The sequence below is a fragment of the Streptomyces sp. NPDC006463 genome (genome assembly GCF_042870715.1).
Classification (GTDB): domain Bacteria; phylum Actinomycetota; class Actinomycetes; order Streptomycetales; family Streptomycetaceae; genus Streptomyces.
Map to the genome: position 1 here is coordinate 431,669 of NZ_JBIAHP010000002.1, position 56,153 is coordinate 487,821.

Genomic DNA, 56,153 nt, shown 5'->3' on the forward strand with positions numbered 1-56,153 from the left:
GGCCCTGAGCATCCTCACGGTCGGCACCGTGGGCTTCACCCCCGGCAAGCGGATCGTGGGGATCCGGGTGATCTCGGAGGACGGCGGCCGCCTCGGCGCCGTCCGGGTGATCGTGCGCACGCTGCTGCTGGCCCTGGTCGTCCCCGCGCTGATCTGGGACCGTGACGGCCGCGGCCTGCACGACCGGCTCGCGCGCGCCGTCCAGGTACGCATCTGAGGCCTGCGGCAGGCAGGGCGGCAGGCACGACGACACGGACAAAGGGGCGCCCCCCGAGCCGAGCGGCTCGGGGGGCGCCCCTTTGTCGTATACGAAAATCAGGTCAGCGGGTCAGCGCATCTTCCCGCCGCGCGGCATCCTCATGCCCTTGGGCATCGGGCCCTTCGGCAGCGGCATGTTGCTCATGAGGTCACCCATGGCCCGCAGCTTGTCGTTGACCTGGGTGATCTGCGGTCCGGCCAGCACGCGCGGCAGCTTGAGCAGGGTGGTGCGCACCTTCTTGAGCGGCACCTCGCCCTCGCCCGTACCCACGATGAAGGTGTGCACCGGCACGTCCGGCATGATCCGGGCCAGCTTCTTCTTCTCGTTCGCGAGCAGCGGCTTCACGCGGTTCGGGTTGCCCTCGGCGATCAGCACGACGCCGGCCTTGCCGACGGCCCGGTGGACGATGTCCTGCTGCCGGGTCATCGCGACCGCCGGGGTGGTCGTCCAGCCCCGGCCCACGTTGTCCAGTACGGCAGCGGCCGCGCCCGGCTGCCCCTCCATCTGCCCGAAGGCAGCCCGCTCGGCCCGTCGCCCGAAGACGATCGCCATCGCGAGGAACGCCACCAGGAAGCCCAGAATGCCCAGGTAGACCGGGTGGTCGATCAGGAAGCCGATCGCAAGAAAGACACCGAAGGTGACGATTCCCACGCCCGCGACGATCAGACCGACCTTCGGGTCGGCCTTGCGCGTCATCTTGTAGGTCAGGGCGATCTGCTTCAGTCGCCCGGGGTTCGCAGCAGTCTCTGCGTTTGACTTCCTCGCCATACAGCGAAGTTTACGTGGCCTGCGGGGTCCGGGTCGCCGCGGCCTCAAGTACGTGTTCGGTTTCGACCCGGTCCTTGGCCCGGCGGCGGTCCTCCAGCACCGCCGTCCAGGCGTTGCGCCGGGCGCCGCTCATGAGCAGCGACTCGATGCCCCGGAAGGCGTCGGAGAGCGTCGGGATGGCGATGGCGCGTACGGGCGCGGCCTGCATGATGTCGATCCCTTTCACGGAACTCACGTCGGCAGTGCGATTGCGGTGCGTGGATTCAGCGTCACTGTTTGGTGTTACCAGGGCGTGACCGGTCGGTCAAATGTGATTGACACGTTGCAAAGACTGACGCGGCCCGCCGGGCTCTTCCTCGAAAGAGCCTAGGGGCCGCGCCGGTGCGGTATTACTGCCTAGTAATGTTTTGTGTGCGAGTTCACACGGTTGCCACGCGGGTTCACACCTCGGTGCGGCTGCGCTTCTCCATCGCCTGCGCGTAGAGACGACCCGCCCGGTACGACGACCGGACCAGCGGACCGGACATCACACCGGAGAAGCCGATCTCCTCGGCCTCCTTCGCCAGCTCGACGAACTCGGCCGGCTTCACCCAGCGCTCGACGGGGTGGTGCCGCGGCGAGGGCCGCAGGTACTGGGTGATGGTGATGAGCTCGCAGCCGGCCTCGTGCAGCTCCTTCAGGGCCTCCGAGACCTCCTCGCGCTCCTCGCCCATGCCCAGGATCAGGTTGGACTTGGTGACGAGGCCGTAGGCGCGGGCCTGCCGGATCACGTCGAGCGAGCGCTCGTAGCGGAAGCCGGGGCGGATCCGCTTGAAGATCCGCGGCACCGTCTCGACGTTGTGCGCGAAGACCTCGGGGCGGGAGGCGAAGACCTCCTCCAGCAGCTCCGGGACCGCGTTGAAGTCGGGGGCCAGCAGCTCGACCTTGGTGTGGCCGGCCTCGCGGCCCGCCGTCTGCTGGTGGATCTGGCGCACGGTCTCCGCGTACAGCCAGGCGCCGCCGTCGGCCAGGTCGTCGCGCGCGACGCCCGTGATGGTGGCGTAGTTCAGGTCCATGGTGACCACGGACTCGCCGACACGGCGCGGCTCGTCCCGGTCGAGGGCCTCGGGCTTGCCCGTGTCGATCTGGCAGAAGTCACAGCGCCGGGTGCACTGGTCGCCACCGATGAGGAAGGTGGCCTCGCGGTCCTCCCAGCATTCGTAGATGTTCGGGCAACCGGCTTCCTGGCACACCGTGTGCAGTCCTTCGCCCTTCACCAGGGCCTGCATCTTGGTGTACTCGGGACCCATCTTCGCCCGGGTCTTGATCCACTCGGGCTTGCGCTCGATGGGGGTCTGGCTGTTACGGACCTCCAGGCGCAGCATCTTGCGTCCGTCGGGTGCGACTGCGGACACGACCGGCTCCCTGTGACTTCGATTCTTCGGCGCCCACCAGGGTACGCCCGTAAATTCGTACGCTCTTACGTCCGCCAACCTGGGGGGCGCCGGACCCATTCCCCGGCCGTCAGCCGGCGGCCGTCTCGATCTCCCGGGGCCGCAGCTCCGCGTGCTCCAGTACGTCCTTCAGGTGGCGCTCGATGACCGGCACCACCTCGGCGATGGTGATCTCCCGGCCCAGTTCGTACGAGAGCGAGGTCACACCGGCGTCCCGGATGCCACAGGGGACGATCCGGTCGAACCAGGTGTTGTCCGGGTTCACGTTGATCGCGAAGCCGTGCATCGTGACGCCCTTGGCGACCCGGATGCCGATGGCGGCGAGCTTGCGGTCCTCGCGGCGCTGGCCGGCGTTGGACGGGGCGTACTCGGGGCCGTTCAGCCGCGCGTCGAACTCCTCGTCGTGCAGACGGGGGTCGAATTCGAGCGAGAGGCCGCCGAGCTTGGGGCGCTCCTCGACGGGGTCGCCCAGGACCCAGACGCCGGAACGGCCCTCGACACGGGTGGTCTCCAGGCCGAACTCGGCGGCGGTGCGGATCAACGCGTCCTCCAGGCGGCGGACGTGGGCGACCACGTCCACCGGGCGGGGCAGCTTCATGATCGGGTAGCCGACCAGCTGGCCGGGGCCGTGCCAGGTGATCTTGCCGCCGCGGTCCACGTCGACCACGGGCGTGCCGTCGAGCGGGCGCTCGCTGGGGGCGGTGCGCCGGCCGGCGGTGTAGACGGGCAGGTGCTCCACCAGCAGGCAGGTGTCCTCGATCTCGTCCGCGAAGCGGGCGGCGTGCACCCGGCGCTGCTCTTCCCAGGCCTGGGTGTACTCGACGGATTCCAGCCCGAAGCCCAGATGGACAAACCCAAGCTCAGCCACCGCAGCGCCTCCTCGTTGAACCTGCTGTGTGCACGTACCGCACTCAGCAAGAGTACGGCGGCGGCTCCGGAGCCCCGGGCGTGGGCTCCTGCGCGGGCTCGTGCGGGGGTTGCGGGGGTTCGGGCGCGGGTTCCGGCGGGGGCCACGGCAGCTGCTTGGGACGGCGCCTGCCCCTCGGCGGCCGGTCCGGATCCTCATCGGCCCGCGGCAGCCGCCGGTGCCCCTCGGAGTGGTCGTTGACCCAGCCGCACACCCCGCACGCGTACCGGCCGTCGAGACCCGCGATGTACGTGCCGCAACGCCTGCACTCCGCCTCCGTCAACTCGGGCGGGGGAAGCGGAGCGGTGGATTCGGGACGCTCCTCGGGGAGGCGCGCCCGGTGGGTCCGGCGGGTCATGGGCCGCAGCCTATGCGGGCGGAGGGGCTCGGTCCGTAAAGGGCCTCATCCATTCTGCACACGATCGGATGAATGTAGGGCAGAGAGGGCGGCCGGGGCGGAGTTCGCCGCTACATTCACGCCGTTCACAGGGCCGGGACTCCGGTCCGTCACGTCAGGAGACCGTGGAGCCGATGACGGAACGACCTGCCCAGCGCGTCCCCAACAGGCAGCTCGCCACACTGATCGCGGAAGCCGGGTTCTCCAACGCCGGGCTCGCCCGCCGCGTCGACCAGCTCGGCCTGGAGCACGGTCTCGATCTGCGCTACGACAAGACCTCCGTGACCCGGTGGCTGCGCGGCCAGCAGCCGCGCGGAACCACCCCCGCGCTCATCGCCGAGGTCTTCACCAGACGCCTCGGGCGACGGCTCTCCGCACAGGACCTGGGCCTGGACGCGTGCGCCCCCGTGTACGCGGGACTGGAGTTCGCGGCCACCCCGGAGGAGGCCGTCGACATCGCGAGCGGGCTGTGGCGCAAGGACTCGGGCTCCCACGCCGAGCTCCGGAAGATCGCCTTCACCCCGGCCGGGCTCGTCGTGCCCAGCCGGGACTGGCTGATCGGGCGGGCCGACGAACGGGTGGGGCGGGGCGCGGACCCTGCCGTGGCCCGCGTCCCGGTGCAGGGGCGGCCCGCGGTCCCCCGGCAGCGGCAGATCGACCGCGCGCCCGGGCAGCGGGTGACGGGCGGGGACATCGCGGCCCTGCGCTCGGTGAGCGAGCTGTTCCGCACCCTGGACCACGCCTACGGCGGCGGGCACGCCCGGCAGGCGCTCGTGCGCTACCTGGAGCACGAGGCCGAGCCGATGCTCCGCGGGACCTACGGGGAGACCACCGGGCGGCGGCTGTTCTCGGCCGCGGCCGATCTGACCCGGCTCGCGGGCTGGACCTCGTACGACATCGCCGCGCACGGGCTCGCCCAGCGGTACTTCGTGCAGGCGCTGCGCCTGGCGCAGGCGGCCGGGGACCGGCCGTACGGCTCGTACGTGCTGGTCACCATGAGCCGGCAGGCGGTCTACCTGGGCCACGGCCGGGAGGCGGTGCAGCTGGCCCGCGTCGCCCAGCAGGGCGTCGGCTCCGGCCCGCCGCCGGTGGTGCAGGCGCTGCTGCACTCGGCGGAGGCGCGCGGGCACGCGGTGCTCGGCGAGGTACGGGCGTCGACGGCCTCGCTGGTACGCGCCGAGCGGGCGCTCGGCGCGGCCCGGCCGGGGGACGACGTGCCGCACTGGGCGCGGTACTTCGACGAGGCGCAGCTGGCAGACGAGTTCGGGCACTGCCACCGCGACCTGCAGCAGTACCGGGCCTCGGCGCAGCACGCGGAGCGCTCGCTGCAGTTGCGGGCCCCGGGGTTCGCGCGGTCCCGGCTGTTCTGCCGGGTGGTGCTGGCCACGGCGCGGCTGGGGCTGGGCGAGCTGGACCAGGCGTGCGCGCTGGGCGCCGAGGCGGCGCAGCAGGCGATGGAGATGCGGTCGGTGCGCGCGGTGGAGTACGTACGGGACTTCGAGCGCCGGCTGGAGCCGTACCGGGACGCCTCGGCCGTGCGGAGCTACCGCGACCGGGTCGCGGCCTTGTCGTGAACCCGGGGCCCGGCTCCCCCGTGGGATGCCGGGCCCCTCATCGCGCCAGGAGGGGTGTGGCCGCCTCAGGCCGCCACCGGGAGTACGGGCACCGGCGCGGCCGGGAGCGGGATGCCGAAGTCGCGCAGGACGGCGGTGGTGGCGCGGCGGGCCGAGTGGAGGGCGCCCTGGACGGTGTTCGTGTCGCGGTGGTCCCCGCACACGTACAGCCCGGCCAGGACGCGCACCGGGCGGCGCACGTCGTACGGCGGGGGCATGGCGGGGACGGCCTCCGGGGTGTGGTGGACGGCCAGCAGCTCCCAGTCCCGGGTATGGGTGTCGTAGAGCCGGGCGAGGCGCGAGGCGACCGTACGCGTGGGCGGCGGCGGGCCGAGCACGGTGGTGGTGACCAGGCTCCGGCCGGCCGGGGCCCGCGTCGGGTCGACCGCGCTCATCACGGTGGTGTGGGAGACGGGCCACTTGGGGTCGCCGTCCAGCAGCAGCGACCCGTCCCAGGGCAGGGGCGCGGCGGTGGCGTGGTGCAGGACGGTGACCTCGTGGAAGCCGGGCACCCGAAGGCCGGGCAGGAGTTCGGCGGCGGCCCGGGCCCCGGTGGCGAGGACCACGGAGCGGCAGCCGAAGTCGCCGTGCTCCTCGGTGGTGACCAGGTTGGTCGCCACCGACCGGACCCGGACCCCGGTGCGGACGGTGCCGGGCGGCAGGGCGCCGGCGAGCAGGTCGGGCAGGGCCGCCGCCCCTCCCTCGGGCACGGCGAGACGGCCGCGGGCGAAGCCGCGCAGGGCGAGGTCGGCGACGCGGCTGGAGGTGGTGAGTTCCGGGTCGCGGAGCAGGGTGGAGAGCAGCGGCCGGAGCACGCCGGTCACGGTGCGCGGCGGCAGGCCGCGGGTGCGCAGGGCGGCGAGGGCGGTGCGTTCGGGCCGGGCGAGCAGGCGTTCCTCGGGCAGGGCGGCCAGCCGCCCGAGGGCGGCGCTGAGGCGCGCCTGGTCGAGGGAGCCGCTGGCCAGGGCGCGGGCGGGGGTGAGGGCCCCGGCCCGGAGCTGTTTGCCGTCGGTGTGGACCAGGACCCCGGGCGCGAAGGACCTCAAGGTGAGGTTCTGGAGGCCGGGGGTGCGTTCGAGCTCCGTGTACGAAGTGTTGAGCAACTGGCCGATCCGGTCCAGCCGGAACCCGTCGGCCGAAACCGTGGCCATCCGGCCGCCGGGGTCGCCCGCGGTCTCCAAGACGGTGACCGTGACCCCCGCTGCGATCAGGTGGTGCGCGGCCGCGAGTCCTGAGACTCCGGCTCCTACGATGACGACGTCCGCATTGAGCACGTGCCCCTCCCCGAGGTCGGCGCGGCTGTGTGGGAATCCTCCTTCCCCCAACGGACTCCAGGGGAACCCGAGTTCGACCGGGTATTACGGTCGGATCCGGTCGCACGGCGGTCGCATCCGGGTCACGAACGGTCGCACGGCGGTCGTACGGCGGTCGCACGCCCCTACATGGCGGCGCGGATGGCCTGCTCGATGCCGGGGTCGCGGAAGACGAAGCCGGACTCCAGCAGCCGGGCGGGCACGGCCCGCTGACTGCCGGTCACGTCCTCGGCGAACTCCCCGAGCACGACGCGCAGGGCCACAGCCGGTACGGGCAGCAGCGCGGGCCGGTGCAGCACCCGGGCCATGGCGGCCGTGACCTGGCGGTTGGTCAGCGGCTCGGGGGCTGTGAGGTTGACGGGGCCTTCGATGGAGGGGGTGTCGATGATGTGGCGCAGGGCCGCGATCTCGTCCCAGAGGGAGATGAACGACCAGTACTGGCGCCCGTTGCCGAGCCGGCCGCCGATGCCGGCGCGGAAAACCGGGAACAGCCGGCCCCACGCTCCGCCCTCGCGGGCGACGACGAGACCGGTACGGGCGAAGGCGGTCCGGATCCCGGCGGCGCGGGCGGGTTCCGCGGCCGCCTCCCACTCCACGCAGACCGAGGACAGGAAGCCATGCCCGGCGGGGGCGTCCTCGTCGACGGTGCGGTCGCCGGTGTCCCCGTAATAGCCGACGGCCGAACCGCTGACGAACACGGCGGGCGGCTCGTCGAGGGCGGCGAGGGCCTTCGCGATCGTGGCGGTGCCCAGTACCCGGCTGTCGCGGATCTCCTTCTTGTACGCGGAGGTCCACCGGTGCTCCCCGACCCCGGCCCCGGCCAGATGCACGACGGCCCCGCAGCCGGCCAGCCCCCCGGGGTCGACGTGGCCGCCGACGGGATCCCACCGCGCCTCGTCCGCGGACGCGGGCTCCCGTCGCACGAACCGGACCACCTCGTGCCCGTCTTCCCGGAGGGACCGCACGAGGGCGCTGCCGATGAGCCCGGTCGAACCGGTGACTGCGATGCGCATGCCCCCATCCTGGCGGATCCGCGCCGTCCCCGACACGGAGCCCGGCCGCGGTCGGGGTCAGGTCGCCGTGCCGAGCCAGGTGCCGACCGCGTAGGTGACGGACATGGCCAGGGCGCCCCCGGCGACGTTGCGCAGGACCGCGCGGAGCGTGGGGGCGCCGCCCAGGCGGGCACTGATCACACCGCACAGGGTGAGCGCGGCCAGGACGGCCGCCGCCGTCACCGGAACCCGGGCCGACGGCCCCGGAAGCAGGATCGCCAGCAGCGGCAGCAGCGCGCCCACCGTGAACGCGACGAGGCTGGCGAAGGCCGCGTGCCACGGGTTGGCCAGCTCGTCGGGGTTGATGCCGAGCTCCACCCGGGCATGGGCCCGCAGCGCGTCCCGTTCCGTCAGCTGTTCGGCGGCCTCCCGGGCCAGCGGCCGGCTGAGCCCGCGGGCGGTCAGCAGGTCGGTGAGTTCGTCGAGCTCCGCCTCCGGCTCCTCGGCCAGCTCCCGCCGTTCCATTTCCAGCGCGGCCCGTTCGGAGTCCCGCTGCGAGCTGACGGAGACGTACTCCCCCGCTGCCATGGACAGCGAGCCCGACAGCAGTCCGGCGACGCCCGCCGTCAGGATCGCCGCGCGTGAGGTGGTGGCTCCGGCCATGCCGACCACCAGGCCGGCGGTGGAGATGATCCCGTCGTTGGCGCCGAGCACCCCCGCCCGCAGCCAGTTCAGCCGTGTGCTGATCTCCGCGCTCTGCGAGCCGCCGCCACCGCCGCCGTGGGCCTCGATGTGCGCCCGTGTCGGGTAATCGTCTTCCGTCACGCCACCACTGTCGCGGCCTGGGCCCGGCAGGGCCACCCGGCCGCCGGTCCGGGTGCGCGGGCCCGCGCCCCGTACCAGGGTGGAGGTGTGAGACGCGGACGCGAGGAACCGGGCAGGCTGCACGGGGAGCCGCCGCCGCGCTGGGCCAAGATCGCGCCCGCGGCGGCCCTGGTGGGGCTGGTCCTCGCGCAGATGCTCACCCCGGGCGATGTCGAGCTCGGGTTCTTCCTGGCCGGTCTGCCACCGGTGGCCGCCTTCGCGTACGGGCCGGGCGGGACCGCGATCTTCGCCGCGCTCGTCCTCGTACTGCTGGGGGCGCCCTCCCTCGGCGTCGGCCACGCGCGGGGGACGGACCTGGCCACGGTGGCCGTCATCGGGCTGCTGAGCGTGGTGATCGCCTGGGTCCGGCGGCGCCGGGACACGCAGCTGGTCAGCGTACGGACGGTGGCGGAGGCGGCTCAGCTGGCGGTCCTCCCGCCGCTGCCGGAACAGGTGGGGCCGGTGCGCTGCTCCGGCCTCTACCGGGCGGCGCAGCACGGCACCCTGGTCGGCGGCGACCTGTACGACGTACGGGCGGGACCGTACGGGGTGCGGGCGCTGGTCGCCGACGTGCAGGGGCACGGCCTGGCGGCGGTCGCCACGGTGGCGGCACTGCTCGGGGCCTTCCGCGAGGGGGTGCTCGACGACGCGGGGCTGGCGGCGGTCGCGGCCCGGCTGGACCGGCGGCTGGCCGCGGACTCGGCGGCCGCCTCCGACGAGCCCCCCGAGCTGTTCGCGACGGCCCTGCTGCTGGAGTTCCCGCCCGGGCTGGACCTCGTACGGCTCGTCTCGTGCGGGCATCCGCCCGCGCTGCGGCTGCGCGGGCGGATGCCTGCGGTCGACGAGGTGGCCGTGGAGCCTGGACCGCCGCTGGGCCTGGGGCTCGCGGGTCTGACCCTGCCGCCGGTGGCCGAGCTGGCGGTGCGGCCCGGCGACCGGTTCCTGCTGCACACCGACGGGGTGACGGAGGCCCGGGACGTGTCGGGGCACTTCTATCCGCTGTCCGCGCGGCTGCCCGTGGTGGCGAAGGAGCCCGTGGGCCTGGTCGGGGCGGTGTGGCAGGACCTCGCGGCCTTCACGGACGGCGGCCCCCGTGACGACGTGGCCCTGCTGTTGCTGACACTTCCCGGCCCGGCGGGCGCGGAATGACCTCGACGAGCACCGGCATGTGTACTGTGCGTAATCAGTGAACACCCACAGTGACGCCGGGATGGGAGCCGCCATGGCCATGCTGCTGATCAGAGGAAAGTTCAAGGTGGAGGGGGGCGCCAAACCGGACGGCGACACCCTCCCGTTCATCCCGGACAACGTGGCCGACTGGAAGCTCGTGCCCGGGAGCGAGAAGATCGTGCCCAAGGCCGACGGCCGCGTGAGCATCAGGCTCGAGGGGGTCGACGCCCTGGAGACCCACTACGGCGAGAAGAAGCCGCACATCGAGCACCAGCCGCGGGGCCTCGCCCACGAGGCCGCGGACCAGCTGCTGAAGTTCCTCGGGTTCGAGACCGTCCTGCGCGACGAGGACGAGACCGTCGCCACCACCCCGGACGTCGTGAACGGCTGGATCCTCACCCGGGGTGCCGACGACTACGGCCGCTGCGTGGCCTTCGTCGGCAAAGGCACCCCGCCCGTGTACAGCGGCTACTGGACCGGGGTCGACGACGACCTGCTGGAGAGGACCGCCAACCACCGCCTGCTCATGCTCGGCCTGGCCTACCCGACCTTCTACTCGGGCCTGCCCGATTACCTGCGCGAACTCCTCACCGAGGCCTCGGAGAAGGCGAGGGCGTCGTCGAAGGGCGTGTGGAAGGCCGACAAGACCCTCACCGGGGTGACGGTCTACGGAATGAGCTCGCTCACGGACGACGACACCGGCGCGGTGATCCTGCCGAAGCTGTTCCGCCGCCTGAAGGATTACCTGGACTTCAAGGCTCCCGACACATCGCTGGACTGCTTCCGCGCCTTTCTGGCAGGGGCCGCGGACGACGAGTACCGCCTCCTCCCCGACTCCGGGAAACTCCTGCGCGGTCTGCACCACATCGTCGAGGTCACCGACGACAACACCGTGAGGATGACCCGCCCGGCCAGGGAGATCGTCTTCAAGGAGAAGTAGGCGGGAGCCCGCCGGGGCCCGTGGCCCCGGCGGGTCGGCGCCGCCCGGCTCGGCGAGGTCAGCCGGCGCTGATGATGAACGCGCGCACCATCTTGCAGGTGACATTGGACGGCCGGTGGATCCCCGTCCGGACGGCCATCGTCCGGATCTTCCGGTTGGTGGCGCGCCGGGCGTCGTAGGTCCCCGAGTCGAGCAGGGATATCGCCAGCCGCATCGCCTTCAGCCGGCGGTTGTGGCTCTCGTACCACTCGCGGGGCAGCCCCGCCGGCAGCGGCTTCTTCTTGACGTGCTGGATGGTGGTGGCAGTGGCCATCTACAGCCTCCCAAACGGTAGTTGGCTTCCTGTCGTTCTCCCTCGATTTTACCGGCGACCACTGACAAAAGCCCTGGCCGGGCAGGCCCTGGATAGGCTGGGCACCATGGAGATCTGGATCAACCCCGCCTGTTCCAAGTGCCGCAGCGCGCTGACCCTGCTGGACGCGGAGGGCGCCGACTACACGGTGCGCCGCTACCTGGAGGACGTGCCCTCCGAGGACGAGATCCGCGAGGTGCTCGGCCGCCTCGGGCTGGAGCCGTGGGACATCACGCGCACCTCGGACCCGCTGGCCAAGGAGACGGGGGTACGGGACCTGCCGCGGGAGGAGACCGACGCGGCCCGCGGCCGCTGGATCGCCCACCTGGCCGCGCACCCGAAGCTGATCCAGCGCCCGATCATCACCGCCGAGGACGGCACGGCCGTGGTCGCCCGCTCCGAGGAGGCCGTCCGCGAGGCGATGTCCCGCACGGCCTAGAGACGGCGGGCGATGACCTCCATGCACGCGCGGTAGCGCTCGCTGACCGCGTAGTGCAGGGGCTCGAAACCGTGCTCGGCCAACAGCTCGTAGAGGCGCGGGCGGCTGAAGTTGTGGAAGTGTTCCAGCTCCCCCCAGTAGGGGTTGGCCTCGGCCGCGTCCAGCAGCCGCCACACCGCGCAGTCGTAGTTGGGCATCGACGCGAAGATCACGCCGTCCTCCCGCAGCAGGCGGTGCGCGGCGACCAGGCCCTCGCCGGGATACGGCATGTGCTCCAGCACGTCGGCCAGGCTGATCACGGAGTAACGGCCGGGCGCGTCGAGCGTCGTGAGGTCGGCGCAGTGCGCCTCGATGCCGAGCCGGCGCAGTCCCTCGGCGGTCGAAGGCCGCAGATCGAGGCCTTGGGGCTCGAAGCCCCACTCCTGCGCCGTGAACAGCAGCGATCCGTTGCCGAAGCCGACGTCGAGCCAGCAGCCGTCCGCGACGTAGCGCGCGACGCGCTCCACGATGCGCGCCGAGATGAAGCGGTTCTGCTCGAACCCCGCGCCCGGCTGCTGGTTCGGGTTGGTCGAGGAGAAGATCTCCGCCGAGACCTCGTCCGTGAAGTAGCCGTCGGTGAAGACGTGCCCGCAGGCGGCGCAGCGCATCCAGACGATGGCCGGCCCGACCACCGGCTTGTAGAGCGGATGGCCCGAGCAGTCGCCGGTCCTCAGCGTGGAGATCTCGGCGGCGGAGCAGAGCGGACAGGCGTCGTACAGCAGACGCGGCTGGCTCGTGACGGGAGGGGCAGCGATGGCTGAACTGGAGGACATGTCAGGAAAATACGGGCCGTTACGGTCGTCACGGTGGCGGCGCGCTGGGCACTCCTAGGCGTCGAGCAGGCGGACGATCTGCGGGGCGGCGGTCAGCGGCAGAGCGTGGTGCGAGATCCCCGGCAGTACGTCGACGCGCGCGCCCGGCAGCGCGTCGCGCGCCGTCCGGGCCGCGCGGGCGGCGTCGTGGCAGCGGGCGCGGCCCGCGAACAGGATGCGGACCGGCAGCTCCCGGAGCCCGCCCAGGTCCGGGCGCGGCCCGGTCACCGGCCGGACGGCGGGAAAGCCGGCCGTCTCGTCCTGGAGCCGGAGCCAGGCCGGGTCGAGCCGGGCCCCGCCGGTCTCCCAGGCGAGGAAGGAGCGGATCCGCTGCGGGGTGGGCCGTACGAGCACGGGCAGCGCGCGCAGCACGTAGCCGGGGCGGAGCCCGGCGAAGACCTGGGTCGGGTCGAGCAGGACGAGGCGGTCGAGCCGTGCGGAGGAGGGCCGCCCGGCGTCGGCGGCCGCGTAATGGGCGGCGATCCAGGCCCCGTACGAGTGTCCGCCGAGGGTGACGGGACCCCGGCCGCCCCGGCCACCGAGCCCGTCGAGGACCGCGTCGAGCCAGCCGACGAGGTCCCCGGCGGCCCGTACCGCCCGCTCCGGCGCCGGCACGCTGAGCCCGGGGTCCCCGACCAGGTCCACGGCGTGCACCCGGTGGGTGCGCGCGAGTCCGGCCGCCGCGCAGGCTCCCCACACCGTGGAGGTGGCCCCGCCGCCCGGCAGCAGGACCAGCGGCGGGGCGTCGGCCGGACCGCAGCTGTTGACGCGGGTGGTCCCGTACGGGGTGGGCAGCAGGGCGGCCTCAACCGGCCCGGGCCACCGGCCGAGCACCTCGTCGTAGGCGGCGCGGAAGGAGGCGGTGGGGACGCGAGCGGTGCGGGAGGAAGACGTCCGGGACATGGCTGGCTCCAATGCCTCGCTGGGCGATAATCTCGCTCAGCGAGATACTTTAGGCCGGAGGCGCCGTGGACGACAACCGGGAACCCGACAATCTGCACCTGGTGCACCTGCTGCGGACGGTGACCGTCGAATTCGGCCTGCGCCAGGCGGAGTTCGCCGCCCGCAACGGCATGCACCCCACCGACGTACGGGCCCTGATCTGCCTGCTGGACGCGGCCCGCGCGGACGAGCCGGCCACGGCGGGCCTCCTCGGCGGCCGGCTCGGCCTCAACTCGGCAGGCACCACGGCCGTGATCGACCGGCTGGAGCGGCTGGGCCACGTGGCCCGGGTCCGCGACGACCGCGACCGCCGCCGGATCCTGCTGCGCGTGGAACCGGAGGCGATCCGCCTGGGCCGGGAGTTCTTCGGCCCGTTCATCGACGGGCTGCTCCAGGTGCTGGACTCCTTCGGCCCCGGCGAACGGGACACCGTCCGCCGTTTCCTGACGGCCGCCCACACCGTCTTCACGCCGGAGCCGCCCGCGTGACTCCCCGGCCACTCACCCCGCCCTCACCCGTGACCTCGTAGGGTGGCCGGAGCAAATAGGTACGTACCGCACCAAAGGACCCGGCGTGAACGAGCAGCAGCCGCCGCAGGCGAGCCCGGGCGGGCAGCCGTTCCCTCTGCCGCGCCGGGGGGCCGACTGGATGTTCGGCGGGGTGTACGGGACGGTGCTGGCCAGCGGGCTGCTGGCCGCGCTGGACCAGAAGGGCGGGGACTTCACCCCGTACTACGACGCCAGCTGGGTGCTCGTCACGGCGGCCACGGCCGGGCTCGCGCACGGCTACTCGCACCACATGAGCACCCACCAGCAGGGCTCCGTCGGCCACCGGTGGCGGGTACTGGCCCGCGCGCTGTGGCACGAGTGGCCGATCGTCGCGGCCACTCTTCCGACCGTGCTGCTGCTGGTCCTCGCGGGGCTCACGAAATGGAACTCCTACGGTATGACCGCCCTCGGCCTCGGCCTGAACACCGCCCTGCTGTTCGGCTGGGGCGTGTTCGTGGCGAGCCGGGTCGGCTACCGGCTCACCTCCGCGCTGCTCATCGGCCTGGCCGACGCCACCATCGGCCTGGCCGTCATCGTCGCCAACGCCGTGATCAAGTAGGGAGCTGCGCCTGCGCCTGGGCCAGGATCTCCGTGAGCCGGGCCCCGAACTCCGCTCCGCAACTGTCCGGCACGCCCGTCCGGGCCGCGGTGAGCAGCGCGTCGAGGGCGCGCCCGTAGGCGCCGGGGACGTCACTCCAGCCGGGCAGCGCGTGTACGCCCTCGGTTCCGCGCAGCTCCAGCCCCACCCCGGCGGCCGCGCGCGGCGCGCCCAGGCTGAGCACGGCGGTGCTGGCCGCGCCGGAGGCGTGGCGCAGCGCCAGCTGGACCACGTCGGAGGGTCCGCGGGTGGCGCTGACGGCGGTGACCTCGCCGAGGATCGGGATCAGTACGGACAGCGCGTGCGGGCCGACGTCCCACAGCCCGCCCTTGGCCTTGCGCCAGGGCGAGGCGGCGTACGCGCTGGGCGCGCCGTCGGGCGGGAAGACGGCGCCGAGCCAGTGGGCGGACGCGGTGAACCAGCCCGGGCGGGCGGCCTGCTGCGCGACCCAGCCCGCGGTGGGCTCTGCGAAGCGGAGGGTGAGGAAGACGACGGAGGCGACCCCGTGCCGCGCGGCGGCGTCGGCGACCGCCCGGGCCTCCCGGGCCGTCGTCGCGACGGGCTTGTCGAGCAGCAGGTGGCAGCCGGCGGCGGCGGCGCGCACGGCGAGCGGGGCCTGGACGTCCGGCGGCAGGGCGAAGGCCACGGCGTCACAGTCGGCGAACAGCGCGTCGGGGTCTTCGTACACCTTCACGCCGTAGGTGTCGGCCAGTTCGGCCGCGGCTTCGGGCCGGCGGCCCCACACTCCGGCGAACTCCGAACCGGTGTGCGCGGCGAGCGCGGGGGCATGGGTTCGGTGGGCCCATGGACCGGTGCCCAGCAGTCCGATCCGGGGCAGCGGGCCTGCGGGGGCCTGGTCGACGGGGTTCTCGGCGGGGTCTGCCGCGCGGTCTCGGGCGGGGTTTCCGGAAGGGGTCACATCAGACAAAATGCTCACCTGACAAGTCTGCCCCACTCGGACGGGTGTTCCGCCGCCGACCCGCGCCCCGCCCGCACAACCCACCCGACCTGCGGTGCAAACGTCGGTAACACGGGGTTCACACATGGGCAACGGGAGGGAAATCGCGGGCGGGCACGCTGCGGTCATCACCGCAGCGATGAAGCAGCGACCAGCAGCACCCGCAGAGTCTGAGGATGGGGCCCGTGAGCTACAAGGCTGAGTACATCTGGATCGACGGCACCGAGCCGACGGCGAAGCTTCGCTCCAAGACGAAGATCCTGGCCGACGGCGACGCGCTGCCGATCTGGGGCTTCGACGGATCGAGCACGAACCAGGCCGAGGGCCACGCCTCCGACCGCGTCCTGCAGCCGGTCTTCTCCTGCCCGGACCCGATCCGCGGCGGGGACAACCTCCTCGTCCTGTGCGAGGTCCTGAACATCGACATGACCCCGCACGAGTCGAACACCCGCGCGCTGCTGCGTCCGGTCGCCGAGAAGTTCGCCGCTCAGGAGCCGATCTTCGGCATCGAGCAGGAGTACACCTTCTTCGACGGCACGCGTCCGCTCGGCTTCCCCGTCAACGGCTTCCCGGCCGCGCAGGGCGGCTACTACTGCGGCGTCGGCTCGGACGAGATCTTCGGCCGTGACATCGTCGAGAAGCACCTGGACCACTGCCTCGCGGCGGGCCTGAGCATCTCCGGCATCAACGCCGAGGTCATGCCCGGCCAGTGGGAGTTCCAGGTCGGCCCCGTCGGCCCGCTGGAGGTCTCCGACCAGCTGTGGATCGCGCGCTGGCTGCTCTACCGCACCGCCGAGGACTTCAACGTCTCCGCGACGCTGAACCCGAAGCCGGTGAAGGGCGACTGGAACGGCGCGGGTGCGCACACCAACTTCTCCACGAAGGCGATGCGCGAGGACTACCGCGCGATCATCTCCGCGTGCGAGGCGCTGGGCGAGGGCAGCAAGCCGCTGGACCACGTGAAGAACTACGGCGCCGGCATCGACGAGCGTCTGACGGGTCTGCACGAGACCGCCCCGTGGAACGAGTTCAGCTACGGCGTCTCGGACCGCGGCGCGTCGGTGCGCATCCCGTGGCAGGTGGAGAAGGACGGCAAGGGCTACATCGAGGACCGCCGCCCGAACGCGAACGTGGACCCGTACGTGGTGACCCGCCTCATCACGGACACCTGCTGCGCCGGCCTGGAGAAGGACGGCCTGGTCTGAGGACCGGCAGCGCCCCCTCCACCCCGCTCGACCCGAACAGCCGACAACGCCCGCCGTGCCTCCCAGGCCCGGCGGGCGTTGCCCGTTGGCGCGTGCCACGGCGGGCAGTTGCCGTTTTGTCCTGGCTTGCCGGGGGACGCGCGGCCTTCGCGGCCGGAATATGAGATTTCGATCCACGACCTGAGACGGAGTCTGCCCCGGGACGCGTCCGTCTGCTTGAATGGGCCCATGGCCAGCCACTCGCACACCTCGTCAGGTCGCAGCGACCTCGAGCCGTTCTGGCCGTCCCGTCAGGACCACGATTTCGACCGGGTGTGTTGCCGCGCGAAGAACGCGCCGGCCCTCTAAAGCCTCCGGGATCTCCCAACCGACCTTCCCTCAGGCCTTCGGTCTGCGCGGTACGACATCGATGACGTAGGTACGTCTCCCTGCCGACCACTCCGCGTGAAAGAGCTGACCACTCATGGCGAACACCCGATCCATCACTTCCGCCGCCTCCGCTGCGACCGCTTCCCTGACCTATCCGCCCAGTCCGCGCCACCGGCTGCGTTCCGTGGACCGGGACGAGGTGTCCCGAGTGGTGGATCTCCTCCCGCCCGGCGCCACCTGGCTGCCCGCCCCCCAGCACACGCTCCCGACGGTGCCCGGACAGCCGCCGATGGTCGGCTACCTGGTCCTGGTACCGGCCGACCAGCAGCCGCCCGTCGCCTTCGTCCCCCAGGCCGTCGCCGCCCCGGCCGCGCCGTACGCCTCCGAGCCCGCGGCCGCGGCCGCGACGGGCGACGCCCTGGTCCGCATCGACGCGGCGCAGCGCACCGCCGAGGTCGACGGACGGGTACTCGACCTGACCTACCTGGAGTTCGAGCTCCTGGCCCACCTGGTGAAGCACCCGCACCGGGTGCACAGCCGGGACCAGCTGGTCACCACGGTCTGGGGCTACGGCCACGTCGGCGACGGCCGGACCGTGGACGTCCACATCGCCCGTCTGCGCCGCAAGCTGGGCGCGGCCCACCGCGGCGCGATCCAGACGGTGCGCCGGGTGGGCTACAAGTACGCGCCCTGACGGGCCGCCGACCGCACACGGCGGGCCCGCACTCCCGGGGGAGTGCGGGCCCGTCGGCTTCACGGGTCTTCCTAGGCCGGGTTCGCGGCCTTCACGCGGCGCCGGGCCACGAAGCCCAGCAGCACGTCGACCGCGAGGAACGCCACGAGGCTGATCCCGAGCATCGGGACGAACCAGCCGACCACCGCCGTCACCGCGGCCAGCGGCAGCAGCACCGACACGGGCAGCCTGCGCCAGGCGCCGCGCGGCTGGGCACGGCCTGCGGAGAACGTGCGGTCCTTCGTCGGCCGCCGCAGCCACCACATCCGGTAGCCCCAGAAGATCAGGAGCATCAGTGCGACGGCGAGCGCGGCCAGGGCCAGCTGGTTGACGAGCCCGAAGGTCAGGCCCATGTGCAGGTCGATGCCGAAGCGGGTCATCTTGGCGAGCAGCGGGTAGTCGGCGAAGGGCAGTTCGTCCATGACCCGGCCGTCGGCGGGGTCGATCGCGACGCTGTCCAGGTGCACCGGCACCTGCTTGTCCTTCTCCTTGACCACGTAACCCTTGCCCTTGGCCGGGAGCGTCACCTGGAGGTACTCGGTGACGCCGGCGGCCCGGGCGGCCTCGACGGCGCGGTCGATGCCGATGTCGGCGGTCGGGGCGGGCGGCGGCATCTCCTCGCCGGGGCCCATGTTGTGCCCCGCGTGCTCGTCACCCCCGGCGGATTCCGGGCCCGGCTTCAGTTTCGCGGAGACGGTGGGGGTGGCCCCGCCGAGGCTGTCCTGGAGCTGCCCGATGTTCTCGCCCGCGTACTTCGACCAGGTCAGACCGGTGGCGGAGAGCACTACGAGCCCGGCGACGGACCAGAGGCCGACCACGCCGTGCCAGGACAGGGTCCGGCGGCGGCCTTCGGCCCCGCGGGCGGGGACGACGAGCTCCGCCTTGCGCTTGCGGCGGCGGCCGATCCACAGGGCGAGGCCGCCGAGGGCGACCACCCACAGCCAGCTCGCGGCGAGTTCGCTGTAGTTCCGTCCGAAGTCGCCGAGCTGGAGGTTGGAGTGGAACTCGCTCAGCCAGGCCCGCAGCGGCAGCGCGTCGCCGGAGGTGGTGAGCTGCCCGCGCACCTCGGCCGTATACGGGTCGACGAACACGGTGAGGGTCTCGCCCTCCGGGAGCCCCTTGCTCTCCATGATCACGCGGGTGGTGGCGTCGGCCTCGGGCGCGGGCCACACGGAGACGATGTCGCCCTGGGGCGCGGCACCCTTGGCCGCCGCGACCTGGGCGCTGAGCGGCAGCGCGCTCTCTCCGACCCGGGCGACCGTCAGCTCGTCGGAATAGATGATCTTCTCGGCCTGCCAGGAGCCGGCGTACAGCAGCCCGGTGGCGGCGGCGAGGAACAGCAGCGGGGCGATGAGCAGGCCCGCGTAGAAGTGCATGCGCAGGAGCAGCGGCCGCAGGGCGGCCCAGCCGCCGCCGCGGCGCTTGGTTATCCCGGTCGGCTCGGTGGTGTCGGTGGTGTCGGTGGTGTCGGTGGTGTCGGCGTCCGGGGTCCGGACGTCCTTGACCTCGTCAAGGGACATGGTGGTCCTAAGTGTTGGCGAAGACATGGGGAGGCGGCCCCAGGTCTCGCCGTTCGCCACTCAGGCGCAGGCGGGACGGCCGGGGGCCGTGGTGCGGAAGGTCCGGCCCGCGGGCGGCCCGCGGCGCACCACGGCATGGGCGTGCACGGCCCCGCGCAGGCGGCGGGGGCGTTCGTACGGACGGCGAGGGCGGAAGGCGGGCGGGGCAGCCGGGACCGCCACCCCCGCCCGGAGCAGGGCGAGCGCGCGGGACAGCGGCCGGGCCGCGTGCAGCGCGGCGGCCCCCAGGGTGCGGGCCAGCCGGAAGACGGCGGCCTCGCCCCGGGCCAGCCAGGCGGCGCAGAACAGTCCGGCGAGCACGTGCGCGGCGATCATCCCTGCCCCGCCGTGCCCGGCTGCCATGTCCGCCATACCGCCCGACGTCCCGGCGGCCATCGCGCCCATGTCCATCGCGCCCATGTCCATGCCGCGCATGGAGCCGTCGCCGGGCATCGCCCCGGGCGCGGGCGCCGCCGCCCGGCTCCCGGAGAAGACGAGGTGCAGCGCCCCCTGCACGGTGAGTACCGCCGCGGCGATCCCCACCGGCCCCCGGCGCCGGCCGGCGGCGAGCCAGGCCAGTCCGCCCGTCACCCCGAATGCACCCAGAAGGTCTGTAAAGGGAATACCGGTGCCGGACATGGATGAATGCCCCACCGCACCCAATGCGGTGCACACCGCCGCGAACATCGCGGCCCGCGTGGCGCGCATCGGCGCAGGGTGCTGGGACATGGCCGGATCATGTTCCCACGGGGCCCGGTGGTTTCCGCCGGAGGGCCGTATCCGATCATGGGCGTGTGAATGCGATTCCACTCGGAGCGGTGTACGCCGGCGGGGTCCAGCTCGGTGCGTACGCCCTGGAGCGGATGGGGGCCACCGAGCGGGAGCGGCTGCTCCTGGAATGCTCGACGAACGTCGACAATCTTGCCGCCGGGCGCTGGGAGACCCTGCTGACCAGCGCGCTGGTCGTCGAGGAGCCCCTGCCCCTGCCGTACGCGCTGCTACTGGTCGCGGTCCTCGGATACGCCGAGTACGCGTACGGCGCCTGGTGGACGGCCGCGGTGTTCCTGTTCGGGCACGCCGCCGCGACCCTCCTCGTGTACGGCGCCCTGCGCAGGACGTCCGATCGGGCGACCCGGCGCGCCCTGGACGTGGGGACCAGCTACGGGTTCAACGCGGTACTCGGCGCGCTGACCTCGGCCCTGCCGCGCGGGGCGGTCCGCACGGCCGCGCGGGCGGGGCTGCTGGCGCTCGCCGCCGTGCCCGTGCTCAAACGCGGCCGGACCTTCACGGACGCCGGACACCTGGCGGCGCTCGGAATCGGGATCGGGGTCTCGCTGGCCGTCGATTGTCTTTCCAGCCCGAAACATCACAAAATTACATGAATCGCCGCACCGTACGAATTGCTGGAGCATCCACGATGACCGCCACCCCCGCCACCACCGTCGCCAACCTCCGCGACATCGGCGGCACCCCGCTCTCCGGCGGCCGCACCGTCCGCACCGGCCTGGTCCTGCGCTCCGGCCAGCTCGACCGGCTCGACCTGGACGCCGACCCGGCGGTGGCCGCGCTGGGCCTGCGTACCGTCATCGACTTCCGCACCGAGGCCGAGCGCGCCGCCCACCCCGACCGGGTGCCGGCCGGCGCCCGGCTCCTGATCGGCGATGTCCTGGCGGACAAGATGAACTCGGGCCGGGTGCCCGCCGCGGCCCAGCTCAAGGACCTGCTGTCCGATCCCGTCGTCGCCGAGGAGCACTTGGGCGACGGCAAGGCGCAGGCCCTGTTCGGCGACGTCTACCGGTCCTTCGTGCGCTCCGGCTCCGCGCACGCCGCGTACCGGATGCTGCTCACCGAGGCCGCCGACCCCGAGGCGGGCCCGCTGCTCTTCCACTGCACGGCCGGCAAGGACCGCACCGGCTGGGGCGCGACGGTCATCCTGTCGCTGCTCGGAGCCGACGAAGAGACCCTGATGGCCGAATACCTGTCGGTGAACCCGGCGGTCAAGCAGGCCTTCGCCCCGATGATCGAGGGCTTCACGGCCGCCGGCGGCGACCCGGACATCGCGCTCGCGCTGATCGGCGTCTTCCCCGCCTACCTGCAGGCGGCACTGGACGAGGTCGAGACGCTCTACGGCTCCATGGAGAAGTACGTGCGCGAGGGACTCGGCGTCTCCGACGAGACGGTCGAGTCGCTGCGCGCCCGGCTGGTGGTCTGAGCCGCGGGTCCCGCCTTCGGCCCCCGGGCGGCTCCCCGCGGCGTGGTAGCCGGGTGAGGGTGTGCCACAGACGGGTGACCATCCGACGATTCCCTCGTTCTGCTGAATGTGACTGCGCCGGATACCGCCACCCGCCCCCTGTCTCCCGATGTCGAGCAGGCCGAGGCCGCCATCGTCGAGCACTACCCGCGGCTCGTGCGGCTCGCCTATCTGGTGCTGCCGCCCTCTCTCGGCCGCAACCGGCGGGTGCTCACCGCCCATTCGCTGGTCCAGCGGGCGCTGCCGCGCGGGCGGCGGGACGCGGCGGCGGCCGTGCGGGGCGGGGTACCGGGCCAGCGCGGCGGCGAGGGTGACGCCGGGTACGCGTACGTCAGGCTGCGCGTGCTGCGGGCCGCGCTGGAGGCCGGGGTTCCGCTGACGTTCCGCGCCCTGCCCCGGCGCGCGCAGCTCCCGCCCGTGCTGCCGCAGGTGTGGGGGCTGCGGCTGTTCCCCCGGTCCGGCGGGGCCGAGGAGCTCGCCCTCGACCAGTGGCTGGCCACCCTCGGCGGGCCCGGCCGCGCCGCCTGCGTCCTGCGGGCCCTGGAACGGCTGTCGGAGCCGGAGGTGCTCCGGGTGCTCGACGAGGCCGGGGTCGCCGACCCGGCCGCCGCGGTTCTGGAATCGGGGGATCCGGCGAACGACTCCCTGTTCGCCTCCCCCGAGTTCGACCCGTGCGTGCTCCAGGCCCGGCCCACCGACCTGCTGCGCCGGCGCCGGCTCGCGCGGGCCGCCCTCGCCGCCGGGGCCGCCCTCGCCGTGTGCGGGGCGCTGCTCGCGCTGCCCGGCGGGGGCTGGGGCTCGGACGGGGCCGCCGCCCCGCCGTACGCCCGTAACGCCGTGGCCGAACAGGCCCTGGATCCGGGGAAGCTGGTCCGGGCAGCGGCCACGCTCTGGCGTACCTCCTCCCGTACGGACTTCTCCGCCTGGCCCGCCCGCGGCGACCGCGCCGACGACGCCGAACTGCTGCGCCGGGCGCTGGCCGTCTGGGCCCGGCCCGGCTCCTCGGTGGTCGTCTCGGCCACCCCGGGCACCCCCGCCGGTCCGCCCATGGGACCGGCGCAGCTGCTGTTCGCGGGCGTCGTCGACCAGGCGGTCGTGGTGCTGTTCTACGACGGTCTGCGGGTGGTCCGGTACGCCGAACCGCGCGCCGCAGCCACCGGCGCCGCCCTCGACTTCGCCCGGACCGACGGGGCCTCGGCGGACACCGCGACCGCCCTGGTGCTCAGCCGGGTCGACGGCAACGTCCGCTATCTGACGGCGCCCTGGGTCACCGGCGCGGCCCTGCGGGACCTGCTCAAGCCGGGCCAGGCTCCCGCGCCGCTCAAGACGGCCCCGGACGGGGTCACTCCGCCGGTGCCGGGCCCGGCCCCGGCGGGCAGCTGCACCAGCTGGAACGCCCTCGCCCTGACGGGGGACGGCGCCACCCGGCTGATCACCGACCTCGGCGAGCTGACCCCGGCCCGGCTCACCTCGGGCGCGCCGGGTGCCGAGCGCGATGTGACGGAGGCCGCGGAGCTCGGGGACTGGTCCAGGATCGCCTGCCTGCTGCCCTCGGTGCGCTCGCACGGGGTCCGTACGGTCAACGCCTGGACGTACGCCAAGCAGCCGCTGCCCGAGGGCGACGGGACGGCGGCCTGGCTGTGCACGCGGGCCGAGACCTGGCAGGGCGCGGCGGACCGGGTGCAGGCGCAGTTCCTCGCGCCGGGCGCTCCGCTCGCCGCGCAGGCGGCCACGTCGGAGGGGTCGCCGGCGTGCGGTCCGCGGGAGCCGCGGGTGCTGGCGGGCGTGCTGTGGAAGTCCCGCGCGGGCCAGTGGTACGTACTCGCGGCGGGCAGTGCGCAGTTCGCCTCGCTGTCGGTGTCGGGCGGCGGGGTGAGCGGGGCCGCAAACGGGAACCGGCTGGCGGTCAAGGCGCCGGCGGGGGCGCAGGTCGACCTGTCGGGCAAGCTCACGGACGGGACGAAGGCGGGGGTCCTGCGTTAGGAAGTGGCGGCAGAGGGGTTTTCCTCGCCTGTACCCATCAGTACATTGACGCCATGTCTAATAGGCCGCTCGCGCCCGTCCCCGTGGCGTCGGAACACATAGACCTGAAGCCCCGGAACGTGTCCTTCGGCTGGGAGGACACCCCGCTCCACTGGCTGCCCGACGACCCGTTCGCCGGGCACATGATCAATGTGCTGCACCTGCTGCTCCCCGCGGGTGAGCGGTGGTTCGTGCACGTCTACAAGCAGGTGCTCCCGTACATCGAGGACGAGCGGCTGCGCGCGGACGTCGTCGGCTTCATCGGCCAGGAGGCCATGCACGCCGCCGCGCACGACGACGTGCTCCCCCACCTGAAGCGGCTCGGGCTCGACCCGACCCCGTACACGGCTCAGGTGGACTGGCTCTTCGAGAAGCTGCTGGGCGACCGGACCCTGCCGCCGGGCCGGGCCCGGCACTGGTGGCTGATGGAGCGCGTCGCGATGATCGCGGCGATCGAGCACTACACGGCGTTCCTGGGCGACTGGGTGCTGAACGCCGACGAGCTGGACCGGCGGGGCGCCGACCCCACCATGCTGGACCTGCTGCGCTGGCACGGCGCGGAGGAGGTCGAGCACCGCTCGGTGGCCTTCGACCTCTTCATGCACGTGGACGGCAACTACCGGCGCCGCGCCCGGACCTGGGCGACCGGCTTCTCGGCGCTGGTCTTCCTCTGGCAGCGCGGTGTCCGCTTCTTCATGGAGAACGACCCGCACCTGGTGGACGGCAAGGCCTCCTTCGGGCAGTTCTTCCGGGCCGGACGGCAGGGCGTGCTCCCGTCCACGGGCGCGATGCTGAAGTCCATACCGAAGTACCTCTCCCGGACGTACCACCCCTCGCAGGAAGGCTGCACGGCCCAGGCGGTGGCCTACCTCGCCTCGTCCCCCGGTGCGAACGGCGGGGTGAAGGCGTGAGGCGCGCCCTGACGGTCGCGGCGTTCGCGGGGGCGGCCTGGGCGGCGAAGCGGGCCCTGCACGGCCGCATCGGGAAGTCCCCGCTCTGGCCGCTGCCGGCCCTGGAGACCCCGGTCTCGGGCTACTCGCCGCGCCGCCCGCTGCGCGCGCTGATCGTCTCCCGTACGGAGCCTGCGCTGGGCGTGCTGGAGCTGACCCTCCAGTCGCCCGAGCTCCCGGCGTGGACCCCGGGCGCGCACGTGGACGTCACCCTGCCCTCCGGTCTGGTCCGCCAGTACTCGCTGTGCGGCGACCCGGCGGACAGCGGCACGTACAGGATCGCGATCCGGCTGGTCGAGGACGGCCGCGGCGGCTCGCGCGAGGCGCACGCGCAGCTGGTCGAGGGCGCCGAGCTGGAACTGCGGCCGCCGCGCAACCGCTTCGAGCTGGTCCCGGCGGCCTCGTACGTCTTCGTGGCAGGCGGCATCGGCATCACCCCGATCCTGCCTATGCTCCGGGCGGCCACGGCGGCGGGCGCCGACTGGACCCTCCTGTACGGGGGCCGCTCGCGCGCGTCGATGCCCTTCCTGCCCGAACTCGCCCTCCACGGCGACCGGGTCGTGCTCCTCCCGCAGGACGAGGTGGGCCTCCCGGACCTGTCCTCGCTCTCGGCGCCCCGGCCGGGCACACTGGTCTACTGCTGCGGCCCGGAACCCCTGATGCACGCCGTCACGGCCGCGGTCCCTTCCGGTGTCCCGGTCCACCTGGAACGCTTCACCCCGGCGGCCCCCGGCCCGGCCCGGGCCTTCACGGTCGAACTCCACAGCTCGGGCCGCACCCTGGAGGTCGGCGCGGCGGAAACCACCCTGGCGGCGGTCCGCCGCGCCCTCCCCGACACCCCGTACTCCTGCCAACAGGGCTTCTGCGGCACCTGCCAACACCGCGTCCTGTCGGGCGAGGTGGACCACCGCGACGACCTCCTCACGGACCAGGAACGCGAGGACTCGATGCTCCTGTGCGTCTCCCGCGCGAAGGGCGCCCACCTCACCCTGGACCTCTAGCCCCTGTCGTCGGCTCCCCTACTCGTAGATCCGGGCGGCCATCACCATGTTCCCGACCAACTCCCAGTCCGGCTGCGCCGGCATCTCCAGCTGCTGATTCCGCCAGACGTGGGGCAGGGCGCCCAGCCAGGCCGCCCCCGCCTCCAGGAACGGCTCCAGCGTCACGTTCTCCCAGGCGCCGCTTGGGCGCGCCAGCGCCACGAGAGCAGCAAGCGGCCGCCCCCACCCGCACCGGGGAGGACGGCCGCTTCCGGGTCCGCTCGGGCAAGGCCTCCGGCTGGCCCCGGCCGCCGGTTCGGGGGACGGCGCCCTGGTGGGGGGTGGGGAGAGTGGAAGTAGGGTGTCCGCATGACAACCGGGGTGCGGCGCAGGATGGGTGTCGAGGAGCGGCGGCAGCAGCTGATCGGGGTTGCCCTGGAGCTGTTCAGCAACCGGTCCCCCGACGATGTGTCGATCGACGAGATCGCGGCGGCCGCGGGGATATCGCGGCCGCTCGTCTACCACTACTTTCCGGGCAAGCTCAGCCTGTACGAGGCCGCGCTGCGGCGGGCCGCCGACGAGCTGGCGCTGCGGTTCGTCGAGCCCCGGGAGGGACCGCTCGGGGCCCGGCTGCTGCGGGTGATGGGGCGGTTCTTCTCCTTCGTCGACGAACACGGCCCGGGCTTCTCCGCGTTGATGCGCGGCGGTCCCGCCGTGGGGAGCAGCCAGACCAACGCCATGATCGACGAGGTCCGGCAGGCGGCGTACGAGCAGATCCTCGCGCACCTGGGCATCGGCGTCGACGACCCGCCGGCCCGGATGGAACTCGTCGTGCGGTCCTGGGTGTCGCTCGCCGAGTCCACCGCGCTGATCTGGCTGGACGGGCGGAAGATCCCGCGGTCCGAGCTGGAGTTGCAGCTGGTGCACGACTTCGCCGCGCTGGCCGCCGTGAGCGCCGCGTACGACGAGGAGATGGCGGGAATCCTCGGAAGGATCCTGGTCCACGAGCCTGCCGACGGGCCCTTCGGGGAGCTGGTCGGGCGGCTCGGTGCGCTCGTTCCGAGCGGGGTGCCCGGACCGCGGTGATCCCGCCTCCGGCGGCCGGTCATGATCACCGATAATGCTCGCGTGATCATTGACGACGGGATCTTGTTCCGGCCGGCCGTGGAGAAGGACGCCGGCACCCTGGTGACGCTGTACGACCAGGCCGCCCGGTGGATGCGGGCCAACGGGATAGACCAGTGGAAGCCCGGTGACAAGGACGCCGCCCACTTCCGTGCGCGGATGGGCGACGGCGAGGTGTGGCTCGGCGGGGACTGCGACGGGCGGGTGGTCGGGGCGTACGAACTGTGGTGGTCCGACGAGGAGGCCTGGGGCGTCCAGCCGCCGGTCGCCGGGTACGTGCACCGGCTGATGGTGGAGCGCCAGACCGCGCCCGCCGGGGCCGGGCGGCGCCTGCTCGAACACGCCGAGCGGCGGATCGCCAGGACCGGCCGGGAGCGGGCGCGGCTGGACTGCGTCTCCACCAACCCCCGGCTGCTCGCGTACTACCAGGGTGCGGGCTACCGGGTGGTCGGGGAGCTCCCCAACAAGGTGGGGAAGGACGGCAGGGTCTACGGGGTGATCCTGCTGGAGAAGCGGCTCGACCGGCTCAGCGTCGTGTGAAGACCGAGACGGTGCGGGCGGGGACGGTGAACTCTCCTGTCGTCTTGTCGTAGGCGGACCGCTTGACCGTGGCGTCGGAGCCCGCCGCCTGGAGCTTGTGCAGGGTGTAGGCGGTGCCCGCGAGGGCGGGAACGCGCTGGGCCTGGGCGGTCGGGGTGGCGTTGAAGACCACCACCAGGTCGCCCAGGGTCATGGTGATCACGCCCGGGGTCTCGTCCTTGCCCGAGAGGGGGAAGGCCAGCCGCGACTGGACCGCCTCCGCCGTGGTGAGGGCGAACTCCGGTTCGGTGGTGCGGATCTTCAGCAGGTCGCGGTAGGCGGCCGAGGTGCCGTCGATGTCCGCGCACGCCGGGGCCGGCCCCGTCAGCAGGGGCTTCGCGTACAGCCACTTCGAGGCGTTGTCGGCGGCCGGGGGCAGGCCGCGGCCGAAGCCGTTGCCGTTTCCGGCTCGGCAGTCCCAGTGGATGGCGTTGAACCAGTCCCCGCTGTCGTAGGAGTTGCGGTCCAGGGACTTGGAGCGGAGCAGGTCCGTACCCGCCTGGGAGAGCGCCGGTCCCTGGGAGAGCGCGGCCGTCGCCAGGGCCAGGACCTGCATCCGGGCCTTGTCCTGTGAGGTGGTGGCCGGCGGCAGTTTGTAGGTCAGGGCGTCGGCGAGGGTCTCGTTGTCATGGGCGTCCGCGTAGGCGAGGGCGTCGCCGGGGGCGGCCGCGTAGCCGGCCGGGGCGCCGTTGTAGTCGAGCTCGGAGCCCTTGATCCGGCGGCCGGCGGTGTCGGTGAAGGAGTACGAGGCGAGGTTGCCGGACAGGCCGACCTTGATCAGGTCCTGGTCGTGCAGGAGGCGGGCCTTCTGCTCGGCCGGGGTGCCGTTGGCCGGGGATCCGTTCGGCGCCGTGAACAGGCCGGAGGCGAAGCCCTGGACGCGCGGGTCCTCGTCGAAGGGGCCGCCGCCGCGGACCGCGTCGCGCGCCCGGTCGGAGAAGGTGGCGATGCCGGTGCCGGCCATGTTCTTCTGCGTGGCCTGTACGAAGCGGGCGTCGTCGGCGACCTCGCCGAAGTTCCAGCCCTCGCCGTAGAGGACGATCTTCTTGCCGTCGACTCCGTCCTTGGCGACGGTCAGCTCGTCGAGGGCCCTGCGGACGGCCAGGATGTTGGCCTTCGGGTGGTGGCCCATCAGGTCGAAGCGGAAGCCGTCGACCTTGTACTCCTTCGCCCAGGTGACGACGGAGTCCACGACGAGGCGGCCCATCATGGCGTTCTCGGGGGCGGTGTTGGAGCAGCACGTGGAGGTGGCGACGCTGCCGTCGGCCAGCAGGCGCTGGTAGTAGCCGGGCACGATGCGGTCCAGTACGGACTTGTCCGACTGCCCGGACGCCACCGTGTGGTTGTAGACGACGTCCATCACCGTGCGCAGCCCGGCCCCGTTCAGCGACTGGACCATCCTGCGGAACTCGACCGTACGGGCCGTGCCGTTCGGGTCGCTCGCGTAGCTGCCCTCGGGGACGGTGTAGTGCAGCGGGTCGTAGCCCCAGTTGTAGCCGTCCTTCGCGGCCGCGGCGGCCACGCAGGCCTGCTGCTCCTGCGAGTCCGGCGCGTACGCCTTCAGGTCGCACGCGGGCTCGGTGCGGTCCCCGGGCTTCTCCGGGATCGTGCCGATGTCGAAGGCGGGCAGCAGGTGGACGTACGAGGTTCCGGCGGCGGCCAGGTCGCGCAGGTGCCGCATGCCCGCCGAGCCGGTGTCCGTGAAGGCCAGGTACTGCCCGGGGTGGGTGCTGGTGCGGTCCGCGACGGAGAAGTCGCGGATGTGCAGCTCCTGGATCTGCGCGGAGGTGAAGGGCACCGGCGCGGGCTTGCGCAGCTGCCGCCAGCCGGGCGGGGCGAGCTTCGGGTCGGCGAGGTCGACGGCCAGGCTGTGGGTGGAATCGGTGGTCAGGGCGGTGGAGTACGGGTCGGTGACGAGGTTGCGGACCACCTGCCCGGTGCTGGGCGCCCAGACGGTGACGGCGTAGCGGTAGGGCTTCCCGGTCCAGGAGCGTTCGCCGCGCACCGACCAGACGCCTGTCGCGTCGTCGCGGCGCATGGCGACGGTGTGGCCGTCGAGTTCGAGGGCGACCTGCTGGGCGGTCGGCGCCCAGACGGAGAGGGTGGGGCGGCCGTCCTTGAAGACGGGGCCGAGCGGGGTGTTCGTCGCGTACAGGTCGTCCAGGACCCCGGCGAGCTGTACGCCGGTGGCGGCGAGGACGGCCCCGTTGGCGGCGCGGGCGCTCGCGACGAGCTGGCCGCGCAGGGCTTCGCGGACGCGGTCCCGGTCGCGGGGGTCGACGGTGAAGGCGGTGTACGCGGCCAGGTGCGGGAACTTCTGCTTCTGCGCGGCGGTGAGCTCGGACCGGGTCAGCCGCAGCCACTGGGCCCGGCCGGTCAGGGTGCCGTTCTCGGCCTTGACGGCGCCTTCGCGGGAGGCGAGGAGCTGGGCGGAGGCGGCGGCCGCGGGGGCGTTCCAGGCGAGGGTGTCGCGGTCGATCCAGACGGCCTGGGCCTTGGTCAGGTCGAGGGCGGCGCCGGCGCCCGCGGGCTGCGGCAGCAGGTACTTCTCCTTGCCGCCGAGCATCCACACCTCGTGGCCGGTGGCCTTCAGGTCCAGGGACTGGTCGGTGGGGAGGTCCTTCTCGTCACCCTTGTGGAGGATGTAGCTCAGGGAGGTCGCACCGGCGGCGAGCGGGACCTCGTACACCGCGCCGTAGGAGTCGGTACGGGTCGGCAGCAGCGGCTTGGACCAGTCGGTGGGGTTCGCGGCGCCGGTCCAGACGTGCAGGCCCCAGCCGTCGTAGGCGCCGTCGGGGCGCTGGTAGTGCAGGACGGCCTTCGCCGTGTCCTGCGGCGGGTAGGCGGGGCGGTCGGTGCGGGCGGGCTCCTTGCCCTGCTCCAGCCAGATCTCGCCGGTCTTCGTCACGTCGATGGTGCGGTCGGCGCCGACGTCCTTGTTGCCGTCCTTGTCGATGACGAGGTAGCCGACGGAGGAGGCGCCGGGCTTCAGCCTGACGTGGGCGAAGGCCCCGTAGGCGTCGCGGCCGGTGAAGTCGTGCCCGGCGGGCCAGTCGGTGGCTTCGCCCTCGGCGAGGTCGCCCCAGGCGTAGAGGCGCCAGTTGGTGTAGTCGCCGTCGGGGCGGTTGTAGTGGACGACCGCGTAGTCGCGCTGGGTGGCGGTGGGGACCTCGGGGGGCGGGGCCTGCCCGGCGGTGGACGCGGCGAGGGCGCTCGCGGTCCGGCCCGCGGAGTCGACGACGACGGCCTTGTAGCGCAGGGCGGTGCCTGCCGGGGCGGTGACGTGCTGGGTGACCTTGTACGGGGCGTGGTCGGCGGAGCCGAGGACCTGCCACTTGTCGGTGCCGGTCTGCGCGGCGAAGACGACCCGGTTCAGGCCGCCGCCGGAGACGTCCGCGGTGAGCTCGACGGTGCCGGTGGCGCCCGGGGCCGGGGCCTTGAGGGTCAGGGCGGGCTTGGCGGCGGGGGCCGCGAGCGGGGCGGTGCCCTGGAGCACCACCGAGCCGAAGGCGGGGACGACGACGGTGAGTTTGCCGGCCGCGGAGGCGCGGATCAGCGCGGTGCCGCCGTAGAGGGTGCGGTACTGGGCGCCCGCCGGGGCGTCGATCTCGACGGTCCGGGACTCGGCCGCGTTGTTGGCGGCGACCAGGTACTCGGTGCGGCTGCGCGTGTCCGTGCGGGCGAAGGCGTAGACGGAGCCGTCGGCGAGGCGCTCGCTCTGGACGCCGTCACGCAGGGCCGGGTGGGCCTTGGTCAGCTTCGAGAGAGCACTGATCTGCTGGTAGAGCGGGTGACCCGGATCGTAAGCGTCGCTCGCGTGGGTGCGCGCCGTTCCGAGCTGGTCGTCGTCCAGGTAGTCGGCGACCTGCGTGGCGAAGAGGGGCTGGCGGGCGTCCTTGTCGCCGCCCGCGCCGGTGAAGCCCTGCTCGTCACCGGAGTAGATCACCGGATTGCCCCGGGAGAAGAACATCAGCTCGTTGGCCAGCCGGTAGCGGTCGAGCAGTTCCTGCTCCCCCGCGCCCGGCCGGTCCTGCTTCAGGAAGGTGCCGAAGCGGCCCATGTCGTGGTTGCCGAGGAAGGTCACCTGCTCGTAGGCGTTCGCCTTGCCGGAGGTGTACCGGTAGTCGTCTGCGAGGACGGAGCCCAGCCGGCCGGCTCCCGCGCCCTGGGAGGCGTACGAGCGGATCGCGTCCTGGAGCGGGAAGTCGAGGGTGGCGTCGAGGCGCCCGCGCGTCACGTACGGGGAGGTGACCGCGGTGTCGGCGGAGTAGACCTCGCCGAACATGAAGAAGTCGTCGCGGCCGCGCTTGGCGGCGTACGTGTCGAGGGCGGTCGCCCACTGCGTCCAGAACTCGGTGTTGACGTGCTTGACCGTGTCGATGCGGAAGCCGTCGATGCGGAAGTCCTCGACCCACTTCTCGTAGATCTTCTCCATCCCGCTGACGACCTCGGGGCGCTCGGTCCACAGGTCGTCGAGGCCGAAGAAGTCGCCCTGGTCGGAGGATTCGCCGGCGAAGGTGGAGTCGCCCCGGTTGTGGTACATCGTCGGGTCGTTGAGCCAGGCGGGGACCTTGGCGTTCTTCTTCGCGTCCGGCACGAAGGGGGTCCTCGGGAAGGACGTGCCGTCCACCTTCGGGAACTTCCCCTTGCCTCCCGCGTAGTCCTTGTCGTCGAAGGGCACGCCGTCCTTCGTCAGATACGGGAACGCCCCCTTCGACAGGTACGAGTAGGACGCCTCCCGGTAGTCCACGACGTCGGCGGTGTGGTTGGTGATGACGTCGAAGAAGACCTTCATCCCCTTCCCGTGCGCCTTGTCGATCAGCCGCTCCAGGTCCGCGTTGGTACCGAAGTGCGGGTCGACCTGGGTGAAGTCGGTGATCCAGTAGCCGTGGTAACCGGCGGAGACGTCGGTCCCCTTGCCCTGCACCGGCTGGTTCTTGAAGATCGGCGCCATCCAGATGGCAGTGGTGCCGAGCCCCTTGATGTAGTCGAGCCGGTCGGTCAGCCCCTTGAGGTCACCGCCCTGGTAGAAGCCCTTGTCCGTCGGGTCCAGGCCGGTCTGCAGGCGGGAGCCGGTCAGGCCGCCCCGGTCGTTGCCCGGGTCGCCGTTCGCGAACCGGTCCGGGAGCACGAAGTAGAACTGGTCCCGGGTCAGGTCGTGCCGGGCCGGTTCGGCGGCCAGTTTCACGTCCGAGGGCGGCGCGGGCGCCTGCGCGGCGGCCGAGGCCGCGGCGGGGAGGGCGGGCAGGAGCGTCACGGCCAGGACGGCGGCGAGCACTCCTGCGGCAGGGCGTATCAAGGCGGTTCTCCTTGTGTACGTGTCGCAGGGATGAGGGCCGCCCGGCGTGGCAGGGACGATGGTGCCGGGCGGCCCTGGTCTGTGGAGCGGCGGCTCAGTTGCGCCAGGTATCGGCCAGCGTGACCTTGCCGCTCGCGGGGACGGTGGCGGTGCGGTTGGCTCCGCTCTCCCAGGTGACGTTGCCCGCGGCGTCCTTGCGGACGTACTTGTACGCGAAGGTGGTGCCGGCCGGGAGGGTGGCGTCGAGCTTCCAGACGGGGTAGGCCGCCGGGTCGAGCTTGAGGGCGCCCGCGGTGTTCCAGGAGCCGAGCTCTGCGCGGTCGCCGGTGACGTAGATGTTCTGGCCCGGGACGGTGGTCGCGGTGACGGCGAAGGAGGCCCCGCTGGTGGCCGTCGGCGGCGGGGTCGAGCCGCCGGAGCAGGTACGGGCACCCGTGTGCAGGGCGACGGCCGTCCCGGCGGGGAGGGTGGCGGTGAACTGGCCGCCGGAGTTGACCGTGACCGTACGGTTGTTCTGCACGTCGCAGTAGTCGCCCGCCGCGAGGGAGGTCTGGAAGGTGCGGGTCAGGGCCGAGCCCTCGTGGTTGATCGCCACGTACGCCTTGGAGCCCCGCCCGAAGGCGATCTGGTCGCCGCCGTTGTCCCACCAGTCGGTGACGGACTGCCCGCGGGCCGCGTTGCGGAAGCCGACCATGGAGGAGATCTCCCGCCAGGCGTGCTGGCACTTCCAGCCGTCCGCGTAACAGGCGTTCACCGAGCCGCCGTTCGGCGGACCGGCGTCCTTGTCGGTCCACTCGTAGCCGGAGTGGACGTCCGGGGAGCCGTAGGGCCAGGCCAGCATGAACACGCTGGCGAGGGTGTAGTCCGAGCCGTTCTTGTAGTTGAGGGTGTCCCCGCCGCGCTCGGTGTCGTGGTTGTCGACGAAGACGGCCGACTGGGCGGAGGGCATGTGGCCCCAGGCCTCGCCGAAGTTCTTCAGGTAGGCGAGGTTCTCGTTCTGGAAGACCCGCTTGAGGTCGCGGGCGTAGCGGAACTCCTGCACGTCCCCGTTGCCGAGGTACTCGCTCGGCGAGACGGCCTCGCCCGCTCCGTAGATCGCCTCCTGCTTCCAGTAGACGCCGGGGTTCGTCAGCCGGGACTTGATGTTGGCGAGGTCGGCGGCGGGCATGTGCTTGGCGGCGTCGATCCGGAACCCGTCGACGCCGAGGGAGGACAGGTCGTTGAGGTAGCCGGCGATCTTTCCGCGTACGTAGTCCTCGCCGGTGTCGAGGTCTGCGAGCTGGACGAGCTCGCAGTTCTGGATGTTGGCACGGTCCTGGTAGTTCGAGATGGTGGCGCGGCAGTCGTCCATGTCGGAACCGGAGTAGACGCCGGGGTAGTTGTACTTCGTGTACGAACTCCCGCCCGTCCCCGTCCCGTCACCGGCGGCCATGTGGTTGATGACGGAGTCGGCCACGACCTTCACTCCGGCGGCGTGGCAGGTGTCGACCATGCCCTTGAAGGCGGTCCGGTCGCCGAGCCGGCCGGCGATCTTGTAGCTGACGGGCTGGTACGAGGTCCACCACTGGGAGCCCTGGATGTGCTCCTGGGGAGGCGAGACCTGGACGTAGCCGTATCCGGCGGGGCCGAGGGTGTCGGTGCAGGCCCGGGCGACGGAGTCGAACTTCCACTCGAAGAGGACGGCGGTGACGTCCTTGTCGCCGGGAGGCGTGGCGGCGGCCTGCGGTGCTTGCGCGGTGAGGGTGGCCGCTGCGACGGCCAGGGCCGCGAGGGCGGCTGCTCTGTGGGGGCGGGGCATGTGGGTCCTCCTGGCGGAGAGGGGGGATTGTGGCGACCGTAGGTGCCGCGCCCCAGCCCTGCAAGACCTTGCGCAAGAGATTGCAGAATTGTTTCGCGAAGGTGGCCCCCGGGTGTTGTCAGTGGTGGCTGCCACCCTGGGCCCATGGAGATGCAGCTGACGATCGACTGCGCGGACCCCCGGCGGATGGTGGCCTTCTGGACCGGAGCCCTCGGGTACGTGCCGGAGCCCCCGCCCGCCGGGCACGCGACCTGGCGTGCCTACTGGCAGGACATGGGCGTGCCCCCGGAGGAGTTGGGCGAGGACGCCGGGGAGACCCCGGAGTCGATCGTCGACCCGGAGGGCCGCGGCCCGCGCATCTGGTTCCAGCAGGTCCCCGAGCCGAAGACCGTCAAGAACCGCCTCCACCTCGACCTGAAGGTCGGCGGCGGGCGGGACGTGGACATCGCCCTGCGCAAGGAGCGGGTCACGGCCACGGTGGAGCGGGTCACCGCGGCCGGCGCCACCATCCTGCGGATCATGGACGAGCCGGAGATGCCGCACTACGCGGTCGTGCTCCAGGACCCCGAGGGCAACGAGTTCTGCGTGGTCTGACGCGGACCGCCCGGGGGCGGGCACCGGGTGGGGTGTCGGCCGGGACGTAAAACGTGATTTGTGGCGCCGACCAGGCCCGCAAGGGCCCAAGCCCGGCCCAGGGCGCCATAAATCACGCAGCCCCGGCCGGCGCCCCACCCCGGCCCCGGCCCCGGCCCCGCCCCTGCAAGGGCCAGGGCCAGGCCTACGCCGGGGCCTGGGCCGTCGAGCCCCTGACCACCAGCTCCGGCTGGAAGACGTACTCCGTGCGCTGGACGGGGGTGCCGCCCACCGCCTCCAGCAGCGCGCCCACCGCCGCCGTCGCCATCGCCCGTACGGGCTGGCGCACCGTCGTCAGCGGCGGGTCCGTGAACGGGATCAGCGGCGAGTCGTCGAAGCCGACCACCGAGACGTCCTCCGGCACCCGCAGCCCCCGCTCGCGCGCCGCGCGGATGACACCCAGCGCCATCGGGTCGCTGCCGCACACGATGCCCGTGCAGCCCCGGTCCAGCAGGGCGATCCCCGCCGCGTGACCGCCCTCCACCGTGAACAGCGTCCGCTGGATCAGCCCCTCGGCATCCGCCGAAGGACGGGCCGCGACGAAGCCCTGCTCCTTGCGGGCCGAGGGCACGTACCGCGTCGGCCCGATCGCCAGGCCGATCCGCCGGTGGCCCAGGTCCTCCAGGTGCCGTACCGCCATGTCCGCCGCCGCCCGGTCGTCCGGGGAGACGAACGGCGCGCTGATCTGCTCGTTGAAGCCGTTGATCAGCACGAAGGGCGTGCCACGGGCGGCCAGCCGCTGGTAGCGCGCCGGATCCGCGTGCGAGTCCGCGTGCAGCCCCGACAGGAACACGATCCCCGTGACCCCGCGCTCCTCCAGCTGCTCCACCAACTCGTCCTCGGTGGCCCCGCCCGGGGTCTGCGTGCACAGCACGGGCGTGTACCCGTGCCCGGCCAGCGCCTGCTCTATGACCTGCGCGAACGCCGGGAAGATCGGGTTGGTGAGCTCCGGGATCAGCAGGCCCACCAGGCCGTTGCTGCGCCGCCGCAGCCGTACGGGCCGCTCGTAACCCAGCAGGTCGAGCGCGGCCAGCACCTTGTGCCGGGTGCCGGCCGCCACGCCCGACTTGCCGTTGAGCACGCGGCTGACGGTCGCCTCGCTGACCTGGGCCTGCGCGGCGATGTCCGTCAGCCGGAGGGGGGAGGTCACCCCGACGTCACCTGCCACCACACCGTGGTGTCGGCCGGCAGCACGCCGTCCTCGACCGCCTCGCCGCTGGACAGCAGGGCCTCGCCGGCGACGGGGAACCGTACCGCCGTGCCGGTGGTGTTGGCGGTGCAGAGGAAGTCCCCGCGGCGGAAGACCAGGACGCCGGCGGGAGCGTCCTGCCAGTCCACCGACTCGCCCGCGCCCAGGTCCGGGCGCTCGCGGCGCAGCCGCAGGGCGGTCCGGTACAGCTCCAGGGTGGAGGACGGGTCGCCGGTCTGCGCCTCCACGCTCAGCTCCGCCCAGGAGTCCGGCTGCGGGAGCCAGCTGCCGCCGGTGCCGAAGCCGTACGGGGCCTGCGTACCCGACCACGGGATGGGGACCCGGCAGCCGTCGCGGAAGCCGTCCTGTCCCGCCGCGCGGAAGAACGACGGGTCCTGGCGGACCTCGTCCGGCAGGTCGGTGACGTCGGGCAGGCCGAGTTCCTCGCCCTGGTAGACGTACGCCGAACCGGGCAGCGCCAGCATCAGCAGGGTCGCCGCTCGGGCCCGCCGCAGACCGAGCTCGCGGTCGCCGGGCTCGCGCAGCTGCGTGCCGAGGCCGGCGGGGTTGGCGAAGCGGGTGGCGTGCCGGGTGACGTCGTGGTTGGACAGCACCCAGGTGGTGGGGGCGCCGACGGGGCGCATCGCGGCCAGGGAGCCGTCGATGACCTCGCGCAGTGCGTCCGCGTCCCAGTCAGCCGTCAGGTACTGGAAGTTGAACGCCTGGTGCATCTCGTCGGGCCGGACGTAGCGGGCGGTGCGCTCGACGGTCGGGGTCCATGCCTCGGCGACCAGGACGCGGTCGCCCTCGTACTCGTCGAGGATCCGGCGCCAGGAGCGGTAGATCTCGTGGACGTCGTCCTGGTCGAAGAAGGGCATGACGTCGTTGCCGAGCAGCTTGAGCTGGTCCTTGGCACCGAGGTCGGGCAGACCGGGCGCCTTGACCAGGCCGTGGGCCACGTCGACGCGGAAGCCGTCGGCGCCGAGGTCGAGCCAGAAGCGCAGGATGGAGCGGAACTCGTCCTGGACGGCCGGGTGCTCCCAGTTGAAGTCGGGCTGCTCGGGTGCGAAGAGGTGCAGGTACCACTCCCCGTCCGCGACCCGGGTCCAGGCGGGCCCACCGAAGATCGACTCCCAGTCGTTGGGCGGCAGTTCGCCGTTCTCGCCCTTGCCGGGACGGAAGTGGAAGCGCTCCCGCAGCCGGGAACCGGAGCCTTCGCGCAGGGCCTGCTTGAACCATTCGTGCTGGTCGGAGCAGTGGTTCGGGACGAGGTCGACGATGATGCGCAGACCCAGTTCGTGGGCCTCGCGGATCACGGCGTCGGCGTCGTGCAGGGTGCCGAACATGGGGTCGATGGCCCGGTAGTCGGCGACGTCGTAGCCCGCGTCGGCCTGCGGGGAGGCGTAGAAGGGGCTCAGCCAGACGGCGTCGACACCCAGTTCCTTGAGGTAGGGCAGGCGGCTGCGGATGCCTTCGAGGTCCCCCATGCCGTCCCCGTTGGAGTCGGCGAAACTGCGCGGATAGACCTGGTAGATCACCGCTTCTCTCCACCAGCCGGGCAGGGTGCCGCTGGAGGTGTGAAGTGCGTCGGCGAGGTGCTGGGTCATGTCGTCCTTGGAGAGATCGGGCCGAAAAGGTGGGCAGGCAGGGAGGTCAGCCCTTGGTGGCGCCTGCGGTCATTCCGGCGACGAGGTGACGCTGGGCGAAAACGAAGAAGATCGCCGCGGGGATGGCGATGAGCACCGAGGCGGCGCTCATCGCACCCCAGTTGGAGGTGTACTGCGTGACGAAGGTCTGCAGTCCGCCGGCCAGGGTGAGGTTCTCCTCGCCGACCATGAAGGCTGAGGCGTACGCGACTTCGCCCCAGGCGGTGATGAAGGCGTAGAAGCCGGTGACGGCGAGGCCGGGCTTGGCCAGCGGCAGGATGAGCCGCCAGAAGGTGCCGAAGGGGTTGAGCCCGTCGACGCGGCCGGATTCGTCGATCTCCACCGGGATGGTGTCGAAGAAGCCCTTCATCATCCAGGCGCAGAACGGCACGGCGATGGTGAGGTAGGTGATGATCAGACCGATCGGCTGGTTGAGCAGGCCGAGGTCGCCCATCAGGTTGTAGAGCGGCACGATGAGGATCGCCATGGGGAACATCTGCGTGATGAGCAGGGTCCACATGAGCGGCTTCATGCCGGGGAACTTGAACCGGCTGACCGCGTATCCGGTGGTGGCGGCGATGAACACACCGAGGACGGTGGTGACGCCGGCGACCAGGACGGAGTTGGCGAACCAGCTGAGGAAGTGGCTCGACTCCAGCAGGTACGTGTAGTTGCCGAGGCTCGGTTCCTTGACGAAGTCCGTGGTGACCGCGTACTCGGCGGGCTTGAGCGAGGTCAGCAGGATCCACAGCACCGGGAAGACGGCGATGACGGACGCGACGAGCAGCGTGAGGTGCAGGCCGACGGAGGCGAGCGGGGCGCGGGCGCCCCGAGTGCGGGTGGTCATGGTCACCACACCTCTCCCTGCTTGCGCAGCGAGCGCCGGTAGACCAGCGCGAAGATCATGAGCAGGGCGAGGATCAGCACGCCCCAGGTCGCGGAACCGGCGAAGTCGCGCGGGCTCGCGATGAACGCCTCGCGGAAGGCCTGCGTCACCAGGATCTCGGTGGAGTCACCGGGTCCGCCGCGGGTGAGCAGGAAGATCACCGGGAACATGTTGAAGGTCCAGATGGTGGAGAGCAGGATCACCGTCATGCTCACCGCGCGCAGCCCGGGCAGCGTGATGTGCCGGAACCGCTGCCAGGCGCTCGCGCCGTCCATCTCGGCGGCTTCGTAGAGCTCACCGGGGATGGACTGCAGTCCGCCGAGGAGGGCGACCATCATGAAGGGGACGCCGAGCCAGACGTTGACGGCGACGACCGAGAACTTGGCCCAGGTCGGGTCGTCGAGCCACGGGACGGCGGCGATGCCGCCACCGTCGAGGATCTTGTTGAGGATGCCGTTGTCGCGGTTGAAGAGGAACCGCCAGGCGAAGACCGAGACGAAGCCGGGGACGGCCCAGGGCAGGATGAGCGCCATCCGGTAGGCGGCGCGGCCCCGGAAGTCCCGGTTGAGCATGTTGGCCAGGACCAGGCCGAGGGTGAAGGTGATGGACACGCACGCGACGGTCCACACCACCGTCCACACCAGCCGCTGCAGGAACACCGGGTCGCCGAGCACGGCCGCGTAGTTGTCGAGTCCGACGAACTCGTACGAGGCCTCGATGTGACGCGCGCCGATGGTGCGGGCGACGTTGCGCTCGTTGGCGTCGGTCAGCGACAGGTAGACGCCGCGGACGAGCGGCCAGCCGATGATCACGCCGAGGACGAGCACCACCGGGGCGACCATGGCCCAGGCGTACCAGTGGGTGGCGAGGGCGTGCCTCAGTCCGGGGCGCCTGCCGTTGCGGGCGCTGTCGCTGTCAGTCCTGCGGCTCAGGCCGCGGGCGGCGGCGTCGTTCTCGACGTCGTCGCCCGCGGCCTTCGCCACCGACTGGCTGGTGTGAGCAGCCATGGTTTAGTTACTTCCAGCCCTTGAGGATCTTGCGGAACTCGACACCGGCCGCCTTGGCCGCGTCCTCGGGGCTCGACGCCCCGGTGATCGCCTTGGTGTATTCGACCTTCAGCGGCTCGAAGAGGGAGCCGTTCTCCGGGATCCAGGCGCGCTCGACGGCCTTGTCCACGGCCGGCTTGAAGAACTGCACCATCTCGCTGCCCTTGACGTCCGGCTGCTCGTAGGCGGCAGTGCGGGTCGGGAGCAGGCTCAGCTCCTTGGCCGACTGCACCTGGACCTCCTGCGAGGTCATGTAGTCGACGAAGGCGTGCGCGGCGGCGCGGTTCTTGGAACCGGCGTAGACGCCGAGGTCGTGGCCGCCCTGCGGGGCACCGGCCTTGACCGAGCCGGCCGGGACGGCGGCGACGCCGAGGTTGGCCTTGTCCTTGAACTGGTCGCCCGCGTAGGTGTCGGCGACCGCCCACGGACCGTTGATCATCATGGCGGCCTCACCGGACTTGAAGGCCGTCTGCATGTTGGTGTAGCCGTCCGTGGCGTTGGTGACCGCCGCGCCGGAGGTGACCAGGTCACGGGCGGTCTTGAAGGCCTTGACGCCCGCCGCGTTGTCGACGGTGACGGTCTTGCCCTTCGCGTCGACCAGGTCGCCGCCCTCGCCGTAGATCAGCGGGAGGAACCAGTAGGAGTCGTCGCCGCGCAGGTAGAGCCCGGCCTTGCCGGACTTCGCCTTGATGGCCGCGGCGGCGGTCTTCAGCTCCTCCAGCGTCTTGGGGGGCTGGACACCGGCGTCGGCAAGCATCTTCTTGTTGTAGAAGAGGCCGAGGGTGTCGATGACCTGCGGCACGGCGTAGGTCTTGCCCTCGAACTTGGCGCTGGCCGCGGCCTGCGGCAGGAAATCGGTGTCGACCTTCTTCGCGGCCTCGGCCGGCACCTCGTCGAGGTAGCCCAGCGAGGCGAAGTCGGCGACCCAGCCGACGTCGGCGCGGATCACGTCGGGGGCGTCGGAACCGCTGCTGAAGGCGTTCTTGACCTTGTTCTGCGCGTCGCCGTACGGGACGTTGACGTACTTGACGGTCACCTTCGGGTGCTTCGCGGTGAACGCCTCGGCGATCTTCTGGAAGCTCGCCTTCTCGGCGTCGTTCGAGGTGTCCCACCAGGTGACCGTGCCGGAAAGCTCGCCGCCGGCCTTGGTCTCAGCACCGTCGTCCTTGGTGTCACCACCGCAAGCCGTCGCCGCGAGCGCCAGGGTCGCGACCAGCGCGGTGGCCGCTATGCCACGCCGCATATGAACTCCTTCGATGATCCCGGCCGCGCCCTCGCGGTCCTGAGTTGCCAGGAACGTAACAAGACTGAAAGCCGTCCGAAAGAGCTTGCGGCAATTTTCTGCAAGAGGCCCTGATCGTTACATCCGTGTGTCCGGACGGTTGCCGCAGCTTGCTGTTAGTTCGAGTCACCTTCGACTGTTCAGGCCCGCAACCAGGGGGCATGTGCTCGCGTTGACCCCTATATGACCCATGAGCTGACCGCGTCCCGGCTTGCAAGCGCTTCCAGCAAGGCCACCGCAAGCGGCGGCTGGTGGCGCGATGCCGTCATCTATCAGGTGTACGTACGGTCCTTCGCGGACAGTGACGGGGACGGCGTCGGGGACCTGCGCGGGGTGCGCGAGCGGCTCCCCCACTTGGCCCGGCTCGGGGTCGACGCCGTGTGGCTCACCCCCTTCTACGTGTCCCCCCAGGCGGACGGCGGCTACGACGTCGCCGACTACCGGGCCGTCGACCCGCTCTTCGGCGACCTCTCCGACGCCGACGAGCTCGTCCGCGCCGCCCACGCGCTGGGACTGCGGGTCATCGTCGACGTGGTCCCGAACCACACCTCCGAGCAGCACCCCTGGTTCCGGGCCGCCCTCGCCGGGGATCCGGGGATGCGGGAGCGCTACCACTTCCACCCCGGCCGCGGGCCCGGCGGCGCCGCGCCCCCGAACGACTGGGAGTCCGTCTTCGGCGGCCCGGCCTGGACCCGCGTCGCGGACGGCGCGTGGTACCTGCACCTCTTCGCCCCCCAGCAGCCCGACCTGGACTGGGACCACCCCGAGGTCGCCGCCGAGTTCACCTCCGTCCTGCGCTTCTGGCTCGACCTCGGCGTCGACGGCTTCCGCGTCGACGTCGCCCACGGCATGGTCAAGGCCCCGGGCCTGCCCGACATCGGCCACGGCGCGCAGGCCACCCTCATCGGCACCGAGCCGCTCCCCTTCTTCGACCAGGACGGGGTCCACGAGATCCTCCGCTCCTGGCGCCGGCTCCTCGACTCCTACGAGGGCCCGCGCATCGGCGTCGCCGAGGCCTGGGCCCCGACCTCCGAGCGGCTCGCCCTCTACGTCCGCCCCGACGAACTGCACCAGGCCTTCAATTTCCGGTTCCTGAACTGCCGGTGGGACACCACCACCTTGCGGACCGTGATCGACGAGTCGCTGGCCGCCACCGCCTCGGTGGGTGCGCCGACCACGTGGGTGCTGTCCAACCACGACGTCGTACGGCACCGGACCCGGTACGGCAGCCTGGACCGGGCGCGGGCGGCCGCGCTGCTGATGCTGGCGCTGCCCGGCTCGGCGTACGTCTACCAGGGCGAGGAGCTGGGCCTGCCGGAGGTGACCGACCTCCCCGACGCCGTCCGCCAGGACCCGGCCTTCCTCCGTACCGCCGGACAGGACGGGCTGCGCGACGGCTGCCGGGTGCCGCTCCCCTGGTCCGGCGCGGAGCCGCCCTACGGATTCGGGCCGGCCGGCAGCTGGCTGCCGCAGCCCGCCGGCTGGGGCGACCTGAGCGTCGCCGCCCAGACCGGCGACCCGCACTCCACCCTGGAGCTCTACCGGGCCGCCCTGGAACTGCGCCGCGCGCTGCCGGGCCTCGGCTCTCCCGACGCGGGCCCGCTGACCTGGCTGACCGCACCCGAGGACGTACTCCTCTTCACCCGGCCCGGCTTCGCCTGCACCCTCAACACCCGGGCCGCCGCGGTCGAACTCCCCGCCCCCGGACGCCCCGTACTCTCCAGCGCGCCGGTGGAGACGGACGGGCGCACCGTCCGTCTTCCGGCGGATTCGTGCACCTGGTGGGCAATTTAAACGTGCGACCGGTACAGTCCAATCCCGTGACCGCACGGCTTGCCGACATCGCAGCCCAGGCGGGGGTCAGCGAAGCCACAGTCAGCCGCGTGCTCAACGGCAAGCCCGGTGTGGCCGCCGGCACCCGTGAATCCGTGCTGGCCGCGCTCGACGTGCTCGGCTACGAACGGCCCGTACGGCTGCGCCAGCGCAGCGCGGGACTCGTCGGCCTGATAACCCCCGAGCTGGACAATCCCATCTTCCCGGCGCTCGCCCAGGTCATCGGCCAGGCCCTGACCCGGCAGGGGTACACGCCCGTACTGGCCACGCAGACGCCCGGCGGGTCCACCGAGGACGAACTGACCGAGATGCTGGTCGACCGCGGGGTCTCCGGCATCATCTTCGTCTCCGGTCTGCACGCCGACACGACGGCCGACATGGGCCGCTACGACCAACTCCGCGGCCAGGGCGTCCCGTACGTCCTCATCAACGGCTTCTCCGACAAGGTGCAGGCCCCCTTCGTCTCCCCCGACGACCGGGCCGCGATGCAGCTCGCCGTGACCCACCTGGCCGCCCTGGGGCACACCCGGATCGGCCTGGCGGTCGGGCCGAAGCGCTTCGTACCGGTGGTCCGCAAGATCGAGGGCTTCCGGCTCGGGATGAAGGAGCGGCTCGGGCTCGACGAGGCCGAGACCGAAGAGCTGATCCAACACTCCCTCTACTCCCTGGAGGGCGGCCAGGCGGCCGCGACCGCGCTGATCTCGCGGGGCTGCACGGCGGTGGTGTGCGCGAGCGACATGATGGCGCTCGGCGCGATCCGGGCCGCCCGGCAGCAGGGACTGAGGGTTCCGCAGGACGTGTCGGTGGTCGGCTTCGACGACTCCCCTCTCATAGCGTTCACCGATCCGCCGCTCACCACCATCCGGCAGCCGGTCCAGGCCATGGGGCAGGCGGCGGTCCGGACCCTGCTGGAGGAGATCGGCGGTACGCCGGCCCCGCACAGCGAGTTCGTCTTCCTGCCCGAACTGGTGGTCCGCGGCTCGACGGCCTCCGGCCCCGGGCAGGCTCGGGGGCGTACTAGTCCGCAGGTCTGAGCGGAGGCGCCGAAGACCGTCCCGAGGGATGATCGAAGGCGAGATCGCATCTGGCAGACTCCTATCCCATGGGTGAAGCGAGCGTGAAGACACTGGAAACCCGGACGGATGTCTCGTCACCCCAGGTGACCGAGAGCGAGACCCGCCCGGGATCCGAACGCACCCTGCTCACCCGGCTGCGGTCCCCGCGCCGGCCGCGGATCTGGTTCGAGATCGCGCTCATCGCGATCAGCTACTGGACCTACTCTCTGATCCGCAACGCGGTGCCCGAGCAGAAGGCGGCCGCCCTCGCGAACGCCGACTGGATCTGGTCCATCGAGCGCACCCTCGGCATCGCCTGGGAGCAGTCCGTCAACCACGCCGTGAACTCGGTGACGTGGCTGATCGTGGGCATGAACTACTACTACGCGACGCTCCACTTCGCCGTGACCATCGGCGTGCTGGTGTGGATCTACCGCTTCCATCCGGGGCGGTACGCCGCCACGCGCCTGGTCCTCTTCGCCACCACGGGCGTGGCGCTGGTCGGCTACTACTGCTACCCGCTCGCGCCGCCCCGGCTGATGAACGGGCAGCACTTCGTCGACACCGTGCTGGTCCACCACACGTGGGGCTCCATGGCGTCGGGGAACCTCAAGCAGATGTCCAACCAGTACGCCGCCATGCCGTCGATGCACATAGGCTGGTCGCTCTGGTGCGGACTGACGATCTTCGCGGTCGCCTCCGCCCCCTGGGCCCGGATCCTGGGCCTGCTCTACCCGACGGCGACCCTCGTCGTCATCGTGGCCACCGCCAACCACTTCTGGCTCGACGCGGTGGGCGGCATGCTCTGCCTGAGCTTCGGCTACACCGTCTCGCGCAGCTGGTACGGCTCGCTGCCGCACCGCCTGCCGCGCCACCCCGAGTACGCGGGTCCGCACCCGGCGGCGGCGCTGCTGAACCGCTTCCGGCGCTAGCGCACTGGAGCGCTGGAGCGCTGCAGCCGGGCTTGCGATCTTGCGGAATCCCCACGGAAACCCGGTTCGGCGCGGCCCGGAACGCCCCAGTGGCGGCCTTCGGCGGGGGCGCGGAGGCCCACGCACCCCACTCGGGGCCGGGGAGTCCACGGTCCCCGCGATCGAGTCCCGGGCGGCCGGAGAGGACCTCCCCGCACACCGTCTGACCTGGGGTTTTGTGTCACGCGAAACTATGATCTCCGGTATCGGAAAGGGGATCTGGTGGACCGGCACATACGCACGGTGGAAGACGCCCTGAGGCTTCTCGACGGCCTGTTCGCGCCGGAGGCGGACCGCTGGACGGCCGGTGCGGCCTCCTGGTGGGACGGCTTCTACGCGGACCGCTCCAGGCCGGTGCCGTTCTTCGTGGACAAACCCGACGAGAACCTGGTCTCGTACGTCGACCGCGGCCTCGTCACCGCGGGCCGCGCCCTCGACCTGGGCTGCGGACCGGGCCGCAACGCGCTGCACCTCGCCTCGCTGGGCTTCGAGGTGGACGCCGTCGACCTGTCCCCGGAGGCCATCGCCTGGGCCGGGGAGCGCGCCCGCGAGGCGGGGGCCGAGGTCCGGTTCCACTGCGGTGACGCCTTCGACCTGATCGGGACCGAACTGAGCGGCCCGTACGACCTGATCTACGATTCCGGCTGCTTCCACCACCTGCCGCCGCACCGACGGATCAGCTACCTCGCCGCCCTCGATCGGGCGTTGGCGCCCGGCGGCCATTTCGCGCTCACCTGCTTCGCGTCCGGCGAGATGGGGTCCGAGCTCCCCGACGGCGACTTCTACCGCCGGTCGGGCCTCCACGGCGGTCTCGCCTACACGCCGGAGTCCTGCGCTGGATCTTCTCCGACCTGGCGGAGGTGGAACTGCGCCGCATGCGGGACGAACCGCCCGAGTCCCCCCGCTTCGGCGAATCCTTCCTCTCGACGGCTCTGTTCCGCCGATAGGCTCGTAGAGCAGCTCGTCCACCACGAACCGCTCCCGACTCCTGGAGGCCCGTCCGCATGGCTGTCGTCCACCGCACCACCATGTCCCCCGGCAAGCTGGAACTCGTGGCGTCGTGGCTGCCGACGCAGCCCTGGTACGAGGGGCGGCCCGGCCAGGCTCCGGAGTTGACCAAGGCGGGCGGTTTCAGGCTGGACGACCCCGAGGGCGAGGTCGGCATCGAGTTCATGGTGGTCACCGACACCGCAGGCGACACCCCGATCGCCTACCACCTCCCCCTGACCTACCGCGGGGCCCCGCTCCCCGGCGCCGACCAGGCTCTGGTCGGCACGTCGGAGCACGGCGTACTGGGCCGGCGGTGGGTCTACGACGGCACCCAGGACCCGGTGCTGGTGGCCCAGTTGCGCGCGCTGCTCCGGGGCGAGGCGGTCCCCCAGGACCAGAACGCGAGCGACGCCCCGGACCCCACGGTCACCGTGGTCCCCGGCCAGGACGGCCCGACGCTGTCGGTGACCCGCGTCCTGCACGCGGCAGCCCCGGCGGACCGGGACCCGGCCACCCACGTCACGGCCACGTGGCGCACCCCGGACGGCGAACCGGCCCGGGCCGTCTTCGCGGCCCTGCGCATGTGAGGCTCCGGGCCGGGGCGGGCCCAATGGGACGTGTCGGGATCACCAGGGCCGGGCACAGTGCTGGGTACTTCCGAACCGCTCTGGAGGACGGCATGGCCCTACAGAAGGCGCTCGCGTTGACCGTCGTCGGCGTCGCGGCAGGTGTCGCAGGATTCCTCGCCTCATCCGGCAGGAGCCGTGCCGAGGAGGGCGGTCACCTCGACTGGCACGGCTCTGACACCACCAGCAGCTGCGGAGGCACCGGAAGCTGCGGCACCGAATGCAGCTGCGGGACCGCCGTTCGCGGCGACGGCCTCTGAGAGGCCGCGGCCCGGCGGCCGGATCAGCCCGCGGCGTACCGCACGAAGCCGGTCCAGGTGGCGGGGGCCACGGCCAGGTGGCCGCCGTCCACGTCCTTGGAGTCCCGGATGAGGATCGCTTCGGGCATCAGGGCGACCTCGACGCAGTCGTTGCTGTTGCTGGCGCTGTAACTGCTCTTGACCCAGCTCAGTGCGGAAAGGTCGCCGACCGAGGGCTCTGCTCGCCCGCCTGCGGCTGCGCGACCCCCGGCTGCTGCTCTCGGAGCGCGACGTGGCGCGCCTGGCACCCGGCGTCACCACCTGGCTGGAGCGCGGCCTGAGCCCGGCCGCCGTCAGCGGCACCCTGGCGGGCTGCCTCCCGGCGGAGCCGATCCGCTCCCCCGCCGGCCTCCTGGCCCACCGCCTCACCGAGTACCGCCCGCCCCTCCTCCCGGATCGCCCGCCCCTCCCCCGGCCCGCAGAGCGGCAGATCCAGCCCTTGCAAACCTGCGACGCCTGCGACCGCGCCTTCCGCTCCCCCACCCCGGGCCAGTGCTCCTCCTGCACCGCAGCCAAGGCCGCGTGACCTCGGATGAGGGTCCGAGGTGCTCAGCCCGTCGGCCGGGCCGGATCGGGCCGGCCGCCGCCGAAGACTTCCTGGACGAGCCTCTGCGTCGCCTTCTGGAACGGCACTGCCAGGGACATCGCGGCGTCGTCGACATAGTTCAGCGAGGCGGTCAGGGTCTTGCTGCCGTCGGGCGTGCTGTACATCAGCCCCGCGTGGCCGGCGATGCCGCCGTTGTGGGTGATGACGGTGCCGCCGTTCGGGCCCGCGTCCTGCACGAACACCCCCAGGCCGTACCCGGCCTTGGGATGCGTCTTGTACATCTCGGCCAGCAGCGGGGCGGGCAGGAGCTTGCCGCCCACCAGCGCGGAGATGAAGGTGTGGAGATCCTGGGTGGTCGAGATCATGTCGCCGCCGCTGGAGATCCAGGAGGGGTTCTGGCGGGTGACGTCGACGGTCTTCGTCTCGCCGGCTTCCTCGTACCGGTAGTAGGCGTGGGCGTGCGGCTCGGGGACGTCCGACTCGGTGGTCGGCGCCACGGTGTCCGACAGCCCGAGCGGCCCCAGGATCAGTCGCTGCATCTCCTCGGCGACCGAACGACCGGTGACCTTCTCGATCAGCAGCCTGGCCAGCACGTAGTTGGTGTTGGAGTAGCTCCAGTCGGCCCCCGGAGCGAACCGCACGGGCTTGGACAACGCCAGCCGCACCAGTTCCTCGGGCCGGTAGGTCTTGAACCGGTTTTCCACCCACTCCCTGCCCGACCAGGGGATCCCCGGCGCGAACGTCCCGTCGTCGTAGTACTCACCGGTGAAGTTGAACACCCCGCTGGTGTGCTGGAGCAGCATCCGCACCGTGATCTGCCGGTCGAGCCCGAACTCGGGCAGGTGCTCGGCCACCGGGTCGTCCAGCCCGATCCTCCCCTCGGCCACCAGTTGCAGCACCACGGTCGCGGTGAAGGTCTTGGTGTTGCTGCCTATCCGGAACCGCCCGTCCGTCGGCGGCTTGGCGCTCTCGCCCAGCTTGCGCACCCCGGCGCTGCCGACCCACTCGCCCCGCTCATCGTGCACACGCAGTTGCACCCCGGCGAAACCGGAATCGACGATCTCCTGGATGGCCTTCTGCAGCTCCGGGCGGCCCTGCCCGGCGGTGGTCTTGTCAGTCATGGTGAGTGCTCCTTCAGATGCTGCGGGCGGTGATGTCGCCGTAGGCGGTGGTCGCGTGGATGGTCAGACCGGCGGCGGCGCCGTCGGTGTTCTGGAGCGCGTTGTGGATCCGGCCGTAGGAGGTACCGGCGTCCAGGGAGGCGGAGACTCCGCGGGCGGCGCCGACCGAGATGTCACCGGCCTCGGTGCGCAGTTCGACCGTGCCGCGCACGGCCTCGGTGATGCGCAGGTCGCCCTTCTGGGTGCTGATCTGTGCGGGGCCGCCCAGGCGGCCGACCGAGACGTCGCCGGCTTGGAGGGTGAGGTGGGCGCTGTCGGTCTCGTCGAGCTTGACGGTGGCCTGTGCGGCCTCGAAGGCGACGTCGCCGAGACGTCCGACGCCCCGCAGTTCGCCGAGGGCGGCCTTCGCCTCGACGCGGGAGCCGGCCGGCAGCTGGACCGTCACCTCGACGGAACCGGAGTTGCCGAGGATCCGGTTCTTCGCGGCCGGGGCCCCGATCCGCAGGACGCCGTCGGCGTATCCGACCTCGATCTGCTCCGCCGCCTTCACGTCACGGCCCTTGGAGGCGTCCGCGGGCAGGACCTCGACCGTGGTGTCGGCCCGGTCCGCGGCGATGAACCGGATGCGCCCCGCGGGGATGTCCAGGACGGCGGCGATCGGGGCGTGGGTTTCGAACTTCTGCAAGGTGCTTTCCTTTGACTCGCTGTTTCCGATGAAGGAAAAGCTACGTTGCGTTCAAAAGTTGAGCAACACCATCATTGCGCAGAATCAGCATCACCGCAGGTAAAAGCCGGTAAATCGTTGCAACGGCTTAAAGGATAATGCAACAATCTTCACCCTGGTCGTTGCAATGAACTGAGAGTGAACGCCATACCGGAGGCACCCGGGGGCCACGGACCCGCCTGAAATTTGTGTCGTCGCCGGGCAACCGAATCCGAGCAGGAGGTGGTCAAGGGAGCGAAGGGGGTGGCGATGCACGCCGAGCAAGAAGCTCAGTTCCAGTCGTTCGTGGCCGCGCACTGGTCTCATCTGGTGCGGACCGCGTACCTGCTGACCGGCGATCCGCACGACGCGGAGGACGTGACCCAGACGGCGCTCGCGAAGGCGTACCGCTCGTGGCGGCGCGTGTCGCGCAGCGACAGTCCGGAGGCGTACGTGCGCCGGATGCTGGTCAGTTGCAACAACGACCGGTTCCGCAAGCGCCGGGTACCGGAGCGGCTGACGGACGCCGTGCCGGACACGTCGGTGCGCGACAACGCCGTGGCGTGGGCCGATGAGCGCAACGTGCTGATGACCGCGCTGGCCGAACTGCCCGCCCGGCAGCGGGCGGTCGTGGTCATGCGGTACTGGGAGGACCTCTCCGAAGCCGAGACCGCCGACGTCCTGGGCTGTTCCCAAGGCACCGTCAAGAGCCAGGCGTCCAAGGCGCTGGCCAAGCTGCGCGCCTGGCCCGGGCTGGGCCGGATCACGACGACCAACGAGATCAGTGAAAGGGCGGTCCTGTGAACGGGCGGGGCGACGACGGACAGGACGGCTTCGAGCTGGACCTGCGGGAGTGGATGGCCCAGGACGCGAAGGCCGTACGGCCGGCCGCCGTGCCGTATCAGGCGATCGTGCGGCAGGGCCGCGGGGAGCGGCGGCGCAGGCTGGCGGTGGCGGGGGCGGCACTGGTCGCACTGGCCGTCGTACCGGCCACGGCGATCGCCGTCACCGGCGATGGCGATGGCGGCGGTTCGTCCGACCGGGTGTCCGTGGCGGGCGGCGGCCCGACACCGAGCGAGGTGGTCAAGTCACCCCAGCTGACCCGCCTGCCGCAGGCTCCCGCGACTCCGGGGCAGCTCGCCGACGGCATCAGCCAGGAGGAGGCCGGCATCAGGCTGATCGAATGCCTCGACTTCAACCGGCGGCACTCCGGCGGGGCGGGGGCCAAGCCGCAGGACCTGGGCGAGGCCTCCGACTACCGGATCCTGCTCGCGCTCCGCAGCACCGGCAACAACAACAGCCCGGGCGACGGCCAGTACATCGTCGCCGTCAAGGACGCCCCGGCGCAGGTCCGGCTCATCTGCACCATGAAGGACGGCCAGACGAGCGGCGTCAACATCTCGTCCGGCGGCGACTCGGCCCCCGGGAGCGGGGCCGTCGTCCCCGACATGAACGCAGGAAAGCTCTACCTCCAACGGCTGAGCGGCGAAGGCCCGTGGAAGCTGCCCTACCGCTGGGGCAGCATCGGCACCGTCGTCGACCCCCGCGTCGCCCGGATCACCGTCACGTACGGCGGCGCCACCGCCGAGGCCGTGATCGACCACGGATGGTTCGCCGCCACCGGCGTGCTGGACCGGACCGTCACCAGGACTCCCCGGATCCAGGGCTACGACGCCCAGGGCACGCAGGTCTACGACTCCGACCAGGACAAGACCTACGACAAGACCGTCCCGTAAAGGGACGCAAGAGCAAGGCCTCGCCGCCGTACAGGGGTCGGCGGCGAGGTCCTACGCCCCGTAGAACAGTTCGTCCACCACGGCCCGGGCCCGGCGGGTGATGCGCCGGTAGTCGTCCAGCATCTCGCCGACCGTGCCCTCGGCGTAGCCGAGGTAGCGGCCCACCGCCGCCAGCTCGCGGGCCTCGGACGGGAACGTGTCCCCGGCGCGGCCGCGGACCAGCATCACGGCGTTGCGGACCCGGGTGGCCAGTACCCAGGCCTCGTCCAGGATCTGCGCCTCCTCGGTCGGGATCAGCCCGGCCGCGTGGGCGGCGGCCAGGGCCTCACGGGTACGGGTGGTGCGCAGGCCCGGCTCCGCCCAGGCGTGCCGCATCTGGATCAGCTGGACGGTCCACTCGACGTCGCTGAGGCCGCCGCGGCCGAGCTTGGTGTGCAGCGTCGGGTCGGCGCCGCGCGGCAGCCGCTCGGACTCCATGCGGGCCTTGAGCCTGCGGATCTCCCGTACGGCGTCCTCGCCGAGGCCCTCCATCGGGTAGCGCAGCGGGTCGATCAGGTCGATGAAGCGGCGGCCGAGGTCGTCGTCGCCGGCGACGGGTTCGGCGCGCAGCAGGGCCTGGCTCTCCCAGGTCAGCGACCAGCGCCGGTAGTACGCGGCGTACGAGGCCAGTGTGCGCACCAGGGGGCCGGAGCGTCCTTCGGGGCGCAGGTCGGCGTCGATGAGCAGCGGCGGGTCCGCGGTGGGCAGCTGGAGCAGCCTGCGCATCTCGGCGATGACGGCCTGGGCGGCCTTCGCGGCCACCTGTTCGTCGACGCCTTCGCGGGGTTCGTGGACGAACAGGACGTCGGCGTCGGAGCCGTAGCCCAGTTCGTGGCCGCCGAAGCGGCCGACGCCGATGACGGCGAAACGGGTGGGCAGGGTGTCGCCCCAATGGGACTGGACGGCGGCGCGCAGGGCGCCGGCGACGGTGGCGGCGGTGAGGTCGGAGACGGCTCCGCCGACCCGGTCGACAAGGGCTCCGTGGTCCTCCTCGGCGGGGCTGTCCTCCGTACCGTACGAGCGGATGATGTCGGCGGCGGTGGTGCGGAAGAGCTCGCGGCGGCGCACCCCGCGGACGGCGGCGACGCCGGCTTCGGCGCTGTCGGCGCGGCCGACGGCGGCGAGGACCTCCTGCTCCAGGGCCTCGTGGGTACGGGGCTGGAGGCCTTCGGGGTCGCCGAGCAGGGCGACGGCCTCGGGGGCGCGCATGAGGAGGTCGGGGGCGAGGCGGCCGGCGGACAGGACGCGGGCGAGGTTCTCGGCGGCGGCGCCCTCGTCGCGCAGCAGCCGCAGGTACCAGGGTGTCTTGCCGAGGGCGTCGGAGACCTTGCGGAAGTTCAGCAGGCCGGCGTCCGGGTCGGCGGAGTCGGCGAACCAGCCGAGGAGGACCGGCAGCAGGGTGCGCTGGATGGCGGCCTTGCGGGTGACGCCGGAGGCGAGGGCTTCGAGGTGGCGCAGGGCGGAGGCCGGGTCGGCGTACCCGAGGGCTTCGAGGCGCTGGCCGGCGGCGCGCGGGGAGAGCCGGGTCTCGCCGGGGGTGAGCTGGGCGACGGCGTCCAGGAGCGGCCGGTAGAAGAGCTTCTCGTGCAGGCGGCGGACCACGGAGGCGTGCCTGCGCCAGGCCTTGTTGAGCTCGGCGACGGGTTCGGTGCGCAGACCCAGGGAGCGGCCCAGGCGCCGCAGGTCGCTCTCGTCCTCGGGGACGAGGTGGGTGCGGCGCAGCCGGTAGAGCTGGATGCGGTGCTCCATGGCGCGCAGGAAGCGGTACGCGTCGTGCAGCTGGGCGGCGTCGGCGCGGCCGACGTAGCCTCCGGCGGCGAGGGCGTGCAGGGCGTCGAGGGTGGTGCCGGAGTGCAGGGTGGCGTCGTGGCGGCCGTGCACGAGCTGGAGCAGCTGGACGGCGAACTCGACGTCGCGCAGGCCGCCGGGGCCGAGTTTGAGTTCGCGGTCGACCTGGGCGGCGGGGATGTTGTCGACGACGCGGCGGCGCATCTTCTGGACGTCGGCGACGAAGTTCTCGCGCTCGGCGGCCTGCCAGACCAGCGGGCTTATGGCGTCGACGTACTCGGCGCCGAGGGCTTCGTCCCCGGCGACGGCGCGGGCCTTGAGGAGGGCCTGGAACTCCCAGGTCTTGGCCCAGCGTTGGTAGTACGCGAGGTGGGAGGCGAGGGTCCGGACGAGGGGGCCGTTGCGGCCCTCGGGGCGGAGGTTGGCGTCGACGGGCCAGATGGTGCCCTCGACGGTGGTCTCGGAGCAGATCCGCATGAGGTGGGAGGCGAGGCGGGTGGCGGCCTGGATGCCCTTGCCCTCGTCGATTCCGTTCACGGCCTCGCCGACGAAGATGACGTCGACGTCGGAGACGTAGTTGAGCTCGTTGCCGCCGCACTTGCCCATCGCGATGACGGCGAGGCGGCACTGGGCGGCGTCCTCGGGAGCGGCGGCGGAGGCGATGCGCAGGGCCGCGCGGAGGGTGGCGGTGGCGAGGTCCGCGAGCTCGGCGGCGGTCTGGGAGACGTCTATGGTCCCGCAGACGTCGCGGGCGGCGATGGAGAGCAGGCAGCGGCGGTAGGCGACGCGGAGCGCGACGGGGTCGTGGGCGTCGGCGAGGCCCTGCTCGAACTCGGGTAGCCCGGGGTGCAGGTCGGCGGCCTCGTAGGTGACGAGGGCCTGCCAGTCGCGGGGATGGCGGGCGAGGTGGTCGCCGAGCGCCTCGGAGGCGCCGAGCACACCGAGGAGGCGGTCGCGCAGCGGCTTGGCGCTGACGAGGGTGTCGAGGAGCCCGGGCAGTTCGTCGGCCGACTGCGCCTCGGCGAGCCGTACGAGTCCGAGGAGGGCGAGGTCGGGGTCGGCCGTCGCCCCGAGGGCGTCGAGGAGCACCGGATCGGTGCGTACGGCGGCCAGCGCGTCGGCGTCGAGCAGCCGGCCCGCGGCGGAGGGGTCGGTGAAGCCGCTGCGCAGCAGCCGGATGAAGGTGCTGCTCCTGCGTCCCGGGACTGTCATCCCGCCGCCTCCCGCGGTTGTCGCTGCCACTGCCCTGGCGTGCCTGGAGTGAGCCTATCCGGAGCAGGCGTTCGACTCACCGCGACGTATCATGATCACGGTTATCCGATTATCCGAAGATTTATGACGTGATGGGGACCGCTCCCCGCAGACCGGTGAGGGGAGCCCCATGTCCGACGCACGCCCCGGCCCTGGCCATGGCCCCGGTGCGGCTCGGCAGGACCCCGACGCCGGAGGCTGGGACCCGCAGGTGGGCTACCCCGGCTACCCCGGCTGGGATCAGGCGCCGCCGCCCGGCCCCGCGTGGCACCACCCCGAGGCCGGAACCTGGAACCCGCAGGACCCGCACCCCCAGGCCGGAACCTGGGACCCGCAGGACCCGCACCCCCAGGCCGGAACCTGGAACCCGCAGGACCCACACCCCGGCGCCGGAACCTGGAACCCGCAGGACCCGCACCCCCAGGCCGGAACCTGGAACCCGCAGGACCCGTCGGCCGACACCGGCTGGGAACAGGCGACCCCGCCGACGGCGGGCCGACGGCCCGGCACTGGCGAAGCCCCGGAGCCGCACGCCCCCGCCGGGCGCAGGGCCGCGCGGCGGGCCCGCGCGGCCGAGGGCACCGGCGGCCGGCGCGGAAGGGCGAAGCCCCCCGCCGCGCCGGAGGCGAAGCGCGGGCGCCGGGCCAAGGCCCCCGCCACCGCCGACGCGCCCGCCGCGCCGGAGGCGAAGCGCGGGCGCCGCCGCGCAGCGGGCCCGGCCCCGGCCGCCGCCGGATCACGCACCGCGCCGCAGGCGAAAGGGCGCCACCGGGCCGGGCTCGTCAAGGTCGTCGCCTTCTGCGCGGCCACCGCCGCCGGCAGCATGCTCCTGCTCCGGGGCAACGACGCCCTCGCCCGCCTGGAGTCCCCCGCCGCTCCCAAGAGCAGGGCCGCGGCCCCGGCGTCCGCCGCCGACGCGCCCGACCCCGGCCGGGTGCTCCAGATCGTCGCGCACCCGGACGACGACCTCTACTTCATGAATCCGGACCTGCGCTATTCCATATCCGCCGGCCACCCCGTGACCTCGGTCTACCTGACCTCCGGCGAGGCCGACGGCATCAACGCCGTCGCCGGCAAGGAGGCCACCACCCGGCCGAACAAGCCCGCGTACGCCGAGGCGCGCCAGAACGGCATCCGCGCCGCCTACGCCAAGATGGCCACCGGCGACCGCAGCAGCGCCTGGAAGCGCACCGTCGTCCCGACCAAGGGCGGCGGCCACGCCGAGGTCGACGTCCTCGTCGCCAAGCCCCAGGTGAACCTCGTCTGGCTGCAGCTGCGCGAGGCCGGCAACGTGTACGACGACGTCCCGGACAGCCTGCACGGCCTGTGGGACGGCAAGGTCCCCCGCCTGGAGTCGATGCTCGCCTCCGGCACCCCGGTCAAGCAGCGGTTCGCGTACACGAAGGACCAGGTCGTCCAGACCCTCGTCGGTGTCCTGGAGCAGTACCGGCCGACCACCGTCCGCTCCCAGGACCCGACCCCGGGCCGGCACCCCGACACCAAGCGGTACACCGACCACCAGGACCACTTCTACGGCGCCCGCTTCGCGCAGCTGGCGACCGCCGCGTATGCGAAGGACGTCAAGGACCGGCCGCACTTCGCGGTGCAGAACTACCTCGGCTACTTCAACGGCTCCCTGCCCAGCGCCCTGGACCCGGACGAGGCCAAGGAGAAGCTGGACATCCTGGGTACGTACGCCTGGCTCGACAGGCAGAACCACTGCGGCAGCGACGCCGGCTGCGGCGACCTCAAGATCTCCGACCACCCGGCGGGCAACCGCTGGTCCGACTCCATCAACTACGCGCGCGGCACCAGCACCTCGTGGCTGACCGCCGACAAGGAGTACGGGCTGTGGGCCTTCAAGGTGCTCGACGGCCAGGTCGCCGTCTGGCACCGGACGGGCCTGCTCGGCCGCTGGAGCGGGCCGACCCTGCTCCCCGGCACCGGCATGGACCCGGGCATGTCCACCGTCACCCTGAAGGACGGCCGGATAGCCGCCTTCGGCACCCGTACCTCCTTCGGCACGAAGCCCGCCGACTACAGGCGCGAGGTCGTCTACACGGTCCAGCAGCGCCCGGGCTCCGAGGAGTTCGGGGAATGGCAGTCGCTGGGCACCCCGGAGACCGCGGACGAGAACTGGACCTCCGACATCAGCGCGCCCGCCGTCTCGGTCGACGGCACCGGCCAGCTGGCGGCGTACGTCCGCGACGGCGCCTCCACCCTGCGCGGGCGGGTGCAGCAGGCGGGCGGCGGCTGGGGCCCGTGGGAGAAGTACGGCGGCGCCGATCTGCACGGCAC

Annotated in this window: 52 protein-coding genes and 1 pseudogene (2 of these 53 running past the window's edge); 27 read left to right on the forward strand and 26 right to left on the reverse strand. The window is 72.3% G+C overall.

Translation table 11 applies throughout. The features are described from left to right. Window positions 1–217: the end of an RDD family protein gene (locus ACFYOB_RS05760; RefSeq protein ID WP_388554957.1), read on the forward strand. Its footprint begins 251 nt before the window's first position; only the last 217 of its 468 coding nucleotides appear in the window; its start codon lies beyond the left edge, outside the window; it ends in the stop codon at window positions 215–217. Window positions 218–328: 111 nt separating this feature from the next. Here the strand turns inward: ACFYOB_RS05760 and ACFYOB_RS05765 are convergent, their stop codons facing one another. The 5 genes from ACFYOB_RS05765 to ACFYOB_RS05785 form a co-directional block, all read right to left on the reverse strand. Then, entirely contained in the window at window positions 329–1,027 is a 699-nt protein-coding gene (locus tag ACFYOB_RS05765) for a DUF4191 domain-containing protein (RefSeq protein ID WP_376682145.1), read from the reverse strand. Window positions 1,028–1,037: 10 nt separating this feature from the next. Beyond that, window positions 1,038–1,235, reverse strand: coding sequence for a hypothetical protein (locus ACFYOB_RS05770; protein ID WP_069923792.1), 198 nt, complete (start codon window positions 1,233–1,235; stop codon window positions 1,038–1,040). A 232-nt stretch (window positions 1,236–1,467) separates the two neighbouring features. Then, a complete protein-coding gene (gene lipA, locus ACFYOB_RS05775; RefSeq protein WP_388554960.1) occupies window positions 1,468–2,421 on the reverse strand; it encodes a lipoyl synthase in 954 nt (317 codons plus the stop codon). Window positions 2,422–2,530: 109 nt separating this feature from the next. After that, complete coding sequence (lipB, locus tag ACFYOB_RS05780; RefSeq protein WP_388554963.1) at window positions 2,531–3,328, reverse strand: lipoyl(octanoyl) transferase LipB; 798 nt, start codon at window positions 3,326–3,328, stop codon at window positions 2,531–2,533. 43 nt (window positions 3,329–3,371) lie between these two features. Then, window positions 3,372–3,725, reverse strand: coding sequence for a hypothetical protein (locus tag ACFYOB_RS05785; RefSeq protein ID WP_388554966.1), 354 nt, complete (start codon window positions 3,723–3,725; stop codon window positions 3,372–3,374). A 173-nt stretch (window positions 3,726–3,898) separates the two neighbouring features. Here ACFYOB_RS05785 and ACFYOB_RS05790 point away from each other — a divergent pair, with 173 nt between their 5' ends. Then, window positions 3,899–5,338: a regulator gene (locus ACFYOB_RS05790; protein WP_388554969.1), complete on the forward strand. Its 1,440-nt coding sequence runs from the start codon at window positions 3,899–3,901 to the stop codon at window positions 5,336–5,338. A gap of 65 nt (window positions 5,339–5,403) precedes the next feature. Here the strand turns inward: ACFYOB_RS05790 and ACFYOB_RS05795 are convergent, their stop codons facing one another. The 3 genes from ACFYOB_RS05795 to ACFYOB_RS05805 all read right to left on the reverse strand — a co-directional run bounded on the left by ACFYOB_RS05795 (window position 5,404) and on the right by ACFYOB_RS05805 (window position 8,507). Further along, on the reverse strand, window positions 5,404–6,651 hold the full coding sequence (locus ACFYOB_RS05795; RefSeq protein WP_388554972.1) for an FAD-dependent oxidoreductase: 1,248 nt from the start codon (window positions 6,649–6,651) through the stop codon (window positions 5,404–5,406). Window positions 6,652–6,815: 164 nt separating this feature from the next. Then, complete coding sequence (locus ACFYOB_RS05800) at window positions 6,816–7,703, reverse strand: TIGR01777 family oxidoreductase (protein WP_388554975.1); 888 nt, start codon at window positions 7,701–7,703, stop codon at window positions 6,816–6,818. A gap of 57 nt (window positions 7,704–7,760) precedes the next feature. Beyond that, window positions 7,761–8,507: a VIT family protein gene (locus ACFYOB_RS05805; RefSeq protein WP_388554977.1), complete on the reverse strand. Its 747-nt coding sequence runs from the start codon at window positions 8,505–8,507 to the stop codon at window positions 7,761–7,763. Between the two features lie 87 nt (window positions 8,508–8,594). Between ACFYOB_RS05805 and ACFYOB_RS05810 the strand changes: the two genes are divergently transcribed. Both ACFYOB_RS05810 and ACFYOB_RS05815 read left to right on the forward strand, forming a co-directional pair. Further along, a complete protein-coding gene (locus ACFYOB_RS05810) occupies window positions 8,595–9,695 on the forward strand; it encodes a PP2C family protein-serine/threonine phosphatase (RefSeq protein WP_388554979.1) in 1,101 nt (366 codons plus the stop codon). 37 nt (window positions 9,696–9,732) lie between these two features. After that, window positions 9,733–10,656: a thermonuclease family protein gene (locus ACFYOB_RS05815; RefSeq protein WP_388554981.1), complete on the forward strand. Its 924-nt coding sequence runs from the start codon at window positions 9,733–9,735 to the stop codon at window positions 10,654–10,656. Between the two features lie 58 nt (window positions 10,657–10,714). On the opposite strand, the gene ACFYOB_RS05820 is transcribed toward ACFYOB_RS05815, so the two are convergent. After that, window positions 10,715–10,969: a hypothetical protein gene (locus ACFYOB_RS05820; protein WP_388554983.1), complete on the reverse strand. Its 255-nt coding sequence runs from the start codon at window positions 10,967–10,969 to the stop codon at window positions 10,715–10,717. Between the two features lie 106 nt (window positions 10,970–11,075). On the opposite strand from ACFYOB_RS05820, the gene ACFYOB_RS05825 reads away from it, so the two are divergent. Further along, window positions 11,076–11,447 carry an ArsC/Spx/MgsR family protein gene (locus tag ACFYOB_RS05825; RefSeq protein ID WP_388554986.1) on the forward strand — a complete coding sequence of 124 codons (372 nt, stop codon included), beginning with the start codon at window positions 11,076–11,078 and terminating at the stop codon, window positions 11,445–11,447. On the opposite strand, the gene ACFYOB_RS05830 is transcribed toward ACFYOB_RS05825, so the two are convergent. Further along, window positions 11,444–12,259 (reverse strand): class I SAM-dependent methyltransferase, encoded by an 816-nt coding sequence (locus ACFYOB_RS05830; protein ID WP_388554989.1) that lies wholly within the window; start codon window positions 12,257–12,259, stop codon window positions 11,444–11,446. The genes ACFYOB_RS05825 and ACFYOB_RS05830 overlap by 4 nt on opposite strands. Before the next feature lie 54 nt (window positions 12,260–12,313). Next, a complete protein-coding gene (locus tag ACFYOB_RS05835; protein ID WP_388554992.1) occupies window positions 12,314–13,201 on the reverse strand; it encodes an alpha/beta fold hydrolase in 888 nt (295 codons plus the stop codon). A gap of 65 nt (window positions 13,202–13,266) precedes the next feature. Between ACFYOB_RS05835 and ACFYOB_RS05840 the strand changes: the two genes are divergently transcribed. Beyond that, complete coding sequence (locus ACFYOB_RS05840; protein WP_388554995.1) at window positions 13,267–13,728, forward strand: MarR family transcriptional regulator; 462 nt, start codon at window positions 13,267–13,269, stop codon at window positions 13,726–13,728. A gap of 85 nt (window positions 13,729–13,813) precedes the next feature. Next, entirely contained in the window at window positions 13,814–14,347 is a 534-nt protein-coding gene (locus tag ACFYOB_RS05845) for a hypothetical protein (protein WP_388554997.1), read from the forward strand. Here ACFYOB_RS05845 and ACFYOB_RS05850 read toward each other — a convergent pair. After that, window positions 14,340–15,224, reverse strand: coding sequence for a Gfo/Idh/MocA family protein (locus tag ACFYOB_RS05850; RefSeq protein ID WP_388555598.1), 885 nt, complete (start codon window positions 15,222–15,224; stop codon window positions 14,340–14,342). The two genes, ACFYOB_RS05845 and ACFYOB_RS05850, sit on opposite strands and share 8 nt — an antisense overlap. A gap of 305 nt (window positions 15,225–15,529) precedes the next feature. On the opposite strand from ACFYOB_RS05850, the gene glnII reads away from it, so the two are divergent. Next, window positions 15,530–16,549 carry a glutamine synthetase gene (glnII, locus tag ACFYOB_RS05855; protein ID WP_388555000.1) on the forward strand — a complete coding sequence of 340 codons (1,020 nt, stop codon included), beginning with the start codon at window positions 15,530–15,532 and terminating at the stop codon, window positions 16,547–16,549. Between the two features lie 463 nt (window positions 16,550–17,012). Then, a complete protein-coding gene (locus tag ACFYOB_RS05860) occupies window positions 17,013–17,612 on the forward strand; it encodes a winged helix-turn-helix domain-containing protein (RefSeq protein ID WP_388555002.1) in 600 nt (199 codons plus the stop codon). A 71-nt stretch (window positions 17,613–17,683) separates the two neighbouring features. Here ACFYOB_RS05860 and ACFYOB_RS05865 read toward each other — a convergent pair whose 3' ends face one another. Next, window positions 17,684–19,171, reverse strand: a complete 1,488-nt coding sequence (locus ACFYOB_RS05865) for a PepSY-associated TM helix domain-containing protein (RefSeq protein WP_388555004.1) — start codon at window positions 19,169–19,171, stop codon at window positions 17,684–17,686. A 60-nt stretch (window positions 19,172–19,231) separates the two neighbouring features. Beyond that, window positions 19,232–19,939: a hypothetical protein gene (locus ACFYOB_RS05870; RefSeq protein WP_388555005.1), complete on the reverse strand. Its 708-nt coding sequence runs from the start codon at window positions 19,937–19,939 to the stop codon at window positions 19,232–19,234. Window positions 19,940–20,004: 65 nt separating this feature from the next. On the opposite strand from ACFYOB_RS05870, the gene ACFYOB_RS05875 reads away from it, so the two are divergent. The 5 genes from ACFYOB_RS05875 (at window position 20,005) to ACFYOB_RS05895 (ending at window position 25,434) form a co-directional block, all read left to right on the forward strand. Beyond that, window positions 20,005–20,592 carry a rhomboid-like protein gene (locus tag ACFYOB_RS05875; RefSeq protein ID WP_388555006.1) on the forward strand — a complete coding sequence of 196 codons (588 nt, stop codon included), beginning with the start codon at window positions 20,005–20,007 and terminating at the stop codon, window positions 20,590–20,592. A 35-nt stretch (window positions 20,593–20,627) separates the two neighbouring features. Next, window positions 20,628–21,422 (forward strand): tyrosine-protein phosphatase, encoded by a 795-nt coding sequence (locus ACFYOB_RS05880; RefSeq protein WP_388555008.1) that lies wholly within the window; start codon window positions 20,628–20,630, stop codon window positions 21,420–21,422. 108 nt (window positions 21,423–21,530) lie between these two features. Then, the gene (locus tag ACFYOB_RS05885) at window positions 21,531–23,444 is read left to right on the forward strand and encodes a hypothetical protein (protein ID WP_388555011.1); all 1,914 of its coding nucleotides are present in this window, start codon (window positions 21,531–21,533) and stop codon (window positions 23,442–23,444) included. 53 nt (window positions 23,445–23,497) lie between these two features. Then, window positions 23,498–24,394 carry a metal-dependent hydrolase gene (locus ACFYOB_RS05890; RefSeq protein ID WP_388555013.1) on the forward strand — a complete coding sequence of 299 codons (897 nt, stop codon included), beginning with the start codon at window positions 23,498–23,500 and terminating at the stop codon, window positions 24,392–24,394. Continuing rightward, complete coding sequence (locus tag ACFYOB_RS05895; RefSeq protein ID WP_388555016.1) at window positions 24,391–25,434, forward strand: PDR/VanB family oxidoreductase; 1,044 nt, start codon at window positions 24,391–24,393, stop codon at window positions 25,432–25,434. Before ACFYOB_RS05890 ends, ACFYOB_RS05895 begins: the two co-directional genes overlap by 4 nt. A gap of 18 nt (window positions 25,435–25,452) precedes the next feature. Here ACFYOB_RS05895 and ACFYOB_RS05900 read toward each other — a convergent pair whose 3' ends face one another. Further along, window positions 25,453–25,635, reverse strand: coding sequence for a hypothetical protein (locus tag ACFYOB_RS05900; RefSeq protein ID WP_388555018.1), 183 nt, complete (start codon window positions 25,633–25,635; stop codon window positions 25,453–25,455). A gap of 147 nt (window positions 25,636–25,782) precedes the next feature. Between ACFYOB_RS05900 and ACFYOB_RS05905 the strand changes: the two genes are divergently transcribed. Next, complete coding sequence (locus tag ACFYOB_RS05905) at window positions 25,783–26,499, forward strand: TetR/AcrR family transcriptional regulator (protein ID WP_388555021.1); 717 nt, start codon at window positions 25,783–25,785, stop codon at window positions 26,497–26,499. A 42-nt stretch (window positions 26,500–26,541) separates the two neighbouring features. Further along, window positions 26,542–27,078: a GNAT family N-acetyltransferase gene (locus ACFYOB_RS05910; RefSeq protein ID WP_388555023.1), complete on the forward strand. Its 537-nt coding sequence runs from the start codon at window positions 26,542–26,544 to the stop codon at window positions 27,076–27,078. Here the strand turns inward: ACFYOB_RS05910 and pulA are convergent. Next, on the reverse strand, window positions 27,065–32,416 hold the full coding sequence (gene pulA, locus ACFYOB_RS05915) for a pullulanase-type alpha-1,6-glucosidase (RefSeq protein ID WP_388555026.1): 5,352 nt from the start codon (window positions 32,414–32,416) through the stop codon (window positions 27,065–27,067). The genes ACFYOB_RS05910 and pulA overlap by 14 nt on opposite strands. A gap of 94 nt (window positions 32,417–32,510) precedes the next feature. Continuing rightward, a complete protein-coding gene (locus tag ACFYOB_RS05920) occupies window positions 32,511–34,214 on the reverse strand; it encodes a carbohydrate-binding module family 20 domain-containing protein (protein WP_388555029.1) in 1,704 nt (567 codons plus the stop codon). Window positions 34,215–34,364: 150 nt separating this feature from the next. Here ACFYOB_RS05920 and ACFYOB_RS05925 point away from each other — a divergent pair, with 150 nt between their 5' ends. Next, on the forward strand, window positions 34,365–34,808 hold the full coding sequence (locus ACFYOB_RS05925) for a VOC family protein (protein ID WP_388555600.1): 444 nt from the start codon (window positions 34,365–34,367) through the stop codon (window positions 34,806–34,808). A gap of 184 nt (window positions 34,809–34,992) precedes the next feature. Here ACFYOB_RS05925 and ACFYOB_RS05930 read toward each other — a convergent pair whose 3' ends face one another. The 5 genes from ACFYOB_RS05930 to ACFYOB_RS05950 are packed head-to-tail and all read right to left on the reverse strand — an operon-like array spanning window position 34,993 to window position 40,857. Next, the gene (locus ACFYOB_RS05930) at window positions 34,993–35,997 is read right to left on the reverse strand and encodes a LacI family DNA-binding transcriptional regulator (protein WP_388555032.1); all 1,005 of its coding nucleotides are present in this window, start codon (window positions 35,995–35,997) and stop codon (window positions 34,993–34,995) included. After that, window positions 35,994–37,643 carry a glycoside hydrolase family 13 protein gene (locus tag ACFYOB_RS05935; RefSeq protein WP_388555035.1) on the reverse strand — a complete coding sequence of 550 codons (1,650 nt, stop codon included), beginning with the start codon at window positions 37,641–37,643 and terminating at the stop codon, window positions 35,994–35,996. The genes ACFYOB_RS05930 and ACFYOB_RS05935 overlap by 4 nt, the downstream gene beginning before the upstream one ends. Before the next feature lie 46 nt (window positions 37,644–37,689). Continuing rightward, on the reverse strand, window positions 37,690–38,529 hold the full coding sequence (locus tag ACFYOB_RS05940) for a carbohydrate ABC transporter permease (RefSeq protein ID WP_328925355.1): 840 nt from the start codon (window positions 38,527–38,529) through the stop codon (window positions 37,690–37,692). Between the two features lie 2 nt (window positions 38,530–38,531). Continuing rightward, entirely contained in the window at window positions 38,532–39,575 is a 1,044-nt protein-coding gene (locus tag ACFYOB_RS05945) for a carbohydrate ABC transporter permease (protein ID WP_388555038.1), read from the reverse strand. Window positions 39,576–39,582: 7 nt separating this feature from the next. After that, window positions 39,583–40,857 carry an extracellular solute-binding protein gene (locus ACFYOB_RS05950; protein ID WP_388555041.1) on the reverse strand — a complete coding sequence of 425 codons (1,275 nt, stop codon included), beginning with the start codon at window positions 40,855–40,857 and terminating at the stop codon, window positions 39,583–39,585. 222 nt (window positions 40,858–41,079) lie between these two features. Here ACFYOB_RS05950 and ACFYOB_RS05955 point away from each other — a divergent pair, with 222 nt between their 5' ends. From ACFYOB_RS05955 to ACFYOB_RS05980, 6 genes and pseudogenes are all read left to right on the forward strand, one after another. Further along, window positions 41,080–42,690, forward strand: a complete 1,611-nt coding sequence (locus tag ACFYOB_RS05955) for a glycoside hydrolase family 13 protein (protein ID WP_388555043.1) — start codon at window positions 41,080–41,082, stop codon at window positions 42,688–42,690. A gap of 26 nt (window positions 42,691–42,716) precedes the next feature. Beyond that, window positions 42,717–43,763 carry a LacI family DNA-binding transcriptional regulator gene (locus ACFYOB_RS05960; RefSeq protein WP_328925359.1) on the forward strand — a complete coding sequence of 349 codons (1,047 nt, stop codon included), beginning with the start codon at window positions 42,717–42,719 and terminating at the stop codon, window positions 43,761–43,763. A 68-nt stretch (window positions 43,764–43,831) separates the two neighbouring features. Next, window positions 43,832–44,716 (forward strand): phosphatase PAP2 family protein, encoded by an 885-nt coding sequence (locus ACFYOB_RS05965; RefSeq protein WP_388555046.1) that lies wholly within the window; start codon window positions 43,832–43,834, stop codon window positions 44,714–44,716. Between the two features lie 261 nt (window positions 44,717–44,977). Further along, window positions 44,978–45,702: pseudogene (locus tag ACFYOB_RS05970) on the forward strand (class I SAM-dependent methyltransferase). A gap of 57 nt (window positions 45,703–45,759) precedes the next feature. Then, complete coding sequence (locus ACFYOB_RS05975) at window positions 45,760–46,332, forward strand: 1,4-alpha-glucan branching protein (RefSeq protein WP_388555049.1); 573 nt, start codon at window positions 45,760–45,762, stop codon at window positions 46,330–46,332. Window positions 46,333–46,424: 92 nt separating this feature from the next. Further along, window positions 46,425–46,631 carry a hypothetical protein gene (locus tag ACFYOB_RS05980; RefSeq protein WP_388555051.1) on the forward strand — a complete coding sequence of 69 codons (207 nt, stop codon included), beginning with the start codon at window positions 46,425–46,427 and terminating at the stop codon, window positions 46,629–46,631. A 23-nt stretch (window positions 46,632–46,654) separates the two neighbouring features. Here the strand turns inward: ACFYOB_RS05980 and ACFYOB_RS05985 are convergent, their stop codons facing one another. Then, window positions 46,655–46,918, reverse strand: coding sequence for a DUF397 domain-containing protein (locus ACFYOB_RS05985; protein ID WP_388555053.1), 264 nt, complete (start codon window positions 46,916–46,918; stop codon window positions 46,655–46,657). On the opposite strand from ACFYOB_RS05985, the gene ACFYOB_RS05990 reads away from it, so the two are divergent. Then, window positions 46,822–47,196 carry a hypothetical protein gene (locus ACFYOB_RS05990; RefSeq protein WP_388555629.1) on the forward strand — a complete coding sequence of 125 codons (375 nt, stop codon included), beginning with the start codon at window positions 46,822–46,824 and terminating at the stop codon, window positions 47,194–47,196. The genes ACFYOB_RS05985 and ACFYOB_RS05990 overlap by 97 nt on opposite strands. A gap of 23 nt (window positions 47,197–47,219) precedes the next feature. Here ACFYOB_RS05990 and ACFYOB_RS05995 read toward each other — a convergent pair whose 3' ends face one another. Together ACFYOB_RS05995 and ACFYOB_RS06000 are read right to left on the reverse strand one after the other, a co-directional pair. Then, the gene (locus ACFYOB_RS05995) at window positions 47,220–48,338 is read right to left on the reverse strand and encodes a serine hydrolase domain-containing protein (protein ID WP_388555055.1); all 1,119 of its coding nucleotides are present in this window, start codon (window positions 48,336–48,338) and stop codon (window positions 47,220–47,222) included. Between the two features lie 13 nt (window positions 48,339–48,351). Continuing rightward, window positions 48,352–49,023, reverse strand: a complete 672-nt coding sequence (locus ACFYOB_RS06000; RefSeq protein ID WP_388555057.1) for a DUF4097 family beta strand repeat-containing protein — start codon at window positions 49,021–49,023, stop codon at window positions 48,352–48,354. A 288-nt stretch (window positions 49,024–49,311) separates the two neighbouring features. On the opposite strand from ACFYOB_RS06000, the gene ACFYOB_RS06005 reads away from it, so the two are divergent. Together ACFYOB_RS06005 and ACFYOB_RS06010 are read left to right on the forward strand one after the other, a co-directional pair. Then, a complete protein-coding gene (locus ACFYOB_RS06005; protein ID WP_388555061.1) occupies window positions 49,312–49,845 on the forward strand; it encodes a SigE family RNA polymerase sigma factor in 534 nt (177 codons plus the stop codon). Beyond that, a complete protein-coding gene (locus ACFYOB_RS06010) occupies window positions 49,842–50,777 on the forward strand; it encodes a hypothetical protein (protein ID WP_388555064.1) in 936 nt (311 codons plus the stop codon). Before ACFYOB_RS06005 ends, ACFYOB_RS06010 begins: the two co-directional genes overlap by 4 nt. 51 nt (window positions 50,778–50,828) lie before the next feature. Here the strand turns inward: ACFYOB_RS06010 and ACFYOB_RS06015 are convergent, their stop codons facing one another. Further along, entirely contained in the window at window positions 50,829–53,816 is a 2,988-nt protein-coding gene (locus ACFYOB_RS06015) for a bifunctional [glutamine synthetase] adenylyltransferase/[glutamine synthetase]-adenylyl-L-tyrosine phosphorylase (protein ID WP_388555067.1), read from the reverse strand. A 169-nt stretch (window positions 53,817–53,985) separates the two neighbouring features. Here ACFYOB_RS06015 and ACFYOB_RS06020 point away from each other — a divergent pair, with 169 nt between their 5' ends. Next, window positions 53,986–56,153: the 5' portion of a PIG-L family deacetylase gene (locus tag ACFYOB_RS06020; protein ID WP_388555070.1), read on the forward strand. The gene runs 547 nt beyond the window's last position; the window shows 2,168 of its 2,715 coding nt (coding positions 1–2,168); its start codon is at window positions 53,986–53,988; its stop codon lies beyond the right edge, outside the window.

Bases quoted from the DNA above. Each gene is read 5' to 3' on its own strand.
- ACFYOB_RS05980 (WP_388555051.1), top strand. From the start codon at position 46,425: ATGGCCCTACAGAAGGCGCTCGCGTTGACCGTCGTCGGCGTCGCGGCA.
- ACFYOB_RS05825 (WP_388554986.1), top strand. From the start codon at position 11,076: ATGGAGATCTGGATCAACCCCGCCTGTTCCAAGTGCCGCAGCGCGCTG.
- ACFYOB_RS05765 (WP_376682145.1), bottom strand. From the start codon at position 1,027: ATGGCGAGGAAGTCAAACGCAGAGACTGCTGCGAACCCCGGGCGACTG.
- ACFYOB_RS05935 (WP_388555035.1), bottom strand. From the start codon at position 37,643: ATGACCCAGCACCTCGCCGACGCACTTCACACCTCCAGCGGCACCCTG.
- ACFYOB_RS05830 (WP_388554989.1), bottom strand. From the start codon at position 12,259: ATGTCCTCCAGTTCAGCCATCGCTGCCCCTCCCGTCACGAGCCAGCCG.
- ACFYOB_RS05770 (WP_069923792.1), bottom strand. From the start codon at position 1,235: ATGCAGGCCGCGCCCGTACGCGCCATCGCCATCCCGACGCTCTCCGAC.
- ACFYOB_RS05890 (WP_388555013.1), top strand. From the start codon at position 23,498: ATGTCTAATAGGCCGCTCGCGCCCGTCCCCGTGGCGTCGGAACACATA.
- ACFYOB_RS05965 (WP_388555046.1), top strand. From the start codon at position 43,832: ATGGGTGAAGCGAGCGTGAAGACACTGGAAACCCGGACGGATGTCTCG.
- ACFYOB_RS05995 (WP_388555055.1), bottom strand. From the start codon at position 48,338: ATGACTGACAAGACCACCGCCGGGCAGGGCCGCCCGGAGCTGCAGAAG.
- ACFYOB_RS05785 (WP_388554966.1), bottom strand. From the start codon at position 3,725: ATGACCCGCCGGACCCACCGGGCGCGCCTCCCCGAGGAGCGTCCCGAA.
- ACFYOB_RS05950 (WP_388555041.1), bottom strand. From the start codon at position 40,857: ATGCGGCGTGGCATAGCGGCCACCGCGCTGGTCGCGACCCTGGCGCTC.
- ACFYOB_RS05905 (WP_388555021.1), top strand. From the start codon at position 25,783: ATGACAACCGGGGTGCGGCGCAGGATGGGTGTCGAGGAGCGGCGGCAG.
- ACFYOB_RS05925 (WP_388555600.1), top strand. From the start codon at position 34,365: ATGCAGCTGACGATCGACTGCGCGGACCCCCGGCGGATGGTGGCCTTC.
- ACFYOB_RS05790 (WP_388554969.1), top strand. From the start codon at position 3,899: ATGACGGAACGACCTGCCCAGCGCGTCCCCAACAGGCAGCTCGCCACA.
- ACFYOB_RS06005 (WP_388555061.1), top strand. From the start codon at position 49,312: ATGCACGCCGAGCAAGAAGCTCAGTTCCAGTCGTTCGTGGCCGCGCAC.
- ACFYOB_RS05860 (WP_388555002.1), top strand. From the start codon at position 17,013: ATGGCGAACACCCGATCCATCACTTCCGCCGCCTCCGCTGCGACCGCT.
- ACFYOB_RS05865 (WP_388555004.1), bottom strand. From the start codon at position 19,171: ATGTCCCTTGACGAGGTCAAGGACGTCCGGACCCCGGACGCCGACACC.
- ACFYOB_RS05880 (WP_388555008.1), top strand. From the start codon at position 20,628: ATGACCGCCACCCCCGCCACCACCGTCGCCAACCTCCGCGACATCGGC.
- ACFYOB_RS06015 (WP_388555067.1), bottom strand. From the start codon at position 53,816: ATGACAGTCCCGGGACGCAGGAGCAGCACCTTCATCCGGCTGCTGCGC.
- ACFYOB_RS05820 (WP_388554983.1), bottom strand. From the start codon at position 10,969: ATGGCCACTGCCACCACCATCCAGCACGTCAAGAAGAAGCCGCTGCCG.
- ACFYOB_RS05800 (WP_388554975.1), bottom strand. From the start codon at position 7,703: ATGCGCATCGCAGTCACCGGTTCGACCGGGCTCATCGGCAGCGCCCTC.
- ACFYOB_RS05870 (WP_388555005.1), bottom strand. From the start codon at position 19,939: ATGTCCCAGCACCCTGCGCCGATGCGCGCCACGCGGGCCGCGATGTTC.
- ACFYOB_RS05955 (WP_388555043.1), top strand. From the start codon at position 41,080: ATGACCCATGAGCTGACCGCGTCCCGGCTTGCAAGCGCTTCCAGCAAG.
- ACFYOB_RS05920 (WP_388555029.1), bottom strand. From the start codon at position 34,214: ATGCCCCGCCCCCACAGAGCAGCCGCCCTCGCGGCCCTGGCCGTCGCA.
- ACFYOB_RS05975 (WP_388555049.1), top strand. From the start codon at position 45,760: ATGGCTGTCGTCCACCGCACCACCATGTCCCCCGGCAAGCTGGAACTC.
- ACFYOB_RS05835 (WP_388554992.1), bottom strand. From the start codon at position 13,201: ATGTCCCGGACGTCTTCCTCCCGCACCGCTCGCGTCCCCACCGCCTCC.
- ACFYOB_RS05940 (WP_328925355.1), bottom strand. From the start codon at position 38,529: ATGACCACCCGCACTCGGGGCGCCCGCGCCCCGCTCGCCTCCGTCGGC.
- ACFYOB_RS05945 (WP_388555038.1), bottom strand. From the start codon at position 39,575: ATGGCTGCTCACACCAGCCAGTCGGTGGCGAAGGCCGCGGGCGACGAC.